Source organism: Nonomuraea sp. NPDC050536 (assembly GCF_044457685.1).
In the GTDB taxonomy this organism is placed as follows: Bacteria; Actinomycetota; Actinomycetes; order Streptosporangiales; family Streptosporangiaceae; genus Nonomuraea.
Map to the genome: position 1 here is coordinate 560,088 of NZ_JBITHD010000002.1, position 54,856 is coordinate 614,943.

Sequence of the window (54,856 nt, forward strand, 5' to 3'; positions counted from 1 at the left end):
CGACTCCCCCGACAGCAGCGGGCGCAGCCCCGCATAGACACCTTCCACGTCGTCCCTGGTCAGCGGCACCGACAGGACGGCGTTGACGTGGTCGAGCAGGTAGCCGATGTCGACGCTCGAGGCCGCCGGGTGCACCTTGTCCAGCGTCCACTCGGTGTCGGTGGTGCCGATGATCCAGTGCCTGCCCCACGGGATCACGAAGAGCACGGACTTCTCGGTGCGCAGGATGATCCCGGTGAGCGAGTGGATGCGATCGCGCGGCACGAGCAGGTGGACGCCCTTGGAGGCGCGCACGTGGATCTGGCCGCGCCCGCCGACCAGCTCCTGGATGTCGTCGGTCCACACGCCGGTGGCGTTGACCACCTGCTGGGCCCGCACGTCCAGCTCGGCGCCGCTCTCCAGGTCGCGCGCCCGCACGCCGGTGACCCGGTCGCCCTCCCGCAGGAACCCGACCACCTGGGCCCTGGGCGCGACCTGCGCGCCGTAGGTGGCCGCCGTGCGCAGCATGGTCATCACGTAGCGGGCGTCGTCCACCTGGGCGTCCCAGTACTGGACGGCGCCGGTGAACGCGGCCTTCTTCAGCGCCGGAGCCAGGCGCAGCGCCCGGCTCCTGGACAGGTGGCGGTGCCCCGGCACGCCCCTGGTCATCCCGGCCGCGTAGCCGAGCGTGTCGTACAGCGCCACGCCCGCGCCCACGTAGGGCCGCTCCCAGCCGAAGTGCGTCATCGGGAACAGGAAGGGCACCGGGCGCACCAGGTGCGGGGCGATGCGCTGCAGCAGCAGCCCGCGCTCCTGCAGCGCCTCCCTGACCAGGTCGAAGTTGAGCTGCTCCAGATAGCGCAGGCCGCCGTGGATCAGCTTCGACGAGCGCGAGGAGGTGCCTGAGGCGAAGTCGCGCGCCTCGACCAGGCCCACGCTGAGTCCGCGGGTGGCGGCGTCGAGCGCGATGCCCGCGCCGACCACTCCGCCTCCCACCACGACCACGTCGAGCTCCTGCGCGGCCATCGTGGCCAGCGCCGATGCCCGCTCGACGGGCCCGAGCCGGGCCACCCGCCTTCCCGCCGTCATAGCTCCCCCTGGGATACGGCCGTCGTCCTGCCCTGACATTCCTACCCGCACTGAGCTTATGGCAGCAGTCCGAGCCGCCGGGGGTGGGGCGGCCTGCCGTACAGGAGAAAGGTCAGGCCCTGATGACCTTGACGCCGGCCTCGGAGAGCGCGGCGGCCAGGGCGTCGGAGAGCTGGCTGTCGGTGACGAGCGTGTCGATCTGGGTGATCGGGCAGATCCGGGAGAAGGCGCGCTTGCCGATCTTGGAGGAGTCGGCCACCACCACGACCTGCGCGGCGCGGCTGATCAGCAGGTGGTTGACGCTGGCCTCGCCCTCGTGGTGCGCCGAGGCGCCCAGCTCGACGTCGAGCGCGTCCACGCCGAGGAAGGCCACGTCCAGCGTCACCTGCTCCAGCACGCCGGAGGCCAGCGGCCCGATGAGCTCGTAGGACTGCTGGCGCGCCACGCCGCCGGTGACCACGATCTTGACGTGCTGGCGGACCGTGAGCTCCGAGGCGATGTTGAGCGCGTTGGTGACGATCGTGAACCCGGACTCGAGCGTGGAGCGGGTGGCCAGCGTGCGGGCCAGCTCGGAGGTGGTGGTGCCGCCGTTCATCCCGACGACCGCGCCGGGGGCGACCAGGTCGGCGGCCGCAGAGGCGATGCGGTGCTTCTCGTCGGCGTGCCTGGCCGTCTTGTAGCGCAGCGGGAGGTCGTAGCTCACGCTCTGCGCGACCGCGCCGCCGCGGGTGCGCATGAGCATCTGCTGCTGGGCCAGCTGGTCGAAGTCGCGGCGGATCGTGGCGGTGGAGACGTCGAGCGACTGCGCCGCCTCCTCGACGGTGAGCCGGCCCTCCTGCGCGAGCAGCTCCAGAATCGCGTTCCACCGGTCGTATCGGGACACGAATTCCCTCCCTTGGCGATCCGTCAGGAGCAAGCGTGGCACATCACGAGAGGTCAGAGCCACCAGTGCAGAAATATGCGCTGTTCTGATATAAAAAGAGCAGAAACAAACATCGATCGGGAGGTAAGTGGTGACCACCCACACCGAAGCCGAGATCGCATCCCAGCCGGAGTGCTGGCGCCGCGCCGTCGAGAACGTCCTAGCGGGCGCGCTGCCGCAACCGGGCGAGCGGGTCGCCGTCGTCGGCTGCGGGACGTCGTGGTTCATCGCGATGGCCTATGCGACGCTGCGCGAGCAGGCCGGGCTCGGCGAGACCGACGCGTTCGCCGCCTCCGAGGCGCCCGCGGGCCGGCGCTACGACCGCGTGCTCGCGCTGACCCGATCCGGCACCACGACCGAGGTGCTGGAGCTGCTGGCCAAGACCGACCTGCCGACCACGGCCATCACCGCCGACCCGGACACCCCGGTCATGACGGCCGCCGACCAGGTCGTCGTGCTCGACTACGCCGACGAGAAGTCGGTCGTGCAGACCCGCTTCGCCACCACCCAGCTCGCGATGCTGCGCGCCAGCCTCGGCGAGGACCTCACCCAGGCGATCGCCGACGCCTCGGTGGCCCTGGCCGAGCCGCTGCCCGCCGAGCTGGTCGAGGCCGAGCAGTTCAGCTTCCTCGGCACCGGCTGGTCGGTCGGGCTGGCCCAGGAGGCCGCGCTGAAGATGCGCGAGGCGTCCAGGTCGTGGACCGAGGCGTACCCGGCGATGGAGTACCGCCACGGCCCGATCAGCATCGCCGGCCCCGGCCGCGTCACCTGGATGCTCGGCGCCGCCCCCGAGGGCCTGCGCGAGCAGGTGGAGGTCACCGGCGGCACGTTCTTCCAGAGCGACCTGGACCCGATGGCCGAACTGGTCAGGGCCCAGCGTGTCGCGGTCGCCCGGGCCTTCGCCCGCGGGCTCAACCCCGACGAGCCCCTGCACCTCACGCGATCTGTGATTCTTTCTCCATGAGCCTTACTCTCTCCGACGCCCGGATCGTGACGCCCGAAGGGGTGCACGAGGGGTGGTTGACCATCGAAGACGGCCGGATCACGCACGTCGGCCGGGGATCCGCCCCCCGCGCGGGCCACAGCCTGGGCGGGCGGCACGTCGTGCCCGGTTTCGTCGACATCCACAACCACGGCGGAGCGGGCGGGTCCTTCCCGACGGGCGAGCAGGACAAGGCGCGGGAGGCGGTCGCGCTGCACCTGCGCCACGGCACCACCACGATGGTGGCCAGCCTGGTGACGGACACGCCGGAGAACCTGGCCTCGGCCGCGGCGTCGCTGGCCGAGCTGTGCGAGGACGGCCTGCTGGCCGGGATCCACTTCGAGGGGCCCTACATCTCCAAGGCGCGTTGCGGCGCGCACAATCCCTCGCTGCTGCGCGAGCCGACGCCGGCCGAGTTCGCCGGGCTGCTCAAGGCAGGCCGCGGCCACGTGCGCATGCTGACGATCGCCACCGAGCTGCCCGGCGCGCTCGACACGATCCGTACGGCCGCCGCCGAGGGCGTGATCGTGGCGCTGGGCCACAGCGACGCCGACTACGACCAGACGCTGGAGGGCATCGAGGCGGGCGGCACGGTCGCCACCCACCTCTACAACGCCATGCCGCCGCTGGGCCACCGCGCGCCGGGGCCGATCGCCGCGCTGCTGGAGGACGAGCGGGTCACGGTCGAGCTCATCAACGACGGCGTGCACGTCCACTCCGCGATGCTCCGCCTGGCCTTCGACGTGGCCGGGCCGTCCAGGACCATGCTGATCACCGACGCGATGGCCGCCACCGGGATGGGCGACGGCACCTACGTGCTCGGCAGCATGCAGGTCGACGTGGCCGACGGCGTCGCCAGGCTGGTGGAGGGCGGCTCGATCGCCGGGTCCACGCTGACGATGGACGTGGCCTTCCGGCGCGCCGTCCAGGAGGTCGGCCTGTCGCTGCCGGAGGCGGTCCAGGTGACCTCGCTCACCCCGGCGCGGGTGCTCGGGCTCGACTCCAAGGTCGGCTCGATCGCCGCGGGGAAGGTGGCGGACCTCGTGGTCCTGTCCGACTCCCTGGAGGTCGACGGCGTCATGCAGCGCGGAGCCTGGACCACGACGGAGCCCTGATGATCCTCACCGTGACGCTCAACGCCGCCCTCGACGTCACCTACCAGGTGCCCGCCGTCGACTGGGACGGCGTCAACCGGGTTCGGGCCGTGCACAGGCGCGCCGGCGGCAAGGGTGTCAACGTGGCCCGCGTGCTGGCGGCGCTCGGCCAGGAGGTCCTGGTCACCGGCCTGGCGGGCGGGCCCACGGGTGAGGCCATCGCGGCCGACCTGCGCGCGTCGGGGCTGACCGACGCGCTCGTCCCTGTCTCCGGCGACTCCCGCACCACGCTGGTCGTCTCCGAACCCGGGCGGACCGCGTTGTTCAACGAGCCCGGCCCCACGGTGACGCCCGACGAGATCGGCGACTTCCTGAACAGGTACGGCGAGCTGCTGCGTGAGGCGGGCGCGGTGGTCATCTCCGGCAGCCTGCCGCAGGGCGTGCCCGCCGACTTCTACGCCACGCTCGCCCATCTGGCGCACGACCGGGGTGTCCCCGCGATCGTCGACGCCGACGGCGAGCCGCTGCGCCATGCGCCCAAGGGCCGCCCGGCCGTCGTCAAGCCCAACGCCGAGGAGCTCGCCAGGGCCGTGCCCGGTGGCACCGCGCTGGAGGGCGCCGCCGAGCTCAGGTCACAGGGGGCCGAGGCGGTGGTCGTCTCCATGGGCGCCGACGGGCTGCTCGCGGTCACCCCGGAGGGCGCCTTCCGCGCCGGCATGCCGTACCGGGTGGAGGGCAATCCCACGGGGGCGGGCGACTCGCTGGTCGCGGGGCTGGCGCTCGGGCTGGTCGAGGGGACGCCGTGGCCCGCGCGGCTGGCCAGGGCGGCCGCGCTCGGCGCGGCGGCGGTGGCCGCGCCGGTGGCGGGCGACTTCGACCGCGACGTCTACGCCGACATCCACCCCAAGATCGTCATCAGCTAAGGAGTCCGCCATGCCCCTCGCCTCCATCGGCGACATCGTCCGCGACGCGCCGCTCGGCGTGGGCTCGTTCAACGTGATCCAGCTCGAGCACGCCACCGCCATCGTGGCGGGGGCCGAGGCGGTGGACCTGCCCGTCGTGCTGCAGATCAGCGAGAACTGCGTGAAGTACCACGGCGCGCTGGCGCCCATCGCGCTCGCCTCGCTGGCCGTGGCGCGGGCCGCCCGCGTCCCCGTGGCGGTGCACCTCGACCACGCCACCGACCGCGCGCTCGTCGAGGAGGCCGTCGAGCTGGGGCTCGGCTCGGTGATGTTCGACGCCTCGGCGCTGCCGGACGAGGAGAACGTGGCCGCGACCGCCTCGGTGGCCGCCTGGTGCCACGAGCGGGGCGTGTGGGTGGAGGCCGAGCTGGGCGAGGTCGGCGGCAAGGACGGCGTGCACGCGCCCGGGGTCCGCACCAAGCCGCACGAGGCGGTCGACTACGTGGCCCGCACCGGCGTCGACGCGCTGGCCGTGGCGGTCGGCAGCTCGCACGCGATGACCACCAAGGACGCGGTGCTCGACCTGGACCTCATCACCGAGCTGCACGCCGCGGTGCCGGTGCCGCTGGTGCTGCACGGATCCTCGGGCGTGCCGGACGACACCCTGCGCGAGGCGGTACGGCACGGCATGAAGAAGATCAACATCGCCACGCACCTGAACAAGGCGTTCACTGGCGCGGTCAGGGAGTACCTGGCGGTGGACCCGAAGGTGGTGGACTCCCGCAAGTACCTCAGGGCGGGCCGCGACGCCGTGGCCCGCGAGGTGACGCACCTGCTGGGCGTGCTGGCTAGCTGAGCTCCTTCCGCATCTCCACGGCCTGCCGCCCCTCGACCCCCTTGAACCCGACCTCCTGGTAGCCGAGCCGGGCGTACAGGGCGCGGTTGGACAGCATCTTCACGTTGGTGATCAGGCGGGTCGCGGGCAGGCCCAGCCTCCTCGCCTCGTCCTCGGCGAAGGCCAGCAGCTTCCTGCCGACCCCTTTGCCGTGCAGGTCAGGACGGACGGCGACGTTGTCGATGTACAGCGCGCCGTCCTCCGGGATCAGCACGATCAGCCCGTCGATCTCCCCGGTCAGGTGGACCCGCCGCTCGGCGATCAGCGTCCGGTAGTCGGCCTCCATCGGCAGCGGCCGCATCCCCACGACCTCGACCCACGGCTCGTACGCCGCGAACACGATCTCCTCGACCGCCTTCAGGTCACTCTCCCGCGCCAGCCTCATGCTTCCAACCTCTCCAGCACTCTGCGCACCTGCCGCGCGAACGTCCCCGGCGGGTTGCGCGGTCCCTCGCCCGACAGCAGGAACAGCCACGTGAGCGCCTGCAACCTCCGGCACTCCCGCAGCCTCCGCTCCTCGGTTTCCGACAGTTCGCAATACGGCAGGATATTCACCTCTCCATCGACCCATGACGCGACGTGCTCGGAAACCTCCGCCAGTTCGAAGACGCGGTCGCTGCGGCCCGAGTCCTCGAAGTCGAGGATGCGCACCCGCTCTCCGTCCCACAGGAAGTTCGCCAGGTTCCCGTCACCCGCGCCGAACGCGGGCGGGGCGGGCTCGCGGGGCCGCCAGGACTCCAGCCACCGGGCGCCCTCCGCGACGGCCAGGTCGGCCAGCGGGTCCCGGGGGTGCCATGCCGTACACCACTCGAGGACCTGGGCCTTCAGCTGCTCGGCGTGCCACGGCCGCACCGGCAGGTCAGCGGGCGGCACCACGGCGTGCAGCGCCGAGAGCGCCTTGGCCAGCTCCTCGGCGGGCCTGGTCGCCATGCCACGGACGGGGACGCCGTCGAGGCGGCTCATCGTGATCGCCTCGCCGTCGAAGCCGAGCGGGACCGGAGCCAGGCCCGGGGCGTGCTCGGCCAGGAGGTTCAGCGCCCGCCACTCGCGGGCGGCGGCACCGGCGTCGGCGTCGGCGTAGCGCTTGGTGACCACGTCGCCGTGGATCTCGATGGCGTGGGTGCTCTGGAGGTCGGGCATCAGGGGAGGCTCCGTTCCACGGCGGCGGCGATGAGGTTCTGGACTTCGTCGTCGGTGAGCAGGTCCGGGAGTGTGAGCTGTTCGACGATGAGCCAGTTCATCGACAGGTAGAGGAGTTTGACCGTCGTCTCGTCGCCCGGCAGGCCTGATTCGAGGTGATAGCGGACGTTGGCCTCGGCGTCCTCCCTGATGCGCTCGGTGAGGACGGCGCGCAACTCCGGGCGGCGGGTGGCTTCCAGGCGGAGCTCCAGGAGCGCCAGCCAGCCGGTTCTGAAGGCGGTGATGCGGCCGACGATGTCACGCATGAGCTCCACGATGCGCTCCTTGGTGCGCGGGCCCGCGAGGGACTCGGCCGTGGTGCGCTCGTCGGGTTGCAGGCGCTCGTAGATCCGCCCGCCCGCCTGCGTCAGCAGGTCGTCGCGGTTGTCGAAGTAGTTGGAGGCCGTCCCGACCGGGACCTCCGCCTGCGCGTCCACGGCCCGGAACGTCAGCCCGCGCGCCCCGTCGCGCGCCAGCACCTCGATCGCGGCGTCCACCAGCGCCGCCCGCCGGGCCAGGTTCTGCCTCACCATTGACACCACTCCATATGTAGTACTACGGTCAAACCACTTCAATCAGAGTACTACAGGAGAAGTTTTGCGAAAGCTCGTGTACTTCGTGGGGATGTCGATCGACGGCTACATCGCCGGCCCGGGCGGTGAGATCGACTTCTATCCGCTGCCCGACGACATGCTCGAATGGATCAAGTCCGACTACCCGGAGACGCTGCCGACGCACGCCCGCCCCTACCTCGGCCTGGCCGTGGACGCGCCCAACCAGGCCTTCGACACGCTGGTGATGGGCCGCGGCACCTACGAGCCGGCGCTGGCCATCAACGTGACCAACCCGTACGCGCACCTGCGGGAGTACGTCGTGTCGAAGACCATGGGCCTGGTCGAGGATCCCGTGCGGCTGGTGCGCGAGCTCAAGCAGGAAGACACCGGCAAGGACATCTGGCTCGCCGGCGGCGGCAAGCTGGCGGCCGGCCTGCTGCCCGAGATCGACGAGCTGGTCGTGAAGAGCTACCCGGTCGTGGCGGGGACGGGCATCCCCGGCTTCGCGGGAGAGTTCCGCCCGGCCCTGTTCACGCCGACCGCGCGCCGGGAGTTCAGCAACGGCGCCACGGCCACCTGGTTCACCCGGTGATCACCACGGCACGGGCCGGCCGTGGCGGAAGAATCCGCCGGTCGGCCCGTTGTCGGGCAGGTTCACCGCCCACAGCACGCTCGCCGCGCCCTCGGCGACAGGCGCCCCGCCCGGCCCGCCCATGTCCGTGGCCACCCAGCCCGGGCACACGGAGTTGACCAGGATGCGGTCGCCGCGCAGCTCGGCGGCGAGCATCCGGGTGAGCGCGTTCAGCGCCGCCTTCGACATCGCGTAGGCGGGCGTGCCCGCGCCCATGCTTGCCAGCGATCCCGCCTCGCTGGAGACGTTCACCACGCGGCCGTGCCCCGAGGCGCGCAGCAGCGGCAGCACCGCCAGGGTGACCTGCCAGGCGCCGAGCACGTTGGTCTCCAGCGCCTCCCGCACCACGCCCAGGTCCGCCTCGGCCGCCAGCTGCCAGGTGTCGTAGTGGATGGCCGCGTTGTTGACCAGCACGTCCAGCCGGTCAAGCGAGAGCCTGGCCACGGACTCCGCGTCGGACACGTCCAGCCGCACCGGCACCACGTCGCCCCGGATGCCGGCCACTGCCTTCTCCGCCTTGCGCAGGTCGCGCGCCGTCAGGATCACGGTGTCACCGGCCGCCGCCAGCTCCCGCGCCACCTCCAGCCCGATCCCCCGGTTCGCCCCCGTGACCAGGCAGGTGCGGCTCACGCCTGGTCGCCTTCGAGCTTGGCGAACGCCGCCGCCCAGTCGGCCACGGGATCGCCCGGCACGCCGTACACCTCGAAGGTCTTGCCCCGCGCGGCGGGCGCGCGCAGCGCCTGCACGCAGATCTCGGCGATGTCCTCGCGGCTGACCTGGCCGTCGCCGTTGTCGCCCTGGTCGAGCAGCAGCGCGCTCCGCCCGCCCGGCCGGCCGGTCAGCCAGCTGGGCCTGACGATCGTGTACGGCAGGCCGCTGCGCCGCACCGCCTCCTCGCCGGCGAACCGGGCGCCGAGGATGTAGCCCATCTCGGGATGCTCGTCCGCCCTGGTCAGATAGATCTGCGTGACGAGCACGACCTGCGTGCCGGGCGCGGCGGCCTCGACGACGTTGCGGACCCCCTGCTCGTGCACCGCGCTGGCGCTCGCGGCCGAGGCGCCGGACTCGACCGCGATCACCACGCCGGCGACCCCCTCGACCGCCCGGCGAACCGCGGCCGGATCCTCGATCGAACCCTGGACCGCGTCGGGCCCCGACGCGGTCCGTCCCAGCACCCGCACGCTCTCGCCGGCCTCGGCCAGCTTGCGCACCACATGGCCGCCGACGCGCCCTGTCCCACCAATGACAAGAATGCTCACTTTCGCGAGCCTAGCCCCGCCCGGGGTGGTCGCCGGATATCGCCCCGAAGTGGCCGTGTCGGTGTGCCGCGACCGCTTCTACGGTGGATCGCGTGATCGAGATCGGCAAGCTCCAGCCCGCGGACCGGCCCGTCTGGGAAGCGCTCTTCCGTGGATACATCGACTTCTACCAGCGCGTGGAACCGGATGAGATGTACCAGCGCGCCTGGGAGGAGTTCCAGGCCGACACCCGGCTGCACGCCCTGGGCGCCAGGGTGGACGGCGACCTGGTCGGCATCACCCACTTCCTCACACACGCCAGCACCTCCAAGCCCGACACTGACGTCTGCTACCTGCAGGACCTGTTCACCGCGCAGGCCGCGCGCGGCAAGGGTGTCGGCCGCGCGCTGATCGCCGCGGTGACGGACTGGGCCCGCGAGCGCGGCTGCGACCGCGTCTACTGGAACACCCACGAGACCAACACGACCGCCCGGACCCTGTACGACAAGGTCGCCTCCTACCGCGGCTTCATCCGCTACCAGATCGATCTGAAGTGAGGAAGGCGCGCACGGCCCGGTCGTAGCGGGCGCGATCGACGTTCCACGCCTCGGTGTGCCCGCCCTGGGCGAACTCCTCGAAGGTGATGTCCCAGTTCAGCCGCCTGCCCGCGGCGACCAGGCCGCGGGCCTCCTCGATCGGGTGCTGGTCGTCGGGGAGGGTGTGGATCAGCAGCATCGGCGGCCTGGCCGCGGGCGGGTGGCGGATCAGGCTGAGCCCGTCCACGTCGACCCCGGTACGCCACCTGATGACCTGGCTCGACAGCGCCGCGAAGAGGCCCGGCAGGTGGAGGTTCCTGGTCCCCTGCTCGGCGGTCATCCGCACGTCGATCATGGGCGCGTCCAGCACCACCCGGTCCACCTGGTTCGCCAGTCCCGACCTGGCCAGGAACTGCCCGATGATCTGCCCGCCCATCGACGTCCCGTACAGGATGAACCGTTTGGCCCCCATGCCCTGGGCCTTGCGGATCGCCGCCTCCAGGTCCCGCCACTCCGAGTCGCCCAGGTGCAGCAGCCCGTCCGGCGAGGCGGGCGCGCCCTCGTCGTTGCGGTAGCTGATGTCCAGGTACGGCAGGCCGAGCTCGTGCACCACCGGGAGCACCTTCAGCTCCGCCTTGCGCCGCCCGTTCTGCCCGTGCACCGCCACCACCCAGGTGGAGCCGCGCCCCGGCACGTACCAGGCGGGGGCGGGCCCCAGCTCGGTGGGCACCATGATCTCGGAGTAGCCGATCCCCCAGGCGACCTTCGGGTCCCCCGGCGGCACGTTCCCGAACCACCCCGGCGTACCGACGGACGGCGCGAGCCCCCGCAGCACCTTCCTCGTGATGCGCCCGGGCGCCCGCGCCACGACGTCGCCCAGCATCGCGAACGAGCCCGTCCACTCCAGCCAGTAAATGCCCGGCTTGCCCGTCTCCGCCGTCTCGGTCAGCGTGACCAGGTCGTTCTGTACGGCGAGCACCGAGGTGTTCCCACCTCCGTAGTGCTCGACCTTGATGCCCTGGTCGCTGCCGAACCAGGCGCCGTATCCCACCGCGCCCACCAGGACGACCACGACGACGATCAGTGTCTTCCTAAGCGCGGATGCCATCGAGGAGCCTCCTCGCGTTCCGCTCGCACAGCTGCCTGAACCCGGCCTCGTCCAGCCCGATGCGCCCGCCGAGATACAGCTGGACCAGGCCCTGGGTGGACGAGCTCAGCACCAGCGCCACCTCCAGCGGCTGGTCCTCGCGCAGCAGCCCGGCCGCCATCCCCTCCTCGATGAGCGCCACCACCGGCGCGAAGGCCGGGGACCCGCCCCCCTCGAAGTCCTCGGGGAACCGCCTGGCCAGCTCCCGCCGATCAGTCATCAGGAACGTGTACAGATGCGGGCTCCCCAGGGCGAAGTCCAGGAAGTCCTGCATCAACCCCAGCGCCCTGCTCTCCCAGTCGCCACCCGGCGTCCGTGTCCCCCACCTCTCGGCCAGGTCCTGGAACGCCCGGTCGGCCACGGCTCGGAGCAGCGCCTGGCGGCTGGGGTAGTGCTTGTAGATGGCCATCGCGGTGACGCCGACGACCTCGGCGACCCGGCGCATGCTCACGGCTTCGACGCCCTCGCGTACGAGGATCTCCTGCGCGGCATCCGTGATCTTCTCCGCAGTGCCCATGTATACACCGTACACCTGTCGGTATACGACGTATACCCCGGCGGGCCCCGGATGGGCCCAGAGGCGCGCATCCGGGGCGGGCGCCGTCAGGCGGGGGGCGAGCCGAAGTCGGCCGCGCGCTGGGCGACCCATTGTGCGTAGGTGAAGGCCGGCCGCCCGGTGACTTCCTGGACCGTCGGGACTGGCTGCTCGGGCTTGCCGTCCCTCGCGGCGAGCCCCTCGATGAGCTCGTCGATCGCCGGCGCGGGCATTCCGTGGTGCAGCATCTGCTGCCGGAATTGGTCTCGGGGCTGCTCCTCGAACCGTAGCGGCCGCCCGATCGTCTCCGCGATGATCCGCACGCGGTCGATCTGGGTCAGCGACTCGGGTCCGGTAAGGACGTATGCCTCGCCGACACGCCGATCGAGAAGGGCGCGTGCGGCGACCGCGGCGATGTCGCGCGGGTCGACCGGAGCCAGTGCGGCATTGCCGTGCACCCCGCGGACGACCCCGCCGTTGACGATCTGGGGTGCCCAGACCAGGTCGTTGGTCATGAACCAGTCGGGCCGTACGAAGGTCCACGGCAACCCGGACGCTTCGACGGCCTGTTCCAGCAGCAGATGCTGTTCGCCGATCCACCCAGGCGTGGCGAACGTGACGGTCGATGAGGACAGCAGCACGACATGCCGCAGCTCGGCTTCCCGCGCCGCTTCGAGGAATCCGTCGACGCCGTTGAAGACGGGGAACAGGAAGGCCCGGTCGACGCCGGACAGCGCCGCCGGCAGGGTTTCCGGCCGGGTCAGGTCGCCGGGCACGACCTCGACTCCGTCCGGAAGGGAATGGTCGGTGGGGTTGCGGGTCATGACGCGAACCTTCTCGCCCGCATCGAGCAGTTCGCGGACGATGTTGGCGCCGACGTTTCCGGTGCCACCGGTTACCAGGATCACGGTTGAGATCTCCTTCTTTTTCTTCTTCTTCCGCCGGTCATCGACGCGTGGGCCTTGTTCGGCCCACGACGAGGAATCCGGCTGTCGATGGGTACGGCCGTGGGCGGCCTGCAGAAGGTCGGCATGCCTCGAGTAAGCGGGCTGTGGCCGCGGCGGCCGCCAGTGCTGAGCCGCGCGGGAGCTTCAGGACACCAGGTCAGGGAGCGCCGGTGGTCAGTTCGTGGAGCGGCGGGCCTGCTGCGCCTCGCGGACGACCGCCCAGGCATCGGCCACCGGGCCCACGTGCTCGAGCTTGTCGGGGTTGAGCACCGTGCGGATCGTCTGGATCTGTCCGTCGAGGATGTCTAGCGTCCAGGTGTTGAGGACCTTGCCGTCCCGGTCGCGGAAGATCGCGCCCGGTTGGCCGTTCACCTCGTGCGGCTCCACCACGCCGCCGATCTGGGCGAACGGCGAGACGAGGGCGGCGAGCGCCCGGGCCACGTTCTGGGCGCCGAAGACGCCCCTGCCCCATTGCGGGGCCTTGCCACCGCTGTCGCTGACCAGGTGAACGTCGGTGGCGAGCAGGTCCAGCAGCCCGCCGACGTCGCCTTCCCTGAAGGCGTCGAAGAATCGCCCGGCGAGTTCCTCGCGCTCTTTGCGGTCGGCCTCGAACCGGGGCCTGCCCTCGTCCATGTGGCGGCGCGCCCGCGCCGCGAGCTGGCGGCACGCCGCCTGTGAACGCCCCACCGCCGTCGCGACCTCGCCGAATTCGAACCCGAACACCTCGCGCAGCACGAAGACCGCGCGTTCGAGCGGGCTGAGTCGTTCGAGCAGGAGCAGGGCCGTCATCGACAGCGAGTCGGCCAGCTCCGCCGACCGCTCCGGGTCCTGGTAGGGGTCGGTCATCAGCGGCTCGGGGAACCACGGCCCGACGTACTCCTCGCGCCGGACGCGGGCCGAGCGCAGCACGTCGATGGAGATCCGGGTGACCACGGCCGAGAGGAATGCCTTCGCCGAGGCGGGCTGGGTCGGGGTGGCCTGGTAGCGCAGCCAGGTCTCCTGGACCGCGTCCTCGGCCTCGCTCACGCTGGCGAGGATCCGGTAGGCGATCGAGAACAGCAGCGGCCGCAGGTCCTCGAACTCCTCGGCGCGGGTCATGCCAGCTCCTCCTTGAAGCCCTGCCGCCACGACGGGTAGCGCAGCTCCCAGCCGAGCTCCCGCTTGGCCTTGGCGTTGGAGAAACCGCGCCCCTCGGTCATCATCATCACCGCCACGTCCCCGGCCAGCGGCCGGGCCAGCCAGGCGGGGACCCGCATCGGCCGCTTCGCTCCCGCGCACGCGGCCAGGTAGGGCAGCCACTGGTCGGCCGGGGCCGGTTCGTCGTCGACGATGTTGAACACACCCCTCGCCCGCTGCTCCACAGCCAGGACCGTAGCGCTCGCCGCGTCGTCCAGATGCACCCAGGAGCAGTAGCCTGCGCCGCCCCCGACCACCGGGAACTGCCGCTTGCGCACGGGCTCGACCAGGTCGTCGTTGGCGCCCGGCCCATAGAACCAGCCGTACCGCAGGACCGCGCCGCCGGCCCTGACGACCACGTCCTCGACGTGGCCGACAGCCGTCATCCCAGGCTCCGCCGGCGTCCCCGTCATCGGGTCCACCGGGTCCTGCTCGGTCTTCACCCAGCCGCCCTCACGGATGCCGTTCCAAGCGCCGTAGCCCTGCGCGACGAAGTTGGTCACGCCGGTCGCCTCCGCGGCGGCCAGCAGGTGGTCCGTCCCCTCGGTGCGCAGCCGGTTGGTGCCGGCGAACCACTGATCCATGTGCTTCATGTCGGGCTTGCCGGCATGCGCCACGGAAATCGCGGTCATCTGGTGCACGATCACCTCCGGCCGGGCCTTGGCCACCGCCTCACCGACCGACATCGCATCCAGCCCGTCCATCACGACCGCCTCGGCGCCCAGCTGCTCCACCAATCCCAACTTGGCCGAGCTCGTCGTCGTGGCCGTCACCTGGTGACCCCGGGCCACCAGCTGCGGCACCAGCCGCCGTCCCAAAACCCCGGTCCCACCAGCCACGAACACCCGCATGACCATCACCTTCCCGATCCCAGAACCTGCTTTCGGAACCCGAGACGAGACAGCCCGGACATCTGTGACATGCGGCCAGAAAGTAGCTCGGGTGCGTTGGCGGGCTCAGCGGTGCAGGGCGGTCTCCCGCTCTATGTACGACAGCTTCTCGGGATTGCGCACGGCGTAGAGCCCGGCGATGAGACCGTCGGCGATGCGCACCGCCAGGACGGTGTCGATCTCGCCGTCGAGCCGGGCGATCAGCGCCGGGTAGCCGTTGACCTGTGCCGGCTGCAGCGACGCCACGGCCTCGACCCTGCTCAGTACCTGGGCCACCAGGTCGGCCCCCACGACGGGCGCCAGCGCCGCCTGCTTGATTCCGCCACCGTCAGTCAGCAGGACGACGTCCGGCGCGAGGATGTCGAGCAGGTTCTGCAGGTCGCCCGTTTCGATCGCCCGTTGGAACGCCTGGAGCGCGTCCCGGGTCTCGGCCGGGGAGACGACCTCGCGCGGCCGGCGTGCGGCGACGTGTGCCCGCGCCCGGTGGGCGATCTGGCGGACCGCGGCCGGGCTCTTGTCCACGGCTTCGGCGATCTCGTCGTAGTCCAGGTCGAACACCTCGCGCAGCACGAACACCGCCCGCTCGGTCGGTGTGAGCGTCTCCAGTACCAGCAGCATCGCCATCGAGACGCTGTCGGCCAGCTCGACGTCCTCGGCCACGTCGGGCGCGGTCAGCAGCGGCTCGGGCAGCCAGGGGCCGATGTAGGACTCCTTGCGCCGGCCGAGCGTGCGCAACCGGCCCAGCGCCTGCCGGGTGGTGATCCGGACCAGGTACGCGCGCTGGTCCCGCACGGTCTCGAGATCGACTCCCGCCCACCGCAGCCACGTCTCCTGCAGGACGTCCTCGGCGTCGGCGGCCGAGCCGAGCATCTCGTAGGCGACGGTGAACAGCAGGTTGCGGTGGGTGAGGAACGCCTCAGTCGGGGAGTCCGGGCTCATGTCCCCGCCGCGATCCTCGGGCGCGCTCTGCGACGTGCCGGCCATGGTTGGCTCCTGTTCGCTCTCGACAGTCTCACCCACCAGACGTCGCGGCCTGCGGTTTTGTGACATCGGACGGTAGCCCGTCCGCCGTGCCGAGTGCGAAATCACGTGACGCCGGGGCGGCGCCGTACCCGATGCGGCCACCTGAGTGTGGCGCACGTCACCAGACCTCGCTGTCACAAGAACCGGGTGGTCGGCATCTTGTGTTCGTTCAGCCAACCGCCTGGGCGTCATCCCCCGGCTGCCCGGTGGCGACTACCAGCCCGGCCAGTTCGCATAACGAAAGGAAGGTCATGAGTTCAGCGCTTGAAACCCTTCGCCGTGACTTCGGCGGCGACATCATCGAACCGGGCGCAGCGGAGTACGAATCGGCCAGTCGCTCGGTACTGACCACGGGCACTCCGGCCTATGTCCTGCGGCCCAAGAGCGTCGAGGACGTGCAGGCGGGTCTGAGATTCGCCGCCGATGCAGCGCTTGTGCTGTCCGTGCGAGGCGGCGGCCACGGCTTTCCCGGCTTCGGCACCAACGACGGCGGCATCGTGATCGACCTCGGCAGGCTCGCCACCGTGGAGATCATCGACAAGGAGCGCCACCTCGTGCGGATCGGCGGCGGCGCCACCTGGGGTCAGGTCGCGGCCGCCCTGGCCCCGCATGGCCTGGCGATCTCCTCGGGCGACACCAGGAGCGTCGGTGTCGGTGGGCTGACGTTGGCCGGCGGCATCGGCTGGAAGGTCAGGAAGTACGGCCTGGCCATGGACAACGTGGTCGCCACAGAGGTGGTCACGGCCGGCGGAGAGGTCGTGCGGGCGAGCGCCGAGGAGAACGCGGAGCTGTTCTGGGCGCTTCGCGGTGGCGGCGGCAATTTCGGGATCGTGACCGCCTTCGAGTTCGCGGCACACCCCACGACGGACGTCTTCTACGGCAAGATCGCCTTCCCGGCACCTGAGGCGGCCACCGTGCTCCAGGGCTGGGCGGACTACCTCCGCACCGCCCCCGAAGAGCTCACCTCCATCGCGAACTTCGCCAACCCCTTCGCCGGCGGACCCGAGGCGCCGGTCGAGATCTACGTCACCTTCGACGGCGATGACCCGGAGCTCGCGGCCCAGGCGATCGGCCCGATCCGCCGGCTCGGCACGGTGATCGACGACGATGTCGCGCTGAAGCCCTATGCCGACACGCTCGTGGACGGTATGACCCCGCCTCCCGGCATCCAGCTCGTCACCCGGAGCGGGTTCGCCGACAAGGAGTCGGCGGCCGCGGCCCTCCGGATCCTCGCCGAGGTCGGGGCATCGGAACGCTCGCCGCTCATCGCCGTACGCAGCGTCGGCGGCGCGGTGTCCCGGATCCCCGACGACGCCACCGCCTACGCGCATCGCCAGGCGGAGCTGATGATCGTGACCAGCATCGCGGGCCCGGGTCCGGTCATCGAGGCCGCCCTGCCCGCCCTGGAGGCGGTCTGGGGAAGACTCGCCCCTCACGTCAACGGCGCCTACGCGAACTTCCTCTCCTCCGCCACCGAAGAGGACGTCGCCGCGATCTATCCGACGGCGACCTATGAGCGCCTCACGGCGGTCAAGCGCCAGTACGACCCCGGCAACCTGTTCGCCCACAACTACAACATCCAGCCTCAGTAGAAACGGATAGACATATGAGCAAGGTCTGGTTCGTCACCGGTTCGTCCCGCGGTCTCGGCCGCAGCTTCGTCGAGGCCGCCCTGTCACGCGGCGACAAGGTGGCCGCGACCGCCCGCAAGCCCCTTGACGAGCTGGTCGCCGCCTACGGCGACGCGGTGCTTCCCCTTGCGCTGGACGTGACCGACAAGTCCGCTGTTTTCGAGAGCGTACGGCGGGCCAAGGAGCACTTCGGCCGCCTCGACGTCATCGTGAACAACGCGGGCTACGGCCTGTTCGGCGCCGTCGAGGAGCTGTCCGAGCAGGAACTGCGCGACCAGCTGGAAACCAACCTGTTCGGCCCGCTGTGGGTCGTCCAGGCCGCGCTGCCCCACCTGCGCGAGCAGGGCGGCGGGCACATCATCCAGATCTCCTCCAGCGGCGGTCTCTTCGCGATGCCGCTCGGCGGCGGATACCACGCCTCCAAGTGGGCTCTGGAAGGCCTGAGCGAATCCCTCGCCCAGGAGGTCGCCGGCTTCGGCATCAAGGTGACCCTGGTGGAGCCCAGCCTCTACGCCACCGAGGCGGCCGCCGGCGCCGTGAACGCCGAGGCCGACCCGCGCTACGACGGTTTCCGCGAGAGCTTCGCCGAGTTCGCGAAGACGCTCGACGTCGGCGACCCGGCCGCCGCGGGGCGGGCACTCCTCAAGCTCGCCGACTCCGACGACCCGCCCCTGCGGGTCTTCTTCGGCACCCAGGGCAACCAGATCGTCCAGCAGGTCTACGCCGACCGGCTCAAGACCTGGGCCGACTGGCAGGACCTCGCAGTGGAGGCCCACGGCCCCACCCCCGCGACCCCAGCGGCCTGACCCGCCGACCGCCCCCGCCCGCGCCGTTGAACCTCGGCGGGGGCGGCCATCGGCAGGGACTAATCGACCGATTTGGTCAGTTCGATCGACAGGTTTGTAGGGACAGGACGAAAGGGAGTCGTCATGCGAGACGCAAGCGGTGGCCGCCGTGCGCTGGTGGTCGGGCTCGGGATCACGGGGATCGCCACCGCGATACGGCTACGGCAGGTGGGCTGGGAGCCGGTGCTGGTCGAGCGGGCGCCCGCGCGCCGCTCGGGGGGATACTTCGTCATGCTGTTCGGCACCGGCGTCGCCTCCGCCCGGCGCCTGGGCGTGCTTGATGCCATCGGAGACCGCAGCAGCCCCCTGCTCACCTCCTACGAGGTGAACCGGGCCGGACGCCGTACCCCGGGGATGCACCCGGGGAACCTGCCAGGCAAACCCCGGCAACTGCTGCGCGGCGACGTGGAGCAGGGGCTGTTCTCCGCGCTGCCGGACGATGTGGAGATCCGCTACTCCACCGTGCCCACGCGCATCACCCAGGACGACTCCGCCGCCGAGGTCACCCTGCACGACACCGCCTCGGGCGCCATCGTCACCGAGCGCTTCGATCTGGTGGTGGGCGCCGACGGTCTACGCTCCACCGTACGCAAGCTGGTCTTCGGCCCGCAGGAGTACCTGCACCCGCTGAACTACATGATCGCCGCCACCGTGCTCGACGCGCCGATCGAGGGCTTCGGCCTGCACGATGGCCTGATCCTGGCCGAGCCGGGACGCTCGGCGTGGACCTTCCCCTTCCACAACCACCCGCCGAGTCTGCTGTTCTCCTACCGCACCGGCGACATCGACGCCGAGTTCGCCCGCCCTCCGATGGAGTCGATCCGCGCCGCCTTCGGACCGCAGCCCGCAGGACCCTTGCTGGAGAGCTTGTTCACGCGATTCGAGCAGAGCCCGGAGTTTCTGTTCGACTCCGTGCACCAGGTCAAGATGCCGCACTGGCATCGGGGCAGGGTCGTCCTGGTCGGCGACGCCGCCTGGTGCGTGACCTTGTACGCGGGCATGGGCGCCTCCAGCGGCATCGCCGGAGGCGAACTGCTGGGCACCATGCTGCAACGCCACCCCGGCGACCTGCCCGGCGCGCTGCGGGCGTGGGAGGCCCGGATGCGGCCGTTCATCCACACCGAACAAGACTCCGCACTGATCATGCGCAGGATCTTCACACCTCACGACCGCAGGGAGAAGATCATGCGCACCGCGATGCTGCGCCTCATGCGCGCGCCGGTCATCGGGCCGACCATGGGCAAGATGATGAACGGTGCCGACATGATGCACAAACAGCTCGACGTCGCCGCCGTGTGACCCGGGTCCAGTGCGAAAGAACAGGACAGCCCAGGTGAGCCCGCTGATCGAGCACCGCTCGCGCAAAGCCGCCCGCATCCTGGACAGCGCACGTGAACTGGTGCTCGACCACGGCGTGCGCAAGGTCACCGTCAGCGAGATCGCCCAGTGCGCGGGCGTCGGCAAGGGCACCGTCTACCTGTACTGGTCCGCCAAGGAGGACCTCATCCTCGGGCTGTTCGCCCGCGAACTGGTGACCTTCCTGGATGAGATCCTCGCCCGCATCACCGCCGACCCCGCCACCGTGCTGCCGCGCCGCCTGGCCCCGCTGCTGATCCGTACCGGGCTGAATCTGCCCCTCGCACGGCGCCTGCAGAGCGGCGACCCCGGCCTGCTACGGCTCCTCACCCAGCAGGCCGGCGACCGCGAGCTGTTCGCCCGCGTCACGCCCAGCGCCGTGTGTGAGACGGGTATCCCCATCCTGCACCGGCACGGCCTGATCCGTCATGACCGTCCCCTGCCCGAGCAGGCCTACGCACTGAACGCGGTGCTCATCGGATTCAGCACCGCGATGTCCGGCCCGGCCACCGCCCCCTTGGGCGTCGACGCTGACGAGGTCCTCGCCGACGCCGTGAACCAGTTGCTCGAACCCCCCGTCGCCCCCAGCGGGCGGGCCATCGCCGCAGCCGCCGAGGAGACCGCCGTCGTGATGCGCCAGATCCGGGAGGCATTGCTGGCCCTCATCGAGCGCAGCCAGACACCCCAACAGTGAGCAGGCTGGTCGCCCAGGCTGGGAGACCACAGGCCAGGGTGATGTCCGACCGTGGGGAGGCCCATGCGGTGGGCCTCCCTGGACGGCGGGTCAGCGCTGGACGGGGGCGACGACGACCTCGACGCGCTGGAATTCCTTGATGTCGGAGTAGCCCGTGGAGGCCATGGTGCGCTTGAGCGCGCCCATGAGGTTCATCGAGCCGTCCGCCACGCTGGAGGGACCGTGGAGGATCTGCTCCAGCGTCCCGACCGTGCCGAACTCGACGCGGCGCCCGCGCGGCAGGTCCGGGTGGTGGGCCTCGGAACCCCAGTGGAAGCCGTGCCCGGGCGCCTCGGCGGCACGCGCCAGGGGCGAGCCGACCATGACGGCGTCCGCGCCGCACGCGATGGCCTTGGCGATGTCGCCCGAGGTGCCCATGCCGCCGTCGGCGATGACGTGGACGTAGCGGCCGCCGGACTCGTCCATGTAGTCGCGGCGCGCCGCGGCCACGTCGGAGATGGCGGTGGCCATGGGCACGGCGACGCCGAGGACGTTGCGGGTGGTGTGGGAGGCGCCCCCGCCGAAGCCGACGAGGACGCCGGCGGCCCCGGTCCGCATCAGGTGGAGCGCCGCCGTGTAGGTGGCGCAGCCGCCGACGATGACGGGCACGTCGAGCTCGTAGATGAACTGCTTGAGATTGAGCGGCTCGGCCCGCCCGGAGACGTGCTCGGCGGAGACCGTGGTGCCCCGGATGACGAAGATGTCGACCCCGGCGTCGATGACCGCCTTGTGGTACTGCACGGTCCGCTGCGGAGACAGCCGTACGGCCGCCGTGACGCCCGCGGCGCGGATCTCCTCGATGCGGCGGCCGATCAGCTCCTCCTTGATCGGAGCCGCGTAGATCTCCTGCAGACGCTTGGTCGCGGCGGCGGAGTCGAGCGAGGCGCACTCCTCGAGCAGCGGCGACGGGTCCTCGTACCGCGTCCACAGACCCTCGAGGTCGAGTGGCGCGAGGCCGCCGAGGCGGCCGATGGCGATGGCGGTGGCCGGGGACACGACGCTGTCCATGGGAGCCACCACGACGGGCAGCTCGAACCGGTAAGCGTCGATCTGCCAGGCGATCGAGACCTCTTCTGGGTCCCGGGTGCGCCGGGAGGGGACGAGGCCGATCTCGTCGAGCGCGTAGGCCCGGCGACCGGTCTTGCCCCGGCCGATCTCCACCTGCTGAGTCATCTCTTACCTTCTGTGATAGTTGGGAGCTTCCACGGTCATCTGGATGTCGTGGGGATGGCTCTCCTTGAGGCCCGCCGCCGTGATCGGCATGAGCTCGCAGTCGGTGTGCATCTGCGCGATCGTGCGGCAGCCCGCGTACCACATGCCCTGGCGCAGGCCGCCGACGAGCTGGTGGGCGACGGCTGCGGCCGGGCCGCGGTAGGGCACCTGACCCTCGATGCCCTCGGGGATGTACTTGTCGTCGCCGCCGATGTCCGCCTGGGCGTAGCGGTCCTTGGAGAAGGACATGCCGCCACGCTCGCGGTTGCGGACGGCGCCGAGCGAGCCCATGCCGCGGTAGGACTTGAACTGCTTGCCGTTGATGAAGATCAGCTCGCCTGGCGACTCCTCGCAGCCGGCCAGCAGGGAGCCGAGCATGACCGTGTCGGCACCCGCGGCGATGGCCTTGACGATGTCGCCCGAGTACTGCAGGCCGCCGTCGCCGATGACCGGCACCCCGGCGGGCCCGCACGCGAGCGAGGCCTCGTAGATGGCCGTGACCTGGGGTGCGCCGACCCCGGCCACGACGCGGGTGGTGCAGATGGAGCCGGGGCCGACCCCGACCTTGACCCCGTCGGCGCCCGCCTCGACGAGCATCTGGGCTCCCGCCCTGGTGGCGATGTTGCCGCCGATCACGTCGACCCGGCTGTTGGCCTTGATCTTGCCGACCATGTCGGCCAGGCCCTTGGAGTGGCCGTGCGCCACGTCGACGACGATCGTGTCGACGCCCGCCTCGATCAGCGCCTTGGCCCGCTCCTCGGCGTCGCCGCCGACGCCGATGGCGGCGCCGACGACCAAGCGGCCGTCGGCGTCCTTGGTGGCGAGCGGGTACTGCTCGCTCTTGGTGAAGTCCTTGACCGTGATCAGCCCGCGCAGCTTGCCCGCCGGGTCGACCAGCGGCAGCTTCTCGATCTTGTTGGCCCGCAGCAGCGCGAACGCCTCGTCACGCGAGACGCCCACGGGCGCGGTGACCAGCGGCATCGCGGTCATGACCGCCCGGACAGGACGCGTCTGGTCGGTCTCGAAGCGCATGTCGCGGTTGGTCACGATGCCGACGAGTACGCCGGAGGAGTCGGTGACCGGGACTCCCGAGATCCGGTACGTGGCGCACAGCCGCTCCACGTCGGCCAGGGTGTCGTCCGGCGAGCAGGTGACCGGGTTGGTGACCATCCCGGCCTCGGAACGTTTGACCAGGTCGACCTGCTGGGCCTGCTCCTCCACGGACAGGTTGCGGTGCAGGATCCCGATGCCGCCCTGGCGGGCCATCGCCACCGCCATGCGCGCCTCGGTGACCGTGTCCATGGCCGCGGAGACCAGCGGGATGGCAAGCGTGATGTTGCGTGACAGGCGTGAACTGGTGTCGGCCTCGCCTGGTTGCAGGTCTGAGTACGCGGGCACCAGCAGCACGTCGTCGAAGGTCAGACCTGTCTCGGTGAACTTGGACATGCTGCGGCCCCCTCTGCCGTTTTGCTTTGCAGCCAAGTCTAGGGCCTGCGTCCAAAACGCACTGATGCCGGGGAGACGATGACCCCCACGATCCGTCGTACCCCCGGCACCAAAAAGAGCCGGGGGATGGGGCGGTCGGTGATCCGCCCCATCCTCCGGCCACCGGCACCGGGCCGGGCGCGCGTTCTCGCCACCGAACCCCCCTCCGCGTCCTGATGGCCGCGCTACCTGCCGGGTGGTGCCGACGCTGGGTTAAGCCTGCGTTACTCATCGGCACACCGCAATGTGAAAACTTGCAATTGCACGAAGTTGCACACCGGGCCGAAGAGTCGGCGCAAGGCGCGGACACGGGCGTATTGCCGGGTTATTCTCGCGGACACGCCCGTCCCCCCTACGGAGCACTCCACATGCGCAACGACTCCCGCACAGCGCCGGATCCGCTCGAGGCGCTGGGCCTGGCCCCGGCGCAAACCGCCCTGTACACGGCGGTGCTCCGCCTCCACAGGGCCACTGTCACCGAGCTCGCGGAGGCCATGGACGGCCCGGTGGACAAGGTGAGCTCGGAGCTCGAGACCCTCGTCCGGCTGGGCGTGGTCGACGAGCAGTCGGGCGAGTATCTGGCCAGGCATCCGGCGGCCGCGCTGGGCCGGCTCATCGCCGAGCGGCTGGACCGGCTGGCCGAGGAGAGCAGGCGCATCGACAGCGCGCTCGGCTCGATCCGCGGGCTGATCCGCGACTACGACGCGGGCCGCGACTACCAGAGCGGCCCGTTCCCCGTCGAGGCGGTCAGCGGCGCGGACGTGCTCTACGAGTCGGTGGTCGGCATGGCGGTCCAGTCGCCTCCGATGGAGCTGCTCACCGCCATCCCGGACGAACGCACCATGACGGATTTTGTCCGGAAATTTGCTGATCCCTGGATCGATGCGCAGGGGCGGCAGCTGCTGAGCGTCCGCGCGGTGATCCCGGTCGACACGCTGTCGCTGCCCGGTGTTCGCGAGCAGCTGACACGACTGGTCGAAACCGGGGGCAAGGTGCGCACGCTCGACCGGGTGCCCAGCTGGTTCATGACCGCGGGACCCGAGGCCGCCGGGCTGCCCGCGCTGTGGGGCGGCAACCTGCCCGACCACGCCTACAACTTCTATCTGGTGCGGGCCCCGATCGTGGTCGGCGTGCTCCGCTCGCTCTTCGAGGAGCTGTGGAGCCGCGCCGTACCCCTGCCGTGGGGCAGGCGGGGCGACGGGATGGTGCAGGTGCTGCGGCTGGCCGCGCAGGGGCAGTGCGACGACTCGATCGCGCGGCAGCTGGGCGTGTCTGTGCGCACCGTGCGCGCCAGGTTCGCCGACGCGATGGCCGAGTTGGGGGCCCAGTCGCGCTTCCACGCCGGCGTGGAAGCGGCCCGGCGCGGATGGCTCACCTAATACGAGTCACACGGACCGCATCGGTCATATGGTGGTGAGGTGCTGGAAGACGTCCCCCGCGACCCGTTCGCGGACGACCCGAACGACCCGTCGTCGGAGATGGGGCAGCTCGACGACGCCGAGCCGCTGACCGCAGCCGAGCGCGACGAGGCCATCACCGACCTGGCCGACGTGGAGGTCTTTCGATCCCTGCTGGAACCGCAGGGGGTGCTGGGCCTGGTGCTCGACTGTCCGGAATGCGGTGAACAGCACTTCTTCGACTGGGAGCTGCTGCGCGGCAACCTGCGCCAGATGATCGAGCGGGGCCAGCCGCAGGTGCACGAGCCGGCCTTCCACCCCGACCCGACCGACTACGTGAGCTGGGAGTACGCCAGAGGCTACGTGGACGGCGTCATCGACACGGAAGAGCGCCACTGAGCCACGTCGGCGCGCAGCGCCGCGAGCAGCCGCACGGCGGGATCGGAGAGGTCGGGCTGCTCTCCCCGGGCGAGCGCGTCGAGCAGAGCCTCGGTCCGCTCCTCCGGCGTCAAGCCGACTCCAGCTCGGCCATCTGCCTCAACCTGGCCAGCGCCCGATGCTGGGCGACCCGCACTGCCCCTGGTGACATACCGAGTACATTACCGGTCTCCTCGGCTGACAGGCCTGACACGACCCGCAGCAGGAGCAGCTCCCGCTGGTTCTCCGGCAGCCGCGCGAGCAGCCTGCGGGCGTGCTCGACCTCGATGTAGCGCACCACGGTCTCCTCCGGCCCCGGCCCGTCGTCGGGCCCGTCGGGCAGGTCCTGCGTGGGCACGGCGGAGCGGACGGAACTGCGCAGCGCGTCGGCCACCTTGTGCGAGGCGATTCCGAAGACGAACGAGGCGAACGGCCGGCCCATGTCCCGATATCGCGGCAGCGCGGACAGCACTGCGATGCACACCTCCTGGGCCACGTCATCGGCAATGTGATATTGCCCGGAAACCCGGCCCAGCCTGGCCCGGCAATAGCGCACCACCATCGGGCGCAACTCACCGAGAAGGGATTCGATCGCGCGGCGATCCCCCTGAACGGCCAGGCTCGTCAGTTCCCTTAGGTCGGAGTCATCCGCACGTGCCGGAAGTCTCGACGCGAGCCTTACCCCAATTTTGGCGTCGGCGACGCTTCCCTCGCTCACGTTAGGCATGATGCCCGCACCGATCCTGCCTGTCGTCATAGCGAACGGCTACGGATTGGTCACATTGAAGAGACGATAACCGCCCGTAATCGTATGGCCACACTAAGCCTTTCGGTTGGCGAAATATTTCACGATATAACCCGAAATGCGGGGCAATTGTCAGACGCCTAGACGCTTTGCCGGCGTTGCCGGTTTACCGCAATAAACCAACTTTCTCTAGAGAGCTCTCCCTCTACGAGGAGATCGCTCCAGAGCGCCTGTCTGCTACATCCCAATTCATGCCGGATCTTGTACGGCAGTGCCGCCCCCAACCGGATTCCGCACGAAAACACGCACTCGTACGGCTTCCCAGGCCCACCGCAGGCGGGTCCCGTGCTTGCCGTACAAGCAGAAAGGCCCGCACCGGAAAGCGGTGCGGGCCTTCTTGCGAGAGGTCAGTGGCCGTGACCGTGGCCGTGACCGGCGCCGGCGGCCGGCGCCTCCTCCTCGGGCTTCTCCACCACGAGGGCCTCGGTCGTGAGCAGCATGCCGGCGATGGACGCGGCGTTCTGCACGGCCGAGCGGGTGACCTTGACGGGGTCGATGACACCCTGCGCGATCAGGTCGCCGTACTCACCGGTGGCGGCGTTGAGGCCGTGGCCGGCGGACAGCTCGGAGATCTTGTGGGTGACCACGTAGCCCTCGAGCCCGGCGTTCTCGGCGATCCAGCGGGCGGGCTCGACCAGCGAGCGGCGCACGATGCCGACACCGGTCGCCTCGTCGCCGTCCAGGCCCAGGTTGTCCAGCTCCTTGGAGACGTGGATCAGGGCCGCGCCACCGCCGGCGACGATGCCCTCCTCGATCGCGGCGCGCGTCGCGGAGATCGCGTCCTCGAGGCGGTGCTTCTTCTCCTTGAGCTCGACCTCGGTGGCGGCGCCGACACGCAGCACGCACACACCGCCGGCGAGCTTGGCCAGGCGCTCCTGCAGCTTCTCGCGGTCCCAGTCGGAGTCGGACTGCTCGATGGCGAGCTTGATCTCCTTGACCCGGTCCTCGATCGCCTGCTGGTCGCCGGCGCCGTCGACGACGGTCGTGGCGTCCTTGGTGATCACGATGCGGCGGGCCTGGCCCAGCACCTCGAGACCGACGTTCTCCAGCTTGAGGCCGACCTCCTCGGCGACGACCTGGCCGCCGGTGAGAATGGCCATGTCCTGCAGCATCGCCTTGCGGCGGTCGCCGAAGCCGGGCGCCTTGACCGCGACCGAGGTGAACGTGCCGCGGATCTTGTTGGTGACGAGTACGGCCAGCGCCTCGCCCTCCACGTCCTCGGCCACCACGAGCAGCGGCTTCTTGGTCTGCGCGACCTGCTCCAGCAGCGGCAGGAAGTCCGCGATGGAGGAGATCTTGCCCTGGGTGAGCAGCACATAGGCGTCCTCGAGGACCGCCTCCATGCGCTCGGGGTCGGTCACCATGTAGGCCGACAGGTAGCCCTTGTCGAACTGGAGGCCCTCGGTGAACTCGAGCTCCATGCCCATGGCGTTGGATTCTTCGACGGTGAGGACACCGTCCTTGCCGACCTTGTCGAACGCCTCGGCGATCAGGTCACCGATCTTGGCGTCCTGCGCGGAGATCGTCGCGACGTTCGCGATCTCCTTCTTGTCCTCGACCGGGCGTGCAACCGCGAGCAGCTTGTCGCTGACCGCCTTGGCGGCCTTGTCGATGCCGCGCTTGAGCGACAGCGGCGAGGCGCCGGCCGCCACGTTGCGCAGGCCCTCGCGGACCATCGCCTGGGCCAGGACCGTCGCGGTGGTGGTGCCGTCGCCCGCGATGTCGTTGGTCTTGGTGGCTACTTCCTTGGCGAGCTGAGCGCCGAGGTTCTCGTAGCGGTCTTCCAGCTCGATCTCACGAGCGATGGTGACACCGTCGTTCGTGATCGTCGGAGCACCGAACTTCTTGTCGATGACGACGTTGCGGCCACGCGGGCCGAGGGTTACCTTGACGGCGTCCGCGAGGGCGTTCACGCCGCGCTCGAGCGCGCGGCGGGCGTCCTCGTCGAACTCCAGGATCTTCGCCATTGGTTTGAAAGTCCTCTCCTAGCGTCGAAAGCCCCGGCGCCCTATAGAGCGTCCGGGGCCCGACACATCCGGCTTACTTCTCGATGATCGCGAGAACATCGCGAGCGGAGAGCACCAGGTACTCCTCGCCGCCGTACTTGACCTCGGTGCCGCCGTACTTGCTGTAGAGGACGATGTCGCCCTCGGCGACGTCGAGCGGAATCCGCTTCTCGCCCTCGTCGTCCCAGTTGCCCGGGCCCACCGCGAGGACCTTGCCCTCCTGCGGCTTCTCCTTGGCGGTGTCAGGGATGACCAGGCCGGAAGCGGTCGTCTGCTCAGCCTCAAGCGGCTGAACCACGATGCGGTCGCCGAGCGGCTTAACGGGAACCTTGGTGGCGGTCGTCACGATCGGACCTCCCCTTCAGATTTGAATGATCTAGAAGAGGCGACCAGCGGGGCCTGCCGTCGCGGGTGTCAGACCTGCCTCGTCGCACGTTGGCACTCTCAAGGGGAGAGTGCCAACAGGAAACATATGCAAGAGGGGCTTGACAGTCAACACGAACGCGTCCGCTCAGAGCGATCCTTGGTACGAGCCTTCCACCAGGTCGGCCACGATGCCGGGCCTGCTGGGGTTCCAGCCGAGCGCGGCGCGGGTGCGGTCGGATCCGACACGCTGGCTCAGCGCGAGCGCCTCCGCGAACCCCTGGCCGAGCAGCTGAGCGGCCTCTTCCAGCGGCCACGGGTGCGCGCTCCTGGCCACGCCGGCCGACTCGGCAGCCGCCTGCGCGACCTCGGTGAGCGGCACGCCCTCCTCGGTGATCCCGTGGTAGAGCGCGCCCTTCTCGCCTTTCTCGACGACCGCCACGATCAGCTCGGCCAGGTCGTCGACGTGGACGAACGCCCAGGTGGGCACCGTGCCGTCCGAGACGTACACGCCCTGGCCGCGCTCGGCCGCCTGGCCGCGCAGCAGCGCGGCGATGCCGGCGCCGCGCCCGTGCACCACACCGGGCCGCACCACGGTGCCGCCGGCGTCGCGGACCAGGCGCTCCACCTTGGGCCGGTAGCCGACCAGCGGGATCGGGTCGGTCGGGCTCTCCTCGTGGCCGCCGTCGACCGGACCGAGCACCCAGACGCCGCTCACGTAGACCAGCGGCTTGACCGTCAGCTTCCCGATGGCCTCGAGGTCGACGGCCTCGTCGCCGGTCAGCTGCGCGGCGTGCACCACGGCGTCGATGTCAGGGGTCACCTCGATCGTGGCCGGGTCGGACAGATCGCCGTTGCGCACGTCGGTCACGCCGGGAACCTGCCGTTCCCCTCGCACCACGACCACCACGTCGTGGCCGCGCTCCTGCAGCTTCTCCACGACCGCGCCGCCGATGTACCCCGTCGCGCCCAGGACCAGGACCTTCATGAACTCCACCTCAAACACTTCGACATTGAACTCTTCAACGCACTCCGCAAGCTAGCGCATCGTGTCGAACATTTCAACCTCAAAGTTTTTGATGTACGGTGGCCATCATGGACGACGCAGTGGACGCGATCACCGCCCAGTGGGCGCGAGCCCGGCCCGACCTCGACGTCTCCCCCATGGGTGTGATCGGCCGCCTGTCCCGGGCATCCCGGCTGGTGGAGCGCGAGGTGAAGGACTTCTTCCAGGCACGCGGCCTGGAGGCGTGGGAGTTCGACATGCTGGCCACGCTGCTGCGCGCCAACGCCGAGCACACGATGTGCATGAAGGACCTCGCGGGCTCGGCCCTGGTCAGCCCCGGCGCCCTCACCAACCGCATGGACCGCCTGGTGGACCGCGGCCTGGTCAGGCGCTGGCCCGCCCCCGACAACCGGCGCATGGTCCTGGTCGCGCTCACGGAGGAGGGCGAACGCCTGGCCAACGAGTTGCTCGAGGGCCACATGGCCAACGAACTCCGCATCCTGTCGGCCTTCACCCCCGACGACCAGGAGGCCCTGGCGGCCCTCCTCCGCCGCCTCCTGGTCTCCCTGGGCGACACCGAACTCTGACCGGGGGACGGTAACGTCGGGTGGTGTGGAGCTGGACGCCTTTCTCGAGTTGCTGACCCCGCGGGGACAGAAGGCGCTCGGCGAGGCGGCCGAGCTGGCCGGAGGCGATCCGGTGAAGGCCGCCACCACGCTGCGCAAGACCTACGACGCGACGCTGACCTCCGCGGCGCTGACGCAGGCGGGGCTCCGCGAGCGGGCGAAGGCCAAGTTCGGCGACGACGCCGGACGGATGTACTTCACGCCGCACGGGCTCGAGCAGTCCACCCGGGCCGCGGTGGCCGCGCACCGGTCACGGAGGCTGTCGGACCTGGTGCCCCCGGCGGGGGCCCGCGTGGTGGACGCCTGCTGCGGCATCGGCGGCGACGCCCTGGCGCTGGCGCTGGCCGGGTACACGGTCGAGGCCGTGGACGCGGATCCCCTGACCGCCGCCGTCGCCGCGGCCAACGCCGACGCGCTCGGGCTGTCGGGGAGGATCTCCGTCCGTACGGCTGACGCGGCCGAGGTCACGCCGGAGGACCACGACGCGCTGTTCGCCGATCCGGCCCGCCGTACCGGGAAGGGCAGGACGTTCGATCCCCTGGCGTACTCGCCGCCGTGGCCGGTCGTGCTCGAGCTGGCCGCCAGGGCTCCGGTGGCGTGCCTGAAGGTGGCGCCAGGGATCCCGTACGAGTTCATCCCCGAGAGCGCCGAGACGGAGTGGGTGTCCTACAGGGGCGAGGTCAAGGAGGCCGCGATCTGGCTCGGCGGCACGCGCCCCGGGCGCCGGGCCACGCTGCTGCCCGGCGGCGACACCATGGCCTCGGGCGGCGACGCCGCGGTGGCGCCTGCCGGGCCGCTGGGGCGTTACGTCTACGAGCCCGACGGGGCCGCGATCCGGGCGCACCTGGTCGCCGAGGTGGCCAGGATGGTGGACGGCAGGCTGGCCGACCCGATGATCGCCTACATCACCGGGGACGAACCCGTGGACACTCCCTGGGCCTCCAGGTTTCTGGTCGAGGAGGCGCTGCCGTTCTCGCTGAAGCGGCTGCGCGCCGTACTCCGAGCCCGCGAAATAGGAAATGTCACCATCAAAAAGCGCGGCTCCGCGGTGGACATCGACCGGTTGAGACAGGATTTGCGACTTTCGGGCGATAAATCCGCGGTCATCATTCTTACCCGGGTGATGAATGACCCGTACGCCCTGCTCTGCCACCCGTCCCCACCTGCGTAAATGACAAACCGGGGCGTTAGCCGGGTAACCCTGATCTTTTCCAACGCCGCTGACGTTCCTTGATCCACTGGCTAAGGTGGGCGTCCGGAAGTTCACCCCCCATCGCGGTTATCGCAACCCTCCTTCTTTCATCTCCAACCCGGACCAATCCCACCGCTGCGCGGCAGACCGTCGGCGAGCGAAGGAGCTTTCGGTGGATCATTCCAACCACACCACCCTTCTCCATGCGGGCGGCCAGACCGCCATCTCCGACAGGATGCGGGAGCTGCTGGCGCGCGCCGCCCAGGACCACGTGTACGAGCAGCGCACCCAGGGCGCCGTCCTCGACGAGATCCGCCAGCGCCTGGAAGGCATGGAGTGGCTGCTGCGCGAGGTGCGCGAACGCGAGCTCGGCGGGCTGAGCGGCACGCTGGAGACGGTCAGCGGGCGCATCGACGACTTCACCGCCAAGCCGCCGCTGTGGGCCGAGGGCCTGGCCCAGCACGTCGAGGCTGTGCGCGACCACGTGGACGCCGTGGGCGAGCAGGTGGGCACGGTCGACGCCAGGGTCGACTCGGTCAGCCAGCGCGTCGCCCCCGTGGTCGAGCTGCCCAGCCTCTGGGCCGACCTCGGCACCGTCGGCGAGAGCGTGGACGAGGCGCTGAAGCGGCTGCAGGCGGTGCTCGACACCACTGATGGCATCACCAAGCGGATGGGCGAGTTCGCCAACAGGCTCGGCCAGCTCAACTCCAGCATGGAGGCCGCCGCCAACCGCTTCACCCGCCTCGACAAGTCGCTGGCCGACCTGACCACGCGCACCGACCGCGTCGAGGGCGGCGTGCTCGACCTCAACGAGCGGGTCCAGGAGGGCCTCGCCCAGGTCGGCACCCGCCTGGAGACCGTGCAGCAGGGCCTGACGAGCCGCCTCGACGCCGCGCAGCAGACGCTCGGCAGCTACGTCGAGGCCGCCAGGGAGTCCCTCACGAGCGACGTGGAGGCCGCCAAGCAGGCCATGGCCGGCCGCGTGGACGAGGCGGAGCAGCAGATCGTGGGCAGGCTCGACGGGGTCGACAGCAGGGTCGACCGGGTCGAGGGGCGGCTGATCGCGGTCGACTCCCGGCTCAACAGCGTCGACGGCCGCATCGAGACCGCCGACGAGTGCCTGGCCGACATCGACACCCGCCTCGACGGCGTCGCCGGCCGGCTGGGCGGGCTCGACACCAGGATCACCGGCGTCGACTCCCGCGTGGGCGGCCTCGACAGGCGCCTGGGCGCCATGGACGGCCAGGTCGACCAGCGCCTCGGCGCGATCGACGGCCACCTGGCCGCCGCAGCGCAGCAGCTGGCCGCCATCGACGACCAGCTGGCGCACACCGGCGACCACCTCGGCGCCGTGACCGACCACCTGGCCCGCCACGACGACCGCTTCGACGAGCTCGGCGGGCGGGTCGACAGCCGCTTCACCACCCTGGACGAGCGCCTGGCCGGCACCGACCAGCGCCTCACCGACACGGCCACGCGCCACGAGGGCCGCTTCAACAACCTGGACAACGGCCTGGAGTCCCTGGACGAGCGCCTCGGCGAAGTCGAGGAGCACGTCACCAACCGCTTCGACACCGTCGACACCCACCTCACCGGCCTGGTCTCGCACGCCACCAAGGCCAACGAGCACCTCGAGGCCGTCGACGACCGCGTCGAGGCGGTCAACCAGCGCGTCGGCCAGCTGCCCGCCACGCTCGGCATCAGCGAGCGAGTCGGCGAGCTGCTGGAGTCCCAGACGGCCGACCAGACCGAGCGCCTCACGGCCGCCGCGGCCACCCTCACGGAGCTCATCCAGGCCCGCCCGGACCGCGACGAACTCACCCAGTCCGTCACCGAGATCGTCGAGCCCGCCTCGACCGACCTCACCAAGCGCCTCGGCGCCCTCGAGGAGACCATGCTCGCCCTGGCCGAAGCCCTCCTGCGCCCCACCCGCACCAAGGACTGACGCGCTCTCACCGCAGGCTCTGGGCCCCGCTCGGGCTCAGGGCCGCTCACGTCCGTCCGGCTCTCGATGAGGTACGGCAAGCCGACGACCCGCCGCACGACGCCGCGGCCGGTTATACGTGGACGGTGGTGATCGGGAGGGAGGAGTCGGCGGGGATGTCGAGGAGGGACGGGGTGATACCGGCCGTGACCAGGTCCGAGCCGAGAGCCGCGACCATCGCGCCGTTGTCCGTGCACAGGCCGGGCCGCGGCACCCGCAGCCGGACCCCGGCCGCGTCGCAACGCTCCTGGGCCAGCGACCGCAGCCGCGAGTTGGCCGCGACGCCACCGCCGACGAGCAGGTCGTGCACGTCGTACTTCTTGCACGCCTGCAGCGCCTTGCGGGTCAGCACGTCGACCACGGCCTCCTGGAAGGATGCGGCCACGTCGGGCACGTGGATGGACGGCTGGGCCTCCACCCAGCGCGCGACGGCCGTCTTCAGCCCCGAGAAGGAGAAGTCGAGCGTGCCGTCGTCCACCTTGCCGCGCGGGAACGCGATCGCGTCGGCCGAGCCGTCGCGGGCCACCCTGTCGATGTGCGGCCCGCCGGGGAACGGCAGCCCGAGCACCCTGGCCACCTTGTCGAACGCCTCGCCGGCCGCGTCGTCCACGGTGGAGCCCAGCGAGATCACGTCGGAAGCCACGTCGGGCACCAGCAGCAGCGAGGAGTGGCCGCCGGAGACCAGCATCGCGATGCACGGCTTGGGCAGCGGCCCGTGCTCGAGCTGGTCGACGGCGACGTGCGCGGCCAGGTGGTTGACGCCGTACAGCGGCACCCCGAGCCCGGCGGAGTAGGCCTTGGCCGCGGCCACGCCGACCAGCAGCGCCCCGGCGAGCCCGGGACCGGCCGTCACGGCGATCGCGTCGATGTCGGAGAACTTCAGCCCGGCCTGGACCAGCGCGGACTCCACGGTGGGCGTCATCGCCTCCAGGTGGGCGCGCGAGGCGACCTCGGGCACCACGCCGCCGAAGCGGGCGTGCTCGTCCATGCTGGAGGCGATCGTGTTGGCCAGCAGCGTGTGACCTCTGACGATTCCCACGCCGGTCTCGTCGCAGGACGTCTCGATGCCCAGGACCAGCGGTAGCTCAGCCATCCAGCTTCCTTCTCATCATGATCGCGTCGGTGCCGTCGTCGTAGTAACGGCGGCGCAGCCCGATCTCCTCGAACCCGAAGTGCTCGTACACGCCCTGCGCCCGCGGGTTGTCGGAGCGCACCTCGAGGAAGATCTCCCGCGCGCCCCGCCTGCCGGCCTCGGCCAGCAGCTCGGTCAGCAGGGCCCCGCCGATGCCGGTGCCCTGGTGCGCCTCGAGCACGGCGATGGTCTGCACGTCCGCCTGGTCGGCCGCGGCGGCCAGCCCGGCATAGCCGATGATCTGTCTGTCGGCCTCCGCCACCACGTAGTGCCGGGTGCGCGGCTGGTCGGCCAGTTCGCCGCGCATCATCGCCTCGCTCCACGCGTCCAGCGGGAACGTGGCCCGTTCGATCGCCATGACCGCCGGCAGATCCGCCTCGGTCATCTGCCGCAGTCTCACGCCGCGCCCAGTGGTCGAGTCCGCCGCACCTTGCACCCCGGGGCCGTTGTCACCGCTCATCGTGTCTCCGTCACCCTCTTGGGCGCGCCGGGCACCACCGCGTCGGGCCTGCGCAGGTAGATCGGGCGCGGCGGCTCGAGCTCCTGCCCCGCCGCCAGCCGCTCGGCCGCCAGCGCGGCCATGAACCGCGCATAGGGGTACGGCGGAGCCACCGCCTCGCCCAGCGTCTCGGGATAGATCGTGGGACCCGCACCGGCGACCGGCAGCCCCTGCACGGGCACGTCGGCGGGCTTGTCGACGTGGGGGCCCTCCAGCCGCGTGCGGAAGTCCGCATAGCGTGCCCAGAAGACCTCCTTGCGCCGCGCGTCGGTGGCCACCAGGAACTCGGTGGACAGCCCACTGCCGTAGGCCACGGCGTCGAGCGTGCAGACGCCGTGCGCGGGCACGCCCAGCGCCGTGGCGAGCGCCTGCGCCGTCATGAGCCCGACCCGCAGCCCCGTGTAGGGCCCGGGGCCCATGCCCGCCACGATCACCGTGACGTCGCGCAGCACGGCACCCGCCTCGGCCAGCACGCCCTCGATCGTGGGCATCAGCAGCTCGCCGTGGCGCCGGGCATCGATAGTCGTGGACTCGGCGAGCACCCGCTCCCCGTCGTGGAGGGCTGCGGTGACGGCGGGCGTCGCGGTGTCAAAGGCCAGGACCAGCACGAAGGTCAAGCCTACCCGCGTGAGAGCTCAGACCCAGCCGGTACGCAGCTTCAGCCACTCAAGCGCGACCTCGCCCTGCGCCGCCTGGAACTGCCTGAGCGTGGGGAGCCCGGGTGGCGGGGGCTGGCGGCTCTGCCGTACGAAATAGCCCGTCAGGGCGGCCAGCACGGTGGTCATGTCCGGGTCGGGGTCGGCCAGCAGCTCCTGCGGCGCGGGACCGCCCTGCATGGCGACGGACGGCAGCATGCAGAGCAGGTCGAACCAGGCGGCGCCGACGCAGGCCCACGGCCAGTCGACGACGTAGACGTGCTCGTCGGTGAGCAGCACGTTGTCGGCCCGCAGGTCGGCGTGGAGCAGCGTGTCACCCGCGGCGGCCGTCTCCCAGCCGGACTCCAGCTCCGCCAGCGCGTCCAGGTTGCGCCGTGCCCACAGGTCGAGCCCGGCCAGGTCCTCCTTACGGAGGTTGCGCCAGCCGTGGAAGCTGTCGCGGTGCAGCTCGGCGATGGGTGGCGCGTCGATGGGTGTCGGCGTCAGCGCGGCGGCCATCTCGCGGGTCGCGGCCAGCACGCGGTCGAGCTCGTCGCGCCGCCACGGCATCTCAGGGTGACGGCCCTCGACGTCCTCGAAGACCAGCACCACCCAGCCGTCCAGCTCGAAGCTGGTCAGCAGCCGCGGCGCCGGCGCCGAGGCGGGCAGCGCGGCCGCGATCCTGGCCTCCGCTTGGTAGATCTCGACGGACTTCGCGTTCGGCTCGGGCCCGACCGCCTTGACGAAGGCCCGCCTGTCATTGGCGGCGCGCAGCCGTACGGCTGCCGCCGGCGAGAACCCGCCAAACTGGGTGACGGCCTCGACCACGGGCGCGCCGAGGAAGGCCTCGACCTCGGCGCGAGCGGCGGGCAGCACCTCGGACCAGGGGACGCGCGACGGGTTGCCGTTCATGACGTCCATTGTGCTGAGGCCCGCAAGCAGTTTTCAGACCGGCGAGGCGTAGACGATGATGTTGTCCAGATACTCGCCCTTGGCGTAGTCGAACTGGCCGCCGCAGGTCACCAGCTTGAGCCCGTTCTCGACGTAGACCCGTTTGGCGGGAAACGCGGTCTTGGGTATCTGCTCGATGGAGTCCACCTTGTACTCGGCGGTCTTGCCGTCGCTGCGCTCCACCTTGATGAGCGCGCCCTTGCGGATCTGCCTGAGCTTGAAGAACACCGCGGGGGCCGTCTTGGTGTCGACGTGGCCGACGATGACCGAGGCGCCCTTGTCACCGGGGACCGCGCTGCCGGTGTACCAGCCGGCCACCTTGGGCTTCTCGAACGGCGGCAGCTCCAGGTCGCCGTTCTTCTCCAGCTTGAGCTTCATCAGCGGCGCGTCGACGTCGATGGAGGGGATGTCGATGTTCTCGGGGAAGACCGCGGCGCCTGCCGGTTTGGGCGCGACGAAGCTCTTGCCGAAGGCGACCAGCAGCAGGCCGGTGGCGGCGCCCGCGAGAACCACTCGCCCCTTGCGGGCCATGGTCAGGCCCGGCTGCGCCGCAGCATGAAGACGGCGCCACCGATCAGGAGCACCGCCACGACGATGCCGGCGGGACCGATCGGCAGGCCGGAGCTGTCGTCCGCGTCCTTGCCGAACATGCCGCCGCCACCCGCGTGCGGCGCCTTGGTCGGCACGCCGGTCGGGTTGGCGTCGGCCTTGACGACCCGGAGCGTGGCCTTGCCGGTGTCGTTGGTGCCCTCACACTTGACGTCGACCGTGTAGGTGCCGCGCTTGACCGTGCCCGACACCTCTCCCTCACCGCGCACCCACGGTCCCGGCGTGGCCGTGCCGGTGGGCGTCGGCACGCTCACCGCGGGCGAGGCGGTGGTGGCGACAGGGTTGAGCGGGACGCCCGACAGGAACGCCTTGGAGGTGGCCGTGCCCGTGTGGGCCGGGCCGCCCGTGGGGACGGGGCAGTTGGCCAGCACGAACACCTTCGAGCTCTCGCCCGCGGTGACCTTGTCGGGGTTGAGCTGGACCAGGATGTTCTGCCGTGACACCGAGGGGCTCGGCGTCACGGCGGAGATGCTGGCCGAGGGTGTCCCTGAGGCTGTTGGTGTTGGTGTCGGTGTGCTGCCTTCGGCCGCCGAGCAGCCGACCAGCCCGATCATGACGATGGCTCCCGCGTACGCGACCCGTCTGACCCTGGACACCGCCGCACCCCACTTTGCCGTCTTTGCACCCAGCATCCACCCAAACGGCGAATGTCACCTCACCTGATACCCAGAAAATCTAGGCAAATCCATGACCAATGATCATGATTTACGCCAACGGCGAGGTACGTCAAGGGTGACAGCATTGCTGAAAGTTGGCCCGGGTTTTACTCTTCTGCCGGATCAGACGGCGTGTCGGCCCATCGCGATCCGATTCCGCGCAGGGTCAGGATGCGCGCGTCGCCGCCCGCCTCCCGGTCGAGGTGGACTTCGAGCCGGTCCTCCGACAGGCCCTCGACCAGCCCCTCGCCCCATTCGACGACGGTGATCGACTCCTCCAGAGAGGCGTCCAGGTCGAGATCGTCCACCTCCAGGTCGCCGCCGAGGCGGTAGGCGTCGACGTGGACCAGCGGCGGCCCCTGGCGCAGCGACGGGTGGACCCGGGCGATGACGAAGGTGGGCGAGGTGATCGGCCCGCGCACCTTCAACCCCTCGGCGATGCCCTGGACCAGCGTGGTCTTGCCGGCGCCGAGCGGTCCCGACAGGACCAGGAAGTCGCCGGCGCGCAGCCGGGTTGCCAGCCGCGTGCCGTACGCGCGCATGTCTTCAGCCGTGGCCAGGAGCACCACTCAGACCTCCACCTGCTTGATCAGGTCACAGAGGGCGTCGTTCACCACGCCGGGGCGTTCCAGCTGGATCAGGTGGGAGGTGTCGGGCACCTCGGTGAACTGCGCCCGGGGAAGGGCGGCCGCGATGGCGCGGCTGTGGTCGGGCGGGGTCAGCCAGTCCTTGTCGCCGACCAGGATCGCGGTCGGCACCGGGTCGAGGACGTGCAGCGCCGACAGCTTGTCGTGGTTCATCAGCGCCGGGTAGAAGTCGGCGAACACCTCGGTCGGCGTCTGCCTGATCATCGACTCGGCGAAGTCGACGAGGGTGGGGCTGACGTTCCCGGAGTCGCCGAAGCCGACGTAGCGGGTGATGAGGAAGGCGATGTCGCTGCCGGCGTGGCGGGTCTTGTCGATCAGCGCGCCGCGGCGGCCGAGCATCGAGATCGTGGACGGCGCGATCTTGTGCACCGCCTTGGACAGCATCGCCGGCAGCCCGAGCGTGATCTCGGCCAGCTTGCCCGCCGAGGTGGCGATCAGGGCGACGCCGCGGATCTTCTCGCCGAAGAGCTCGGGGTGACGGTCGGCGAGCGCCATGATCGTCATGCCGCCCATGGAGTGGCCGACCAGCACGCACGGGCCGGGCACGAACTCCGCGATGAGCTCGGCCAGGTCGTCGCCCAGCCGGTCGATCGTGCTGTCCTCCGCCTCGGCGCGCTGGGAGCGGCCGTGCGAGCGCTGATCCCACAGCACCAGTCGGTGGTTCTCACGCAGGTCGCGGCGCTGGTAGTGCCACGACTCCAGGTTGAGGCAGTAGCCATGGCAGAACACGATCGTCAGCGGCGCGTCGTGCTCATGGTCGCGACCGCTTCGGGGCTCGTTGGCATCGCTGCTCTCGCTCTCTCCCCCCGAGCTCCTTCGCTCCTCCGGCCCGTCGATCTCCACATGCAGCGCGACGCCATCGGAAGTGGTGAGCGTGGCCTGCGTGCCGCCGAGCTCGCCGAACGGCTCGCTGGCCTCGGGGTCGGGACGCAGCCGTATCCGGCCCACCGCGTAGCGCTTGGCCAGCGCCGCGGCGGCGACGCCCGCAGAGGCGGCGCCCACGATGGCGCCGGCGATCCCGACCTTCCGCCGTGTTGTCGTCGTCATGTCCCCGATCCCTCTGCGCTCATGGTCGCAGCCGCTCCGGGGTTCGCCGGCATCATTCCTCGCTCTCTCACCCCGAGCTCCTCTGCTCATAGACCCTCGGCACGCGCGCGCCGATTCTCGTCACGATTTCATGGGTAATCGTGCCGAGGTTATCCGCCCACTCCTGCAGCGTGCTTTCGCCCCTCTTGCCCGGTCCGAACAGCACGACCTCGTCGCCCGCCTCCAGCGGGTCGTCGCCGACGTCGATCATGAACTGGTCCATGCACACCCGGCCCGCGATGGCGCGGCGCTTCCCGCCCGCGAGCACCTCCACCTTGCCCGTGGCGTGCCGCAGGATGCCGTCGGCGTAGCCGAGCGGGACCAGCCCGAGCGTGGTCTCGCCGCCGCAGTGGTACAGGTGCCCGTACGACACGCCGGAGCCCTCGGGCACCCGCTTGGCCAGCGCGATCCGCGCCACCAGCGTCATCGCCTGGTGCAGCCCGAAGTCGCCCAGCTCGGGGATCGGGCTCAGCCCGTACATGGCGATGCCTGGGCGGACCAGGTCGTAGCGGGCGCGCGGCAGCGTCACGATCGCCGCGGAGTTGGCCATGTGCCTGATGACGTGGGATCCGGCGGCGCCCGCCTGCTCGGCCAGCTTCAGCGCCTGGTCGAACGCGTCGAGCTGGGCGTCGATCGACGGATGGCCCGGGATGTCGGCGCAGGCGAAGTGGGACCAGAGCCCGACGATCTCGACGACCCCCTCGGCCCGCAGCTCCAGCGCCCTGGACAGCAGCCCGGGCCAGGCGGCCAGCGGGGACCCGCCCCTGCTCATGCCGGTGTCGGCCTCCAGGTGCATCCTGGCCGTGCGGCCTGTGCGCCGCGCGGCCGCGGCGATCTCGTCGAGCAGCCCCGCGTCGGAGGCCGACAGCTCCAGATCGGCCTCGAGCGCCTCGTCCAGCGGATCGCCGGGGGTGACGATCCACGACAGCACGGGCGCGGTGATCCCCGCGGCGCGCAGCGCCAGGCCCTCGCGGATGAAGGCGGTGCCGAGCCGGCTCGCGCCGCCCTCCAGCACGGCCCTGGACGAGGGCACCAGCCCGTGGCCGTAGGCGTCTGCCTTGACCGCGCCCATCAGCTCGGCGCCTGCCGCCTGCTCCTTGAGCAGCGCCACGTTGTGCCTGATCGCGTCCAGGTCGATCCGCGCCTGCGAAGGCCCAAGAATGGGCACCGCCATCGGGGAGTTCATCTCACCAGTTTGTCAGCTCGCCCAGGTGGTCGAGCGTGATTCGCCTCTCAGCGACCTGATCGCGGCGGGCACCATGTCCGCCACGTCCGCCGAGGTGAGCGGCGCGCCGTCGGCGGCCAGCCGCCCGGCCAGCCCGTGCAGGTACGCGCCGCACGACCCGGCGTCGTAACAGGTCAGTCCCTGGGCCAGCAGCGCGCCCGCGATCCCCGACAGCACGTCCCCCGTCCCGCCGGTGGCCAGCCACGAGGTGCCCGTCCTGTTCACCCTGACCGGCCGGTCCTCCTCGGCGATGACCGTCGTCGACCCCTTGAGCAGCACGGTCACGCCCAGCTCCGCCGCCCCCCTGCGGGCGTACTCCAGCCTGCGCTCCTCGATCCGGTCCCGGTCGGCGCGCAGCAGCCGCGCCAGCTCCCCGGCGTGCGGGGTGATGAGCACCGGGGCGGTACGGCGCAGCAGCGACCGATCCCTGGCCACCAGGGTCAGCCCGTCGGCGTCGACCAGCACGGGAACGTCACTGGCCAGCACCCGGGCCGCCACCTCGTGCGCCCAGTCGCCGGTGCCGAGCCCGGGCCCGAGCACCCACGCCTGCACCCGGCCCACCCCGTCCAGCGACGGGCTGTCGAGCTCGGTGATGACGGCCTCCGGCCAGCGCGCGCGCACCTGCGCGACCGGGGCGGACGGGCCAACGTAGCGCACCATGCCGGCGCCCGCGCGCAGCGCGCCGCCCACGGCCAGCACGGCCGCGCCGGTGTAGGCGTCGCTGCCGGCGGCCACGCCGAGCACGCCCCTGCGGTACTTGTCGGACTCCTCGGCCGGGCGCGGCAGCAGGTCTTCCACGTCCGTGCTGGTCAGCGCGGCCACGTCCGGGTCGGGCAGGTACGGCCCGAGCCCGATGTCGACCACCTCGAGCAGGCCCACCTGGGCCGCGCCCGGGTCGACGAGCAGCCCCGTCTTGCAGGCGCCCATCGTCACCGTGACCTGGGCCCTGACGGCCGTGCCCGGTACCCGGCCGCTGCCGGCGTCCACGCCGCTTGGCACGTCGACCGCGACGATCAGCGCGCCCGAGGCGTTCGCCTCGGCCACCAGCCCGGCGTACGGCTCGCGCAGCGCGCCCGCCACGCCGATCCCGACCAGCCCGTCGACGATCAGGTCGGCCGGCTCCAGCGTGTCGGCCACCCTGCCGCCGGCCTGAAGGAACGCCTCCAGGCCCGGCTGGTGCGTCTTGGATCCCGCCAGGATCGCCGAGACCCGGGCGCCGCGCCGCGCCAGCCGTACGCCGGTGTAGAGGGCGTCGCCGCCGTTGTCGCCGCTGCCGACCAGCAGCAGGACGCGGGAGCCGTACACCCTGCCGAGCAGGTCGGCGCAGACGGCGGCCAGCCCGGCGGCGGCGCGTTGCATCAGCGTGCCGTCGGGGACCTGGGCCATCAGCACCTGCTCGGCGGCCCTGATCTGGTCGGCGGTGTAGGCGGTGCGCATGATCAGAAGCTATCCCTCCGCGATCACGTAGGCCATGGCGATGCCCGCGTCGTGGCTGAGCGAGACGTGCCAGCGTTTGACGCCGAGCCCGTAGGCCACCTCGGCGGCCTTGCCCGTGAGGTGGAGGTCCGGTTTGCCGTTCTCGTCGCAGCGCACCTCGGCCTCCAGATGGCCGAGCCCGCGCGGCGCGCCGAGCGCCTTGGCGACGGCCTCCTTGGCCGCGAACCTGGCGGCCAGCGACTGCGGCGCCAGCGGCCGCTCCACGTCGGTGAACAGCCGTTCGCGCAGCCCGGGAGTGCGCTCGAGCGCGGCCTCGAACCGGGCGATGTCCACCACGTCCACCCCGATGCCCAGGATCATCTCCTCAGATTATTCGAGATTCCCCAGGGCCCCGGATACCGGGATCATGAACACGGACTCCTTTCCCGAATGTGGTCTTGGTAATCCCAGGAATTTGTCCACAGGCTGTGGACGTAGCCCAGGGGAAACCCACGAACGGCCCATGAGTAGGCTGCCTGGGTGAACAACGGCTACGTGGAACTGAGCAGGGAGCAGTGGAGCGAGCTCCGCAAGAACACGCCCTTGACTCTCACCGCAGAAGAGCTGGAAGAGCTGCGTGGCGTCGATGATCCGATCGATCTCACCGAAGTCACCGACATCTACCTCCCCCTGACCCGGCTGCTGAACCTGCATTTCACCGGGTCCAAGCAGCGCAGCAGCGTGCTGAGCGCCTTCCTGGGCCACCACGAGCAGCGCGTGCCGTACATCCTGGGCATCGCGGGCAGCGTCGCGGTCGGCAAGTCGACCACCGCGCGCCTGCTGCACACCCTGCTGGCGCGCTGGCCCGAGCATCCGCACGTGGAGCTCATCACCACCGACAGCTTCCTGTACCCCAACACGGTGCTTGAGTCCAAGGGCATCATGCACAGGAAGGGCTTCCCCGAGAGCTACGACCGTCGCGCCCTGGTCAGGTTCGTGGCCGAGGTGAAGGCGGGGGCCGCCGAGGTCCAGGCTCCGATCTACAGCCACCTCGAGTACGACATCGTCCCCGACGCCACGCAAACCGTGAAAAGTCCGGACATCTTGATCATCGAAGGGCTGAACGTGCTCCAGCCCGCTCCCCCCACGGCCCTGGCGGTCAACGACTACTTCGACTTCTCGATCTACGTCGACGCCAAGGTGGAGGACATCCGCACCTGGTACGTGCACCGCTTCCACAAGCTCCGCCGTACCGCCTTCGAGGATCCCAAGTCCTACTTCCGTCACCTGGCCGAGCTCTCCTACGACGAGGCCAGCGACTTCGCGGTGAACATCTGGCGCGACATCAACGAGCGCAACCTGGTCGAGAACATCGCCCCCACCCGCGGGCGCGCCGATCTCGTCCTGCAGAAGGGCGCCGACCACGCGGTCAAGCGGGTACGGCTACGCCGGACGTGAACCCGCAGAGCTCCTCGTAGACGTAGGCGGCGAACCTGCCCGCGCAACCGAGGTCGTCGATGTCGGCGAACCAGCACTCCTCGCCGTGAACGTGGCATGTCATACGGCCAGCCTCGCGGCGAGGTGTCAACAGAACGTCAACATCGGATCGACGACAATGGCATCGTGCTCCACCTGAGAATGATCAGCCCGTCATCCCGCACCGACGAGGTGATGGCCGTGCTGGCCGACTGCCTCGGCATCACGAACATCATCGTCCTGCCCGGCGCGGGCCGCGGGCCGGTCGGCGACGTGATCCTGTGCGACCTGGCCCGCGAGTCCGCCAACGAGGTGATCGGCAGGCTCAAGTGGCTGGAGGACGAGGGCTCGATCGCGGTCGAGTCGATCGACCTGGCGCTGTCCAAGGGAGCGCGGGAGGCCGTCGAGGAGGCGCCGGGCGAGCCCGAGGACACGGTGGTCTGGGAGGAGCTGGCGCAAACGGTGGTCAGCGGCTCCCGGATGACCTGGGCGTACCTGGCCTTCCTCGCGATCGCCACGCAGTTGGCCGGCATCGGCGTGGCGCAGAACTCGCCGATCCTGATCGTGGGCGCGATGGTGCTGGGTCCGGAGTTCGGACCGATCGCGGCCATCTGCTTCGGGTTGCTGCGCGGGCGATGGCATCTGATCACCACCTCGTTGCGGACGCTGGTCGTCGGCTTCACCTTCGCGATCGCGGTGACGTTCGCCTGCGCGCTCGTCTCCTCCTGGCTGGGCTGGATCGGACCCGAGAACCTGCAGGTCAACGAGGAGGTCCGGTTCATCGTCACACCTGACAAGTGGTCGATGATCGTCGCGTTGCTCGCGGGCGGGGCGGGTGTGCTGTCGATCACCGGGGGCAAGTCGACCTCGCTGGTGGGCGTCTTCATCTCGGTGACCACGGTCCCCGCCGCCGGATACGCCGCGGTCGCCATGGCCCTCGGCGGTTGGAAGGAGGTCGCGGGCGCGGTCGCCCAGTTGGGCGTGAACATCCTCGGAATGCTCATCGCGGGCACGGTCACCCTGCTGATCCAGCGCGAACTCTGGCCTCAAGTAGGACGCCGTTCATCCGTGTGAACGAGGCCACACCGGGGTCACGGCGGGTAGTGTCCGGATCATGCACATCCTCGCGACCGAGGGGCTGACCAAACGCTTCCCGACCGTCACCGCGCTGGACCAGCTGACGGTGACGGTGGGCACCGGCGTCACCGGGCTGGTCGGAGCGAACGGCGCGGGCAAGTCGACCTTGATCAAGATCCTGCTCGGCCTGCTACCGCCGACCGCGGGCGGCGCGCGCGTGCTCGACCTGGACGTGACCACGCAGGGCCCGCAGATCCGCCGGGCCGTGGGCTACATGCCGGAGCACGACTGCCTGCCCCCCGACGTCTCCGCCACCGAGCTGGTCGTCCACCTGGCCCAGATGTCCGGGCTGCCGCGCACCGCCGCCCGCGAGCGAGCCGCCGACGTGCTGCGCCACGTGGGCCTGGCCGAAGAGCGCTACCGGGCCGTCGGCGGCTACTCCACCGGCATGAAGCAGCGGGTCAAGCTGGCCCAGGCACTGGTCCACGACCCCAAACTGATCTTCCTCGACGAGCCCACGAACGGCCTCGACCCGCGCGGCCGCGACGAGATGCTGAGCCTGATCAGGCGTATCGGCACCGAGTTCGGCATCAGCGTGCTCGTCACCTCGCACCTGCTCGGCGAGCTGGAACGCATCTGCGACCACGTGATCGTCATCGACGCGGGCCGGCTGCTGCGCTCCTCCGCGATCGCCGAGTTCACCCAGGCGACCCAGACGCTGACCGTCGAGGTCGAGGAGGGCACGCAGCCGCTGGCGACGCGCCTGACCGAGCTGGGCCAGACCGTCACGCCGCACGGCAGGCTGCTCCTGGTCAAGATGGACGGCCCCGAGACCTACGACGCGATCCGCGACGCCGTGGTCGACCTCGAGCTGTGCCTGATCCGGCTGGAGCACGGCCGCCACCGCATCGAGGACGTCTTCAGGGAAGAGGCCGCCAATGTCTAGCGAGATCTACGACATCGGCTACCGCCACTACGACGGGCCTCGCCTCGGGCGCGCCCACTCCACGCGGGCGCTGGCCGTGCACAGCCTGCGCGGCGTGTTCGGGCTCGGGCGTACGGCACGCAGCAAGATCATGCCGTTCGCGCTCGGGGTCATCATGCTGCTGCCCGCGGTGGTCTCCATCGCGATGATGGCGCTGATGAAGCAGCGCGGCATGCCGTACGGCGGGTTCGCGGTCATCATGCAGGCGGTGCTGGCGATCTTCCTGGCCTCGCAGGCGCCCACGGTGGTGGCGCCTGACCTGCGCTACCGGGTGCTGCCGCTCTACCTGTCGCGGCCGGTGTCGATCGTGGAGTACATCGGGGCCAAGGTCGTGGCCATGACCGTGGCACTGTTCCTGCTGGTGGCCGTGCCGGTGACGCTGATCTACATCGGTGAGCTGCTGATCGACCTGGAGGGGCCGCCGCAGACCAAGGAGTACCTGGCCGCGCTGCTCATGGCGCTGGTGCTGGCGCTGCTGCTGTCGTCGGTCGGGCTGGCGATCGCCTCGCTCACCCCCAGGCGCGGGCTCGGCGTGGCCTCGGTCATCGCGGTCTACCTGCTGGCCTCCGCCTCGATCCCCGTGGTGTTCGGGACGCTGTCGTCCATGGGCAAGGAGTCGCTGGCCGCGTGGTCGTGGCTGGCCAACCCGTTCTGGCTGGTGGACGCCGTGCAGTCGTGGCTGTTCGGCCTGCCGCCGCACGGCATCGAGGGCAGCTACCCGCCGGGGCCCGTGCCGGCGGTGCTCGTGGTGGTGCTCATCGCGCTGGCGATCGGCATCCTCATGCTGCGCTACCGGAAGGCGGCGGCCAAGTGAAGCTCGAACTTTCCCAGGTCTCGCGCTGGTACGGCAACGTGGTGGCGGTCAACGACGTCACGATGACGATCGGCCCGGGCGTCACCGGCCTGCTGGGACCCAACGGGGCGGGCAAGTCGACGCTGCTGCACATGATGGCCGGGTTCCTGGCCCCGTCGGGCGGCACGGTCACGATCGACAACCGACAGGTCTGGAAAAACCACCACGTCTACCGCCACATCGGGCTCGTCCCGGAGCGGGAGGGCGTGTATGGATTCCTGACCGGGTGGCAGTTCGTGCTGTCGGCGGCCAAGCTGCACGGCCTGCCCGATCCCGCGGGCGCGGCGCAGAAGGCGCTGGCCACGGTCGAGATGGAAGCGCCCAAGGACCGCCGGGTCGAGACGTACTCCAAGGGCATGCGCCAGCGCGTCAAGGTGGCCGCCGCGCTCGTCCACGACCCGCCCGTGCTGCTGCTCGACGAGCCGTTCAACGGCATGGACCCGCGCCAGCGGATGCACCTGATGGACCTGATCCGCTCGATGGGCACGGCGGGCAAGACGATCCTGTTCAGCTCGCACATCCTGGAGGAGGTCGAACGGGTCGCCCAGCACATCGAGGTGCTGGTCGCCGGCAGGCACGCGGCCTCGGGCGACTTCCGGCAGATCCGCCGGCTGATGACCGACAGGCCGCACCTGTTCAAGATCCGCTCCAGCGACGACCGCAGGCTGGCCGCCGCGCTGATCGTCGACGACTCGACGGGCGGCGTCACGCTCGGGCAGGACGGGCTGGAGGTGCAGGCCGTGGAGTTCCGGCGCTTCGCCTGGCTGCTGCCCCGGGTGGCCAAGGCCGAGGGGGTCCACCTGCACGAGGTCTCCCCCGCCGACGAGGACCTGGAGAGCGTGTTCTCCTACTTGATCACCCGGAGCTCGTCATGAACACAGTGGTCGCGGGCATCACCTATCGCGCGCTGCTCGGGCGGCGGCGCATCGTCCTGCTGCTCCTGCTGCCGCTGGCACTGATCGGACTGGCCGTGCTGCTGCGGCTGACCGGTGGCGCCGACCAGAGCTCGACGGCGTTCCTCATGCAGAAGTTCGCCATCGGCACCATGCTGCCGCTGCTCGGCCTGATCGCGGGCACCGGCGTGATCGCCCCGGAGATCGACGACGGCACGATCATCCACCTGATGTCCAAGCCGATCTCCCGCCCGGTGATCGCGCAGACGAAGTTCGTCGTGGCCGCCTCCCTGCTCGCCCTGTTCGCCGCGGTCCCCACTTACGTCGCGGCGTGGCTGCTGGTACGCAACGAGGACGGCATGGCGCCCGGGTTCGCGCTGGGCGCGCTGGTGGGCGGCATCGCCTATGCGGCGGTCTTCCTGCTGCTCGGCATCATCACGCGGCACGCGGTGACGATCGGGATCATCTACGCACTGGTGTGGGAGGGGCTGGTCGGCAGCCTCGTGCCTGGGGCGCGCAAGTTCTCCATCCAGCAGTGGGCGCAGACGATCGCGGGTCAGGTCTCCGACTCGCCGTATCTGACGCGCGACGTGACGCTCGGCTTCGCCGTACCCGCACTGATCATCGTGACCGTGGGCGCGGTCTTCTGGGCGGGGCGCAGGCTGCGGGTGTTCTCGCTCACCGGCGACGAATGAGCTCCCGCAGCGCGGCCCTGTCCAACTTGCGCCTGCTGGAGTAGGGGAACTCCGGCAGCAGCTCGATCCTGTCGGGCAGCGCGCCGGCGTCCATCACGCTCCGCAGCTCCCTGGCGTCGACCGGCCGGTCGGCGACCAGGGCCAGCACGACCTCCTCGTCACCGGTGGCCGCGTCGGCGATCCCGATCACGGCCGCGTCCGCGACGCCGGGCAGGGCCGCGATGGCCGGCTCGTACAGGCTCGGATAGATGTTGAAGCCGTCGCGCAGGATCATGTCCTTCTTCCTGCCGAGCAGCACCAGCCTGCCCTGGTCGTCCATCCTGACCAGGTCACCGGTGGCCACCTCGCTGAGCGGCGGCTCGCCCAGATAGCGGCCGGCCAGGTGCGGGCCGCTCACGACCAGCTCCTGGTCCTCGGTGAAGCGCACACCCACCCCGGGCAGCGGCGCGCCGAGCAGGTCGCCCTCGGCGTGGTCGAGCTTGTCGCGCGCGGTGGCCAGCGCGATCGGCAGCGCCTCCGTCATCGCGTAGATGCTCAGCACCTGGCTCACCGGCAGCTGGAGCGCCATCCGCAGGACGGCCGGCGGCGCGGGAGCCGAACCGAGCATGACCGTCCGCAGCGTGGCCGGGAAGGCGTCCAGCCCGGCGAACTCGACGGGCACGCAGTACAGGTGGGTGACCGGCCGCCGCGCGATGAGCCGGGCGGGCCCCATCGACCAGGTGGCGCCGCCGATCAGCGCGGGCAGTCCGATCATCAGCCCGTCGGCGTGCACCACGTCGCCGGGCCCGACGGGGAAGTGGTCGCGGAAGATCTCAAGCCCGGCGGCCAGCGACCGCTGCGTGTGCACCACGGCCCGCGGGTTCGCGGTCGTGCCCGAGGTGAAGATCACCGCCGCTGGGCCGTCCGCGTCGGCTCCGCCGTACTCCTGGGGTGCGGGTCCGTCGAGGCCTCGCAGCCGTACGGCGTGCCGGGGGACCCCGGGCAGCCACCGGCCGGTGTAGGCGTGGCGCAGGCCGGTGTGGAGATCATCGCCGGGCAGCGGGTCGCGCAGGCTGGGCAGCAGCACGCCGCGGCGGCGCACGAGCGCGCGCAGCGGCGCGAGCGACGTCAGCGCATACAGCCGCGACTCGGCCACCACCCAGCGCGGATCTGCCAGCCGCAGCCTGGCCGCCAGGATCGCGGGCGGGACTCCGGGGTCGGCCAGCACCAGCACGCCGCCGGCGGCCACCACGCCGAGCGCCACCGCGATCGCCTCGGGGGACGGCTCGACGGCGTAGAGCACGCCGTCTCCCCTGGCCAGCCCGGCCGCCGACAGCCGGTCGCGGATGCGCAGCGCCCGCTCGCGCAGCGCGCCGAACGTCATCGCCTCGCCCCGCGGTCCGACGATCGCGGTCGCCTTCGGCGTGCGTTCACATGCCTGGAGTACCTGGGCAACGAGCTCCATCACACCTCATACCGTCGCATGAGCGGCACGGCGATCCACTCCAGCAGCCGGGACAGCGCCACCCACCCTGCCCGCCGCCGCCACGGCAGGTGAGCGACGTGGACGGCACGGTACTCGATCTCCGGCACGGCCCCGCGCAGCCGCTTGAACTCCCCCGCCCCGGCGCTGTCGTTCACCACCAGCCCCCTGTCGGCCGCGACCTGGTAGACCAGCGCGCTCAGCATCCGGTAGAGCCCGAGCGGCTGCGGCAGCGCGGTGTCGTAGCCGAAGACCGGCGTGGTCAGCACGCCGTCGCGGACGAAGTAGCCGAGCACCCCGTCGATCATGCCGTCCCTGGCCAGCGCCAGGTAGGTCATCGGCAGCTCGCCGACGAAGCGCGCGGTGAACTGCGGGTTGTTGCGCGAGTACTTGTCCAGGTACAGCAGGTCGTACAGCTCGACGACCCGCTTGGGGCCGTCCGGCACGACCACCTCGTACCCGCGCCGCTCGATCAGCCGCAGGTCGCGCCGCCACCGCTTGCGAAGCCTGTAGCCCTGCTCGCCCGGCCGCGCCAGATAGATCCGCCGCCCCGGCACCATCACGCACCCCTCGATCGGCCGGTTCACCGAGCAGAACCCGATCGCGTGCCCGGGGAAGCGTTCCCTGAGGAACGCGACGACCTCGGCGAGCTGCCGATCCTTCATCGCCGGATACAGGTTCGTGGACAGCAGCCAGTTGTTGACCAGCACGACCCGGTCCATCCGCGACCACCGGAACAGCGCCCCCAGCGCGCTCAGCGCCCCGCCCAGCACGGCCCGCAGTGTGCGGCTGTCCAGCACGCGCAGCTCCTCCCTGGAATAGGTCACATAGTGCGTGTACGGCGAGCAGACCCAGGCGTTGCCGCGCTCACCGTCGTTGACCGTGATGGGCAGCACGATCTCACCGTCGACGAGCAGGACCGCGACGGTGGTGCGCGCGTTGGCGACGAACGGCTCGCTGCCCTGCTCCATGAGCGGCGTCAGGTAGTCCCTGGCGTAACGGCCGTCCTCGGTGTCGGGCCAGGGCAGGTCGGGCCCGGTGAACAGCTCGACGCTCACGGGCCGTTCCACTCGATGTCGTAGGTGGAGCACTCGACCAGCGAGCGGCCGGTCCACAGGGAACGGATCCAGTTCTGCCAGAGCACGCCGAACTGCGCCGCGAACGGCCCCCTGTCGCCGGGCATGGCGATCACGTCCTCCGCGGTGGCGAGGAATCCCGCCCACCTGCGGAGATCACGCGCGGATCGGACGTTCGCCAGGCCGAAGGAGAGCATGGCCAGGGCGATCATCGCCCTCCTGCCGGGCTCCGGCCGGACCACGGGCTGCGCGGCGCCCATGAGCGCGCCGGTCAGGTCGTCGCCCAGCAGGTGGACGCCGCTGGTGGCCCTGGGGTTGCACTCCAGCGGCAGCACCCGGTCTCCGGCCACGAAGTCGAAGGCGATCTGGCCGGTGAAGCCCAGGCGTTCCACGAAGGTCGTCACCCACTCCTCAATGGCCGGATGATCGGCGGATTCGAAGCTCACGCAGGCGCCGGAGGCCGTGAAGTCCACGGCGTAGGCGACGTGCGCGGCGATCCTGCCGTCCCTGGCCACCGAGTACGTGCAGATCTGCGGCCCGTCGAGCCGCTCCTGCGCCACCCACGTCCTCGGGATCGGCGCGTCGACACGGACATGCGTCCCGAAGCGCGAGAACTCGGGCTTGGTGACGTACGGCGTGCCGCGGTGGGGCCACGTCCCGCGGTCCGTTCTCGGCACCGGGAGGCCGTAGCTCTCGGCGAGGCGGATGAACTCCCACTTGCTGTGCAGCTTCCGGAGCGTGTCCAGCGGTGCGGCCAGGACCTCGCAGTGTTCGAGGAGGCGATCCCTGGCGCGGGCGACGTAGAAGATCTCCTCGCAGGTGGGGACGACGAGCTCGACGCCCTCCCGCTTCACGATCTTCACGAGCGCGTCCGCGAACGCCTCGGGCGCCTGCCGGGGCGGCGGAATCCGGTACGTCCTGGCCACCGCCTTCGACGCCCGGCACAGATTGCCCCGGGAGCTCTCGGCCACGACCACCCGCATGCCCGACCTCGCGAACTTCCTGGCCAGGTCCAGCGCGACAGGTGCCCGCCCACCGGTGATCAGCACGGTCATGGGACCCAGCTTGCCCGAGGCGGGTTGCGAGCCGATTGACGCGGGTCCTGTGCGCCGTTACGGCGGGCCGGCGTCCCCGACTCGCCGGCAGCGCCGGTCACGGGCCCTCAGCCGGAGTACGGCGGGCGGCCGGTGACGGCGGCTTTGCCGTACGGCACAAAAGACCCCGCGTTGCCGGACGGAACCGAAAGACCCCGCCTTGCCGGACAGAACCAGAAGACCCCGTCCAGAACAGGACGGGGTCTTCAGGGTCTTGGTCAGGCGCAGGCGACGCGGACCACCTCGGCGAGGCGGCCTGCCACCATGGTCGCCTGGTCCTCCGAGGAGGCCTCCACCATGACGCGGATCATGGGCTCGGTGCCGCTGGGGCGGATCAGGACGCGGCCCGTCTCCCCCAGCTCCGCCTCGGCCTGCGCCACGGCGGCCGTGAGCTCGGGGACCAAGGCCTTGCCCCTGTCCACGTCCTTGACGTTGATCAGGATCTGCGGCAGCGGCGTCATCACCGAGGCCAGCTCGCGCAGCGGGCGGCCCGAGCCCGCCACCACCGACAGCAGGTGCAGCGAGGTGAGCAGGCCGTCGCCCGTCGTGGCGTGGTCGAGCATGATGACGTGACCCGACTGCTCGCCGCCCAGGTTGTAGCCCTCGGACTTCATCCGCTCGAGCACGTAGCGGTCGCCGACCGCGGTCTCGATCACGTTGATGCCCGCATCGCGCATCGCCAGCTTGAAGCCCAGGTTGGACATCACGGTGGCCACCACGGTGTCCTTGGCCAGTCGGCCCTCGGCGTGCATGGCCGCGGCCAGGATCGCCATGATCTGGTCGCCGTCGATGATCGCGCCGGTGTGGTCGACCGCCAGGCAGCGGTCGGCGTCACCGTCGTAGGCCAGGCCCAGGTCGGCGCCGCGCGAGACCACCACCTGCTGGAGCCTGTCCAGATGGGTGGAGCCGTAGCCGGCGTTGATGTTGAGCCCGTCGGGGCGCGCCCCGATGGCCTCCACCCGGGCTCCCGCCCGTACCAGCGCCTCGGGGGCCACCATGTGCGCGGCCCCGTGCGCGCAGTCGACCACGATGTCCAGGCCGTCGAGACGGCCGGGCAGGGTGGTCAGCACGTGCGAGATGTAGCGGTCGGCCTCGCCGAAGGCGTCCCGCACCCGACCCACCCCGGAGCCGACGGGGCGGTTCCACTGCTCACCGAGACGGCGCTCGATCTCGTCCTCGACCACGTCGGCCAGCTTGAGCCCGCCGCGGGCCAGGAACTTCACGCCGTTGTCCGGCGCCGGATTGTGCGAAGCCGTCAGCATGACACCGAGGTCCGCACCCAGCGCGCCGGTCAGGTAGGCCACGGCCGGCGTGGGCAGCACGCCCAGGCGCAGCACGTCCACCCCGGACGACGCGAGGCCGGCGACCACCGCGGCCTCCAGGAATTCACCTGAAGCCCGGGGGTCCCGGCCCACCACCGCCACGGGACGCTTGGGTCCCGTGTCTCCGAGGACGTGCGCCGCCGCCACGGACAGTTCCATGGCGAGCTCGGCCGTGAGGTCGCGACCCGCGACCCCACGTACCCCGTCGGTGCCGAAAAGGCGCGCCAATTTAGCGCTTGCTGTACTGCGGAGCCTTACGGGCCTTCTTGAGGCCGTACTTCTTCCGCTCCGTGGCGCGGGCGTCACGGGTGAGGAAGCCGGCCTTCTTCAGCGGCGGGCGGTTGACCTCGACATCGAGGACCGCCAGCGCACGCGACAGGCCCATGCGCAGCGCACCGGCCTGGCCGGTCACGCCGCCGCCGTCGATGCGGGCGATGACGTCGAACGCCTCCTCGGCGCCGAGCACCACGAAGGGCTCATTGACGATCTGCTGGTGGACCTTGTTGGGGAAGTAGACGTCCAGGGAACGCCCGTTGATCGTCCACTTGCCGGTGCCGGGAACGATGCGCACCCGGGCGATGGCCTCCTTGCGGCGGCCGGTGCCGTACGAGTTGCCCGTGGTGACGGGCTTGCGCACAGGGGCCTCGGCGCTGGCGGCGGATTCGGTGGTGTACTCGGACGGGAAGTCCTCGCTGCTGCTGTAGTCGTCCAGCTCGGCCTCGACGGCCGTCTCGACACCAGTGGGCTCAGCCACGGTTCTCCTCTTAACTTTCCTACTGGGCGATCTGGGTGATCTCGAACGGCACAGGCTGCTGGGCCTGGTGCGGGTGCTCGGAACCCGCGTAGACCTTCAGCTTCTTGGCCATCTTCCGGCCGAGGGAGTTCTTGGGCAGCATGCCCTTGACGGCCTTCTCGACGGCCCTCTCCGGCCGCTTCTCCATGAGCTCGCCGTAGCTCACGGAACGCAGACCGCCCGGGTAACCGGAGTGGCGGTATGCCTTCTTCTGCTCGAGCTTGTTGCCGCTCAGGTGCACCTTGTCGGCGTTGATGATGATGACGAAGTCACCGGTGTCGACGTGGTTGGCGAAGATCGGCTTGTGCTTTCCGCGGAGCAGGTTCGCCACGTGGCTGGCCAGCCGGCCCAGAACGACGTCGGTCGCGTCGATGACGTACCACTGACGTTCGACGTCGGCGGGCTTCGGTGAGTACGTGCGCACGGTCGTAGCCTTCTTTATGCTCGCGTCTTCGGCGCTGTCGGATGCGACAGCCGTATTGGTCGGTCGGTGCGGGCACACGACGGCCCGGACCTTCCGTCTCCCTAGCCCGATGGACTTGATGATGGGAGATGACGCCGGACGCGCCGCGCATCGGTCACGCGGGACCTATGCACACAACGAACGATTAGGTTACCTGCCCCGGAGGGGCTGGTCAAAAGACCGGTGACCCGAACCGAGTCTATCCGACCACAGAACGGTTCTATTTCGGTTCCCGCCAGACCCTTCTTTACCAGGACCGGACATCCCTATCGTTGGCTGCGGCATGTGGCAGACCCCTCACTCCCGGCACACCCAGCAAAGCGCGCGGCGACGGAATCACCTGGGTGCGATGGTCTGCATTCTGGCGGCCCTGTTCACCGGTGTCCTGATCGGACGGCTGACCGGCGATCCGCAGACCACCGGCCGCATCTACCTGAACGAGACGGCGCCGCCCGCGGCGCTGAAGATGACCCCGGCGCCGAAGAAGACCCAGCCGCACTCGGGCCGCTCGGCGAGGGAGACCACCGCGGCTGTGCCACGTGGCCGGACCACCCCCAAGACCGCCAGGAGCACCCCCGTCAACCAGGTGCCCGGCTACACCGAATACGACCCCACCCAGGTGCTCGGCGACCAGAGCGTCCAGGTGGTGCCCGGGCTGGCCTCCCGCGTGGTCACGCTCACCAACGCCGCCCGCGTCAAGCGCGGCTGCCGCCCGCTGCGCGTCGACTCGCGGCTGACCCGCAGCGCCAGGACACACTCCATGGAGATGGCGCGCACCGGCAAGTTCACCCACGAGTCGCCCGACGGATCCTCGCCGTGGGACCGGATGGAGAGCGCCGGATACAGCAACGGGGCGGCCGAGAACATCGGCCGCGGCTACTCCTCCGCCGACGAGGCCGTGCGCGCCTGGCTCGACAGCCGCGACCGGCGGCAGAACATCCTGAATTGCGCCGTCGCGACCATCGGCGTGGGCGTCGTGTCGGGCTCCGGTGACACCTGGTGGACCCAGGATCTCGGATACCCGTGAGCCACGC

The 54,856-nt window shown here is 70.6% G+C and carries 59 protein-coding genes (1 of these 59 running past the window's edge); 22 read left to right on the forward strand and 37 right to left on the reverse strand.

What is annotated here, in order from left to right:
- Positions 1-1,068 carry the 5' portion of a glycerol-3-phosphate dehydrogenase/oxidase gene (locus ACIBHX_RS09535; protein WP_397065890.1) on the reverse strand. It extends 669 nt beyond the left edge of the window, so the window shows 1,068 of its 1,737 coding nt (coding positions 1-1,068); the start codon lies at positions 1,066-1,068; the stop codon falls past the left edge of the window.
- 112 nt (positions 1,069-1,180) lie between these two features.
- Complete coding sequence (locus tag ACIBHX_RS09540; protein WP_397065892.1) at positions 1,181-1,951, reverse strand: DeoR/GlpR family DNA-binding transcription regulator; 771 nt, start codon at positions 1,949-1,951, stop codon at positions 1,181-1,183.
- Between the two features lie 130 nt (positions 1,952-2,081).
- On the opposite strand from ACIBHX_RS09540, the gene ACIBHX_RS09545 reads away from it, so the two are divergent.
- Genes ACIBHX_RS09545 through ACIBHX_RS09560 form a run of 4 tightly spaced genes read left to right on the forward strand, consistent with a single transcriptional unit; the run spans position 2,082 to position 5,824 of the window.
- Positions 2,082-2,954 (forward strand): SIS domain-containing protein, encoded by an 873-nt coding sequence (locus tag ACIBHX_RS09545; RefSeq protein ID WP_397065893.1) that lies wholly within the window; start codon positions 2,082-2,084, stop codon positions 2,952-2,954.
- Entirely contained in the window at positions 2,951-4,087 is a 1,137-nt protein-coding gene (gene nagA, locus ACIBHX_RS09550; RefSeq protein ID WP_397065895.1) for an N-acetylglucosamine-6-phosphate deacetylase, read from the forward strand. Before ACIBHX_RS09545 ends, nagA begins: the two co-directional genes overlap by 4 nt.
- Positions 4,087-4,989 carry a 1-phosphofructokinase family hexose kinase gene (locus ACIBHX_RS09555; RefSeq protein WP_397065896.1) on the forward strand — a complete coding sequence of 301 codons (903 nt, stop codon included), beginning with the start codon at positions 4,087-4,089 and terminating at the stop codon, positions 4,987-4,989. The genes nagA and ACIBHX_RS09555 overlap by 1 nt, the downstream gene beginning before the upstream one ends.
- A gap of 10 nt (positions 4,990-4,999) precedes the next feature.
- Positions 5,000-5,824 (forward strand): ketose-bisphosphate aldolase, encoded by an 825-nt coding sequence (locus ACIBHX_RS09560; protein ID WP_397065898.1) that lies wholly within the window; start codon positions 5,000-5,002, stop codon positions 5,822-5,824.
- On the opposite strand, the gene ACIBHX_RS09565 is transcribed toward ACIBHX_RS09560, so the two are convergent.
- Genes ACIBHX_RS09565 through ACIBHX_RS09575 form a run of 3 tightly spaced genes read right to left on the reverse strand, consistent with a single transcriptional unit; the run spans position 5,817 to position 7,572 of the window.
- A complete protein-coding gene (locus tag ACIBHX_RS09565) occupies positions 5,817-6,248 on the reverse strand; it encodes a GNAT family N-acetyltransferase (RefSeq protein ID WP_397065900.1) in 432 nt (143 codons plus the stop codon). The two genes, ACIBHX_RS09560 and ACIBHX_RS09565, sit on opposite strands and share 8 nt — an antisense overlap.
- Entirely contained in the window at positions 6,245-7,003 is a 759-nt protein-coding gene (locus tag ACIBHX_RS09570) for a phosphotransferase family protein (protein WP_397065902.1), read from the reverse strand. The genes ACIBHX_RS09565 and ACIBHX_RS09570 overlap by 4 nt, the downstream gene beginning before the upstream one ends.
- Positions 7,003-7,572 carry a TetR/AcrR family transcriptional regulator gene (locus ACIBHX_RS09575; protein ID WP_397066069.1) on the reverse strand — a complete coding sequence of 190 codons (570 nt, stop codon included), beginning with the start codon at positions 7,570-7,572 and terminating at the stop codon, positions 7,003-7,005. The genes ACIBHX_RS09570 and ACIBHX_RS09575 overlap by 1 nt, the downstream gene beginning before the upstream one ends.
- 67 nt (positions 7,573-7,639) lie before the next feature.
- Between ACIBHX_RS09575 and ACIBHX_RS09580 the strand changes: the two genes are divergently transcribed.
- Positions 7,640-8,188: a dihydrofolate reductase family protein gene (locus tag ACIBHX_RS09580; RefSeq protein ID WP_397065904.1), complete on the forward strand. Its 549-nt coding sequence runs from the start codon at positions 7,640-7,642 to the stop codon at positions 8,186-8,188.
- Here ACIBHX_RS09580 and ACIBHX_RS09585 read toward each other — a convergent pair whose 3' ends face one another.
- Positions 8,189-8,857 carry an SDR family NAD(P)-dependent oxidoreductase gene (locus ACIBHX_RS09585; RefSeq protein ID WP_397065905.1) on the reverse strand — a complete coding sequence of 223 codons (669 nt, stop codon included), beginning with the start codon at positions 8,855-8,857 and terminating at the stop codon, positions 8,189-8,191.
- A complete protein-coding gene (locus ACIBHX_RS09590) occupies positions 8,854-9,486 on the reverse strand; it encodes an SDR family oxidoreductase (protein ID WP_397065907.1) in 633 nt (210 codons plus the stop codon). Before ACIBHX_RS09590 ends, ACIBHX_RS09585 begins: the two co-directional genes overlap by 4 nt.
- A gap of 92 nt (positions 9,487-9,578) precedes the next feature.
- On the opposite strand from ACIBHX_RS09590, the gene ACIBHX_RS09595 reads away from it, so the two are divergent.
- Positions 9,579-10,022 (forward strand): GNAT family N-acetyltransferase, encoded by a 444-nt coding sequence (locus ACIBHX_RS09595; RefSeq protein ID WP_397065909.1) that lies wholly within the window; start codon positions 9,579-9,581, stop codon positions 10,020-10,022.
- Here the strand turns inward: ACIBHX_RS09595 and ACIBHX_RS09600 are convergent.
- The 6 genes from ACIBHX_RS09600 to ACIBHX_RS09625 form a co-directional block, all read right to left on the reverse strand.
- The gene (locus tag ACIBHX_RS09600) at positions 9,994-11,109 is read right to left on the reverse strand and encodes an alpha/beta hydrolase family protein (protein WP_397065911.1); all 1,116 of its coding nucleotides are present in this window, start codon (positions 11,107-11,109) and stop codon (positions 9,994-9,996) included. The genes ACIBHX_RS09595 and ACIBHX_RS09600 overlap by 29 nt on opposite strands.
- Complete coding sequence (locus tag ACIBHX_RS09605; RefSeq protein ID WP_397065913.1) at positions 11,093-11,665, reverse strand: TetR/AcrR family transcriptional regulator; 573 nt, start codon at positions 11,663-11,665, stop codon at positions 11,093-11,095. The genes ACIBHX_RS09600 and ACIBHX_RS09605 overlap by 17 nt, the downstream gene beginning before the upstream one ends.
- 86 nt (positions 11,666-11,751) lie before the next feature.
- The gene (locus ACIBHX_RS09610; protein WP_397065915.1) at positions 11,752-12,591 is read right to left on the reverse strand and encodes an NAD(P)H-binding protein; all 840 of its coding nucleotides are present in this window, start codon (positions 12,589-12,591) and stop codon (positions 11,752-11,754) included.
- Between the two features lie 213 nt (positions 12,592-12,804).
- Positions 12,805-13,728 carry an RNA polymerase sigma-70 factor gene (locus ACIBHX_RS09615; RefSeq protein WP_397065917.1) on the reverse strand — a complete coding sequence of 308 codons (924 nt, stop codon included), beginning with the start codon at positions 13,726-13,728 and terminating at the stop codon, positions 12,805-12,807.
- A complete protein-coding gene (locus tag ACIBHX_RS09620) occupies positions 13,725-14,657 on the reverse strand; it encodes an NAD-dependent epimerase/dehydratase family protein (RefSeq protein ID WP_397065919.1) in 933 nt (310 codons plus the stop codon). The genes ACIBHX_RS09615 and ACIBHX_RS09620 overlap by 4 nt, the downstream gene beginning before the upstream one ends.
- A gap of 105 nt (positions 14,658-14,762) precedes the next feature.
- Positions 14,763-15,680, reverse strand: a complete 918-nt coding sequence (locus tag ACIBHX_RS09625; RefSeq protein WP_397065921.1) for an RNA polymerase sigma-70 factor — start codon at positions 15,678-15,680, stop codon at positions 14,763-14,765.
- 290 nt (positions 15,681-15,970) lie between these two features.
- Here ACIBHX_RS09625 and ACIBHX_RS09630 point away from each other — a divergent pair, with 290 nt between their 5' ends.
- The 4 genes from ACIBHX_RS09630 (at position 15,971) to ACIBHX_RS09645 (ending at position 20,245) form a co-directional block, all read left to right on the forward strand.
- Entirely contained in the window at positions 15,971-17,311 is a 1,341-nt protein-coding gene (locus ACIBHX_RS09630; protein WP_397065922.1) for an FAD-binding oxidoreductase, read from the forward strand.
- A gap of 14 nt (positions 17,312-17,325) precedes the next feature.
- On the forward strand, positions 17,326-18,156 hold the full coding sequence (locus tag ACIBHX_RS09635) for an SDR family NAD(P)-dependent oxidoreductase (RefSeq protein ID WP_397065923.1): 831 nt from the start codon (positions 17,326-17,328) through the stop codon (positions 18,154-18,156).
- Between the two features lie 123 nt (positions 18,157-18,279).
- Positions 18,280-19,494 (forward strand): FAD-dependent monooxygenase, encoded by a 1,215-nt coding sequence (locus tag ACIBHX_RS09640; RefSeq protein WP_397065925.1) that lies wholly within the window; start codon positions 18,280-18,282, stop codon positions 19,492-19,494.
- Between the two features lie 34 nt (positions 19,495-19,528).
- A complete protein-coding gene (locus tag ACIBHX_RS09645) occupies positions 19,529-20,245 on the forward strand; it encodes a TetR/AcrR family transcriptional regulator (protein WP_397065927.1) in 717 nt (238 codons plus the stop codon).
- A gap of 90 nt (positions 20,246-20,335) precedes the next feature.
- Here ACIBHX_RS09645 and ACIBHX_RS09650 read toward each other — a convergent pair whose 3' ends face one another.
- Complete coding sequence (locus ACIBHX_RS09650) at positions 20,336-21,457, reverse strand: GuaB3 family IMP dehydrogenase-related protein (protein ID WP_397065928.1); 1,122 nt, start codon at positions 21,455-21,457, stop codon at positions 20,336-20,338.
- Between the two features lie 3 nt (positions 21,458-21,460).
- The gene (gene guaB, locus ACIBHX_RS09655; RefSeq protein ID WP_397065930.1) at positions 21,461-22,942 is read right to left on the reverse strand and encodes an IMP dehydrogenase; all 1,482 of its coding nucleotides are present in this window, start codon (positions 22,940-22,942) and stop codon (positions 21,461-21,463) included.
- A 407-nt stretch (positions 22,943-23,349) separates the two neighbouring features.
- On the opposite strand from guaB, the gene ACIBHX_RS09660 reads away from it, so the two are divergent.
- Positions 23,350-24,360: a helix-turn-helix domain-containing protein gene (locus tag ACIBHX_RS09660; RefSeq protein WP_397065931.1), complete on the forward strand. Its 1,011-nt coding sequence runs from the start codon at positions 23,350-23,352 to the stop codon at positions 24,358-24,360.
- A 39-nt stretch (positions 24,361-24,399) separates the two neighbouring features.
- On the forward strand, positions 24,400-24,777 hold the full coding sequence (locus tag ACIBHX_RS09665; RefSeq protein WP_397065933.1) for a DUF5319 domain-containing protein: 378 nt from the start codon (positions 24,400-24,402) through the stop codon (positions 24,775-24,777).
- Between the two features lie 109 nt (positions 24,778-24,886).
- Here the strand turns inward: ACIBHX_RS09665 and ACIBHX_RS09670 are convergent, their stop codons facing one another.
- The 4 genes from ACIBHX_RS09670 to ACIBHX_RS09685 all read right to left on the reverse strand — a co-directional run bounded on the left by ACIBHX_RS09670 (position 24,887) and on the right by ACIBHX_RS09685 (position 28,957).
- Positions 24,887-25,522, reverse strand: a complete 636-nt coding sequence (locus tag ACIBHX_RS09670; protein ID WP_397066070.1) for a sigma-70 family RNA polymerase sigma factor — start codon at positions 25,520-25,522, stop codon at positions 24,887-24,889.
- 425 nt (positions 25,523-25,947) lie between these two features.
- Positions 25,948-27,567: a chaperonin GroEL gene (gene groL, locus ACIBHX_RS09675; RefSeq protein WP_397065935.1), complete on the reverse strand. Its 1,620-nt coding sequence runs from the start codon at positions 27,565-27,567 to the stop codon at positions 25,948-25,950.
- Positions 27,568-27,640: 73 nt separating this feature from the next.
- The gene (groES, locus tag ACIBHX_RS09680; RefSeq protein WP_214327025.1) at positions 27,641-27,955 is read right to left on the reverse strand and encodes a co-chaperone GroES; all 315 of its coding nucleotides are present in this window, start codon (positions 27,953-27,955) and stop codon (positions 27,641-27,643) included.
- A gap of 162 nt (positions 27,956-28,117) precedes the next feature.
- Positions 28,118-28,957, reverse strand: a complete 840-nt coding sequence (locus ACIBHX_RS09685; protein ID WP_397065937.1) for an NAD-dependent epimerase/dehydratase family protein — start codon at positions 28,955-28,957, stop codon at positions 28,118-28,120.
- Between the two features lie 107 nt (positions 28,958-29,064).
- On the opposite strand from ACIBHX_RS09685, the gene ACIBHX_RS09690 reads away from it, so the two are divergent.
- The 3 genes from ACIBHX_RS09690 to ACIBHX_RS09700 all read left to right on the forward strand — a co-directional run bounded on the left by ACIBHX_RS09690 (position 29,065) and on the right by ACIBHX_RS09700 (position 32,738).
- Complete coding sequence (locus tag ACIBHX_RS09690) at positions 29,065-29,562, forward strand: MarR family winged helix-turn-helix transcriptional regulator (RefSeq protein ID WP_397065939.1); 498 nt, start codon at positions 29,065-29,067, stop codon at positions 29,560-29,562.
- 25 nt (positions 29,563-29,587) lie between these two features.
- Positions 29,588-30,772 (forward strand): SAM-dependent methyltransferase, encoded by a 1,185-nt coding sequence (locus ACIBHX_RS09695; RefSeq protein WP_397065941.1) that lies wholly within the window; start codon positions 29,588-29,590, stop codon positions 30,770-30,772.
- Positions 30,773-30,965: 193 nt separating this feature from the next.
- Entirely contained in the window at positions 30,966-32,738 is a 1,773-nt protein-coding gene (locus ACIBHX_RS09700) for a hypothetical protein (RefSeq protein WP_397065943.1), read from the forward strand.
- A gap of 112 nt (positions 32,739-32,850) precedes the next feature.
- Here the strand turns inward: ACIBHX_RS09700 and tsaD are convergent, their stop codons facing one another.
- The 11 genes from tsaD to ACIBHX_RS09755 form a co-directional block, all read right to left on the reverse strand.
- Positions 32,851-33,870, reverse strand: coding sequence for a tRNA (adenosine(37)-N6)-threonylcarbamoyltransferase complex transferase subunit TsaD (gene tsaD, locus ACIBHX_RS09705; protein WP_397065944.1), 1,020 nt, complete (start codon positions 33,868-33,870; stop codon positions 32,851-32,853).
- Complete coding sequence (rimI, locus tag ACIBHX_RS09710) at positions 33,863-34,294, reverse strand: ribosomal protein S18-alanine N-acetyltransferase (protein ID WP_397065946.1); 432 nt, start codon at positions 34,292-34,294, stop codon at positions 33,863-33,865. Before rimI ends, tsaD begins: the two co-directional genes overlap by 8 nt.
- Before the next feature lie 71 nt (positions 34,295-34,365).
- Entirely contained in the window at positions 34,366-35,016 is a 651-nt protein-coding gene (tsaB, locus tag ACIBHX_RS09715; protein WP_397066072.1) for a tRNA (adenosine(37)-N6)-threonylcarbamoyltransferase complex dimerization subunit type 1 TsaB, read from the reverse strand.
- 27 nt (positions 35,017-35,043) lie between these two features.
- Positions 35,044-35,955, reverse strand: coding sequence for a phosphotransferase family protein (locus ACIBHX_RS09720; protein WP_397065948.1), 912 nt, complete (start codon positions 35,953-35,955; stop codon positions 35,044-35,046).
- Positions 35,956-35,988: 33 nt separating this feature from the next.
- Positions 35,989-36,507 (reverse strand): class F sortase, encoded by a 519-nt coding sequence (locus ACIBHX_RS09725; protein WP_397065949.1) that lies wholly within the window; start codon positions 36,505-36,507, stop codon positions 35,989-35,991.
- 20 nt (positions 36,508-36,527) lie between these two features.
- Positions 36,528-37,199: a hypothetical protein gene (locus ACIBHX_RS09730; protein WP_397065950.1), complete on the reverse strand. Its 672-nt coding sequence runs from the start codon at positions 37,197-37,199 to the stop codon at positions 36,528-36,530.
- A 167-nt stretch (positions 37,200-37,366) separates the two neighbouring features.
- Positions 37,367-37,828, reverse strand: coding sequence for a tRNA (adenosine(37)-N6)-threonylcarbamoyltransferase complex ATPase subunit type 1 TsaE (tsaE, locus tag ACIBHX_RS09735; protein WP_397065952.1), 462 nt, complete (start codon positions 37,826-37,828; stop codon positions 37,367-37,369).
- Positions 37,829-38,953 carry an alpha/beta fold hydrolase gene (locus ACIBHX_RS09740; protein WP_397065954.1) on the reverse strand — a complete coding sequence of 375 codons (1,125 nt, stop codon included), beginning with the start codon at positions 38,951-38,953 and terminating at the stop codon, positions 37,829-37,831. It lies immediately after the preceding gene.
- A 67-nt stretch (positions 38,954-39,020) separates the two neighbouring features.
- The gene (alr, locus tag ACIBHX_RS09745; protein WP_397065956.1) at positions 39,021-40,178 is read right to left on the reverse strand and encodes an alanine racemase; all 1,158 of its coding nucleotides are present in this window, start codon (positions 40,176-40,178) and stop codon (positions 39,021-39,023) included.
- Between the two features lie 12 nt (positions 40,179-40,190).
- Complete coding sequence (locus ACIBHX_RS09750) at positions 40,191-41,654, reverse strand: NAD(P)H-hydrate dehydratase (protein WP_397065957.1); 1,464 nt, start codon at positions 41,652-41,654, stop codon at positions 40,191-40,193.
- Between the two features lie 9 nt (positions 41,655-41,663).
- Positions 41,664-42,014, reverse strand: coding sequence for a holo-ACP synthase (locus tag ACIBHX_RS09755; protein ID WP_397065959.1), 351 nt, complete (start codon positions 42,012-42,014; stop codon positions 41,664-41,666).
- Between the two features lie 174 nt (positions 42,015-42,188).
- Here ACIBHX_RS09755 and coaA point away from each other — a divergent pair, with 174 nt between their 5' ends.
- Positions 42,189-43,091: a type I pantothenate kinase gene (gene coaA, locus ACIBHX_RS09760; RefSeq protein ID WP_397066073.1), complete on the forward strand. Its 903-nt coding sequence runs from the start codon at positions 42,189-42,191 to the stop codon at positions 43,089-43,091.
- On the opposite strand, the gene ACIBHX_RS09765 is transcribed toward coaA, so the two are convergent.
- A complete protein-coding gene (locus ACIBHX_RS09765; protein WP_397065961.1) occupies positions 43,063-43,194 on the reverse strand; it encodes a hypothetical protein in 132 nt (43 codons plus the stop codon). The two genes, coaA and ACIBHX_RS09765, sit on opposite strands and share 29 nt — an antisense overlap.
- 62 nt (positions 43,195-43,256) lie before the next feature.
- On the opposite strand from ACIBHX_RS09765, the gene ACIBHX_RS09770 reads away from it, so the two are divergent.
- From ACIBHX_RS09770 to ACIBHX_RS09790, 5 genes are read left to right on the forward strand one after another with little or no spacing between them, the layout of a single operon-like run.
- Entirely contained in the window at positions 43,257-44,183 is a 927-nt protein-coding gene (locus ACIBHX_RS09770) for a DUF389 domain-containing protein (RefSeq protein WP_397065962.1), read from the forward strand.
- 40 nt (positions 44,184-44,223) lie between these two features.
- A complete protein-coding gene (locus tag ACIBHX_RS09775) occupies positions 44,224-45,132 on the forward strand; it encodes an ABC transporter ATP-binding protein (RefSeq protein WP_397065964.1) in 909 nt (302 codons plus the stop codon).
- On the forward strand, positions 45,125-45,985 hold the full coding sequence (locus tag ACIBHX_RS09780; protein ID WP_397065966.1) for an ABC transporter permease: 861 nt from the start codon (positions 45,125-45,127) through the stop codon (positions 45,983-45,985). The genes ACIBHX_RS09775 and ACIBHX_RS09780 overlap by 8 nt, the downstream gene beginning before the upstream one ends.
- Positions 45,982-46,899: an ABC transporter ATP-binding protein gene (locus ACIBHX_RS09785; protein WP_397065967.1), complete on the forward strand. Its 918-nt coding sequence runs from the start codon at positions 45,982-45,984 to the stop codon at positions 46,897-46,899. Before ACIBHX_RS09780 ends, ACIBHX_RS09785 begins: the two co-directional genes overlap by 4 nt.
- Positions 46,896-47,612, forward strand: coding sequence for an ABC transporter permease subunit (locus tag ACIBHX_RS09790; protein ID WP_397065969.1), 717 nt, complete (start codon positions 46,896-46,898; stop codon positions 47,610-47,612). The genes ACIBHX_RS09785 and ACIBHX_RS09790 overlap by 4 nt, the downstream gene beginning before the upstream one ends.
- Here ACIBHX_RS09790 and ACIBHX_RS09795 read toward each other — a convergent pair.
- The 6 genes from ACIBHX_RS09795 to rplM form a co-directional block, all read right to left on the reverse strand.
- A complete protein-coding gene (locus tag ACIBHX_RS09795; protein WP_397066075.1) occupies positions 47,596-49,056 on the reverse strand; it encodes a class I adenylate-forming enzyme family protein in 1,461 nt (486 codons plus the stop codon). The genes ACIBHX_RS09790 and ACIBHX_RS09795 overlap by 17 nt on opposite strands.
- Positions 49,056-50,132 carry a hypothetical protein gene (locus ACIBHX_RS09800; protein ID WP_397065971.1) on the reverse strand — a complete coding sequence of 359 codons (1,077 nt, stop codon included), beginning with the start codon at positions 50,130-50,132 and terminating at the stop codon, positions 49,056-49,058. The genes ACIBHX_RS09795 and ACIBHX_RS09800 overlap by 1 nt, the downstream gene beginning before the upstream one ends.
- Complete coding sequence (locus ACIBHX_RS09805) at positions 50,129-51,205, reverse strand: hypothetical protein (RefSeq protein WP_397065972.1); 1,077 nt, start codon at positions 51,203-51,205, stop codon at positions 50,129-50,131. The genes ACIBHX_RS09800 and ACIBHX_RS09805 overlap by 4 nt, the downstream gene beginning before the upstream one ends.
- 257 nt (positions 51,206-51,462) lie before the next feature.
- The gene (glmM, locus tag ACIBHX_RS09810) at positions 51,463-52,794 is read right to left on the reverse strand and encodes a phosphoglucosamine mutase (RefSeq protein ID WP_397065973.1); all 1,332 of its coding nucleotides are present in this window, start codon (positions 52,792-52,794) and stop codon (positions 51,463-51,465) included.
- A 1-nt stretch (position 52,795) separates the two neighbouring features.
- The gene (gene rpsI, locus ACIBHX_RS09815) at positions 52,796-53,320 is read right to left on the reverse strand and encodes a 30S ribosomal protein S9 (RefSeq protein WP_397065975.1); all 525 of its coding nucleotides are present in this window, start codon (positions 53,318-53,320) and stop codon (positions 52,796-52,798) included.
- 19 nt (positions 53,321-53,339) lie between these two features.
- The gene (gene rplM / locus ACIBHX_RS09820; RefSeq protein WP_397065976.1) at positions 53,340-53,783 is read right to left on the reverse strand and encodes a 50S ribosomal protein L13; all 444 of its coding nucleotides are present in this window, start codon (positions 53,781-53,783) and stop codon (positions 53,340-53,342) included.
- Positions 53,784-54,171: 388 nt separating this feature from the next.
- On the opposite strand from rplM, the gene ACIBHX_RS09825 reads away from it, so the two are divergent.
- Complete coding sequence (locus ACIBHX_RS09825) at positions 54,172-54,849, forward strand: CAP domain-containing protein (RefSeq protein ID WP_397065978.1); 678 nt, start codon at positions 54,172-54,174, stop codon at positions 54,847-54,849.
- The last annotated feature ends 7 nt before the right edge of the window (positions 54,850-54,856 follow it).

Excerpts from the sequence above, each read along its gene's own strand:
- nagA (WP_397065895.1), top strand. The coding sequence starts at position 2,951 with ATGAGCCTTACTCTCTCCGACGCCCGGATCGTGACGCCCGAAGGGGTG.
- ACIBHX_RS09555 (WP_397065896.1), top strand. The coding sequence starts at position 4,087 with ATGATCCTCACCGTGACGCTCAACGCCGCCCTCGACGTCACCTACCAG.
- ACIBHX_RS09560 (WP_397065898.1), top strand. The coding sequence starts at position 5,000 with ATGCCCCTCGCCTCCATCGGCGACATCGTCCGCGACGCGCCGCTCGGC.
- ACIBHX_RS09565 (WP_397065900.1), bottom strand. The coding sequence starts at position 6,248 with ATGAGGCTGGCGCGGGAGAGTGACCTGAAGGCGGTCGAGGAGATCGTG.
- ACIBHX_RS09570 (WP_397065902.1), bottom strand. The coding sequence starts at position 7,003 with ATGCCCGACCTCCAGAGCACCCACGCCATCGAGATCCACGGCGACGTG.
- ACIBHX_RS09600 (WP_397065911.1), bottom strand. The coding sequence starts at position 11,109 with ATGGCATCCGCGCTTAGGAAGACACTGATCGTCGTCGTGGTCGTCCTG.
- ACIBHX_RS09605 (WP_397065913.1), bottom strand. The coding sequence starts at position 11,665 with ATGGGCACTGCGGAGAAGATCACGGATGCCGCGCAGGAGATCCTCGTA.
- ACIBHX_RS09615 (WP_397065917.1), bottom strand. The coding sequence starts at position 13,728 with ATGACCCGCGCCGAGGAGTTCGAGGACCTGCGGCCGCTGCTGTTCTCG.
- ACIBHX_RS09620 (WP_397065919.1), bottom strand. The coding sequence starts at position 14,657 with ATGCGGGTGTTCGTGGCTGGTGGGACCGGGGTTTTGGGACGGCGGCTG.
- ACIBHX_RS09625 (WP_397065921.1), bottom strand. The coding sequence starts at position 15,680 with ATGGCCGGCACGTCGCAGAGCGCGCCCGAGGATCGCGGCGGGGACATG.
- ACIBHX_RS09630 (WP_397065922.1), top strand. The coding sequence starts at position 15,971 with ATGAGTTCAGCGCTTGAAACCCTTCGCCGTGACTTCGGCGGCGACATC.
- ACIBHX_RS09635 (WP_397065923.1), top strand. The coding sequence starts at position 17,326 with ATGAGCAAGGTCTGGTTCGTCACCGGTTCGTCCCGCGGTCTCGGCCGC.
- ACIBHX_RS09640 (WP_397065925.1), top strand. The coding sequence starts at position 18,280 with ATGCGAGACGCAAGCGGTGGCCGCCGTGCGCTGGTGGTCGGGCTCGGG.
- ACIBHX_RS09650 (WP_397065928.1), bottom strand. The coding sequence starts at position 21,457 with ATGACTCAGCAGGTGGAGATCGGCCGGGGCAAGACCGGTCGCCGGGCC.
- guaB (WP_397065930.1), bottom strand. The coding sequence starts at position 22,942 with ATGTCCAAGTTCACCGAGACAGGTCTGACCTTCGACGACGTGCTGCTG.
- ACIBHX_RS09660 (WP_397065931.1), top strand. The coding sequence starts at position 23,350 with ATGCGCAACGACTCCCGCACAGCGCCGGATCCGCTCGAGGCGCTGGGC.
- ACIBHX_RS09670 (WP_397066070.1), bottom strand. The coding sequence starts at position 25,522 with ATGCCTAACGTGAGCGAGGGAAGCGTCGCCGACGCCAAAATTGGGGTA.
- groL (WP_397065935.1), bottom strand. The coding sequence starts at position 27,567 with ATGGCGAAGATCCTGGAGTTCGACGAGGACGCCCGCCGCGCGCTCGAG.
- ACIBHX_RS09685 (WP_397065937.1), bottom strand. The coding sequence starts at position 28,957 with ATGAAGGTCCTGGTCCTGGGCGCGACGGGGTACATCGGCGGCGCGGTC.
- ACIBHX_RS09690 (WP_397065939.1), top strand. The coding sequence starts at position 29,065 with ATGGACGACGCAGTGGACGCGATCACCGCCCAGTGGGCGCGAGCCCGG.
- tsaD (WP_397065944.1), bottom strand. The coding sequence starts at position 33,870 with ATGGCTGAGCTACCGCTGGTCCTGGGCATCGAGACGTCCTGCGACGAG.
- rimI (WP_397065946.1), bottom strand. The coding sequence starts at position 34,294 with ATGACCGAGGCGGATCTGCCGGCGGTCATGGCGATCGAACGGGCCACG.
- ACIBHX_RS09720 (WP_397065948.1), bottom strand. The coding sequence starts at position 35,955 with ATGAACGGCAACCCGTCGCGCGTCCCCTGGTCCGAGGTGCTGCCCGCC.
- ACIBHX_RS09740 (WP_397065954.1), bottom strand. The coding sequence starts at position 38,953 with ATGACGACGACAACACGGCGGAAGGTCGGGATCGCCGGCGCCATCGTG.
- alr (WP_397065956.1), bottom strand. The coding sequence starts at position 40,178 with ATGAACTCCCCGATGGCGGTGCCCATTCTTGGGCCTTCGCAGGCGCGG.
- ACIBHX_RS09750 (WP_397065957.1), bottom strand. The coding sequence starts at position 41,654 with ATGCGCACCGCCTACACCGCCGACCAGATCAGGGCCGCCGAGCAGGTG.
- ACIBHX_RS09755 (WP_397065959.1), bottom strand. The coding sequence starts at position 42,014 with ATGATCCTGGGCATCGGGGTGGACGTGGTGGACATCGCCCGGTTCGAG.
- ACIBHX_RS09765 (WP_397065961.1), bottom strand. The coding sequence starts at position 43,194 with ATGACATGCCACGTTCACGGCGAGGAGTGCTGGTTCGCCGACATCGAC.
- ACIBHX_RS09775 (WP_397065964.1), top strand. The coding sequence starts at position 44,224 with ATGCACATCCTCGCGACCGAGGGGCTGACCAAACGCTTCCCGACCGTC.
- ACIBHX_RS09780 (WP_397065966.1), top strand. The coding sequence starts at position 45,125 with ATGTCTAGCGAGATCTACGACATCGGCTACCGCCACTACGACGGGCCT.
- ACIBHX_RS09790 (WP_397065969.1), top strand. The coding sequence starts at position 46,896 with ATGAACACAGTGGTCGCGGGCATCACCTATCGCGCGCTGCTCGGGCGG.
- ACIBHX_RS09795 (WP_397066075.1), bottom strand. The coding sequence starts at position 49,056 with ATGGAGCTCGTTGCCCAGGTACTCCAGGCATGTGAACGCACGCCGAAG.
- ACIBHX_RS09805 (WP_397065972.1), bottom strand. The coding sequence starts at position 51,205 with ATGACCGTGCTGATCACCGGTGGGCGGGCACCTGTCGCGCTGGACCTG.
- ACIBHX_RS09825 (WP_397065978.1), top strand. The coding sequence starts at position 54,172 with ATGGTCTGCATTCTGGCGGCCCTGTTCACCGGTGTCCTGATCGGACGG.